Below are 57,671 nucleotides of genomic sequence, written 5' to 3' on the forward strand. Positions count from 1 at the left end.
CCGCGGGCTCCTCGACGGCCGGCTCGGGCTCGGGCGCCGGGGCAGCCGGGGCGGCCGGACGCGCCACCGTGGCGGCCTCGGGCGCCTCGATGTCGAAGAGCGAGCTGACGGCGTTGATGTCGACGTCGGTCTTCGGCGTGCTGGCGGCACCGGTCGAGGACGCCGCCCGCGCGGGAGCCCCCGGCTCCTCGGCCGGGGCAGCCGGCGCGGTCGGCTCGACCGGCTCGGCGGCGGGCGACTCACCGACGACCGCGGCCTCCTCGGCACGCGCGTCGGCCTCCACCGGCTGCGCCTCGGGGGTCGGCGCCGGGGCGGGGGCCTCGGCGGCCTTGGCGGCCGGGGCGGCCGGCTCCGGGGCCTCGATGTCGAAGAGCGAGCCGCCGGCGTTGAGGTCGACGGTCGGGGCCTGCGGCGCAGCGGCCGCGACACCACCCTCGGCCTCGGCCTGGACGACCTTCTCCTCGGTCGGCTTCGGAGCCGAGGCCAGGTCCTCGGCGGGCGTGCTCGCCTCCGGGGCGGACGGCTGGGACGTGGCGGCCTTCGGCGCCTCCTCGGCGGGGGCGATGTCGAAGAGCGACCCACCCGAGCCCAGGTCGGCGACCGGCTCGGCCTTCGCGGCCGGCTTCTCCTCGGCCTTCGGCTCCTCCTTGGCAGCCGGCGCAGCCGGGGCAGCCGGGGCCGGGGTGTCGAAGAGCGAGCCGCCCTCGTCGAAGAGCGAACCGCCGGACTTCTCGGCAGCCTGCTCAGCGGGCTGCTGGGCGGGCGTGGCCGGCTCCGCCTTGGCCTCGGCCGGGGCCTCGTCGAACAGCGAGCCGGCGTCGTCGAAGAGCGAGCCGCCGCCGGCGGGCTCGGCCTTCTTCTCCGCCGGGGCGGCCGGCGCGGGCGAGTCGAACATCGAGCCCGGGTCGTCGAACATCGACGAGCCGCCCGACGCCTTCGCAGCGGGGCCGACGTCCTCGGTGTCGGCGACGGTGTCCTCGGTCAGCGTGACGTCGCCGGCCTCGGGCTCGGCCTTGGTCTCGACGGACTGCTTCGCCTCGGCGGGCGCGGCGGCACCCTTCGGCTGCAGCGGCGCACCCTCGCCCGGCTTGAGCTTGGTGGCCTGCTCGCCCTTGACGGAGGCGAGCAGCATCTGCGCGACGTCGAGGACCTCGACCTCCTCGCGGGCCTCGCCGTCGGCCTGCATCTTGGTCAGGCCGTCGGAGAGCATGACGCGGCAGAACGGGCAGCCGACGGCGACCTGGTCGGCGCCGGTCCCGACCGCCTCGGCGGTGCGGTTGAGGTTGATCCGCTCGCCGACCTTCTCCTCCATCCACATGCGGGCACCACCGGCGCCGCAGCAGAAGGACCGCTCGGAGTTGCGCTCCATCTCGGCGAACTCGGCGCCGGGGAGGATCTGCAGCAGGTCGCGCGGCGGCGTGTAGACCTGGTTGTGGCGACCCAGGAAGCACGGGTCGTGGTAGGTGATCTTGCGGGCGTGCGCGCCCTCGCCCTGCGCCACCGGCGTCAGCTTGCCCTCGCGCACGAGGCGGTTGAGCAGCTGGGTGTGGTGGATGACCTCGAGCTCGAGACCGAGCTGGCGGTACTCGTTCTTGAGGGTGTTCATGCAGTGCGGGCAGGTGGAGACGACCTTCTTGGCCTTCGCCTCGGTCAGCACCTCGATGTTCTGCTGGGCCAGGCCCTGGAACACGAACTCGTTGCCGGCGCGGCGGGCGGAGTCACCGGTGCAGGTCTCGCCGTTGCCCAGGACGCCGAAGGAGACGCCGGCCAGGTCGAGCAGCTCGGCGACCGCGCGGGTCGTCTTCTTGGCACGGTCCTCGTAGGCACCGGCGCAGCCGACCCAGAACAGCCAGTCGACGGACTCGAGGTCCTCGATGGTGTCGCCGACGACCTTGACCTCGAAGGGCAGGTCCTTCGCCCAGTCGAGGCGGGCCGTGGCCGACATGTTCCACGGGTTGCCCTTGTTCTCGAGGCCCTTGAAGAGGCCGTTGAGCTCGGAGGGGAAGTTCGACTCGACGAGCACCTGGTAGCGGCGCATGTCGATGAAGTGGTCGACGTGCTCGATGTCGACCGGGCACTGCTGGACGCAGGCACCGCAGTTGGTGCAGGCCCACAGGGCGTCCTCGTCGACGACGAAGTCGCCGCCCTCGGGCATGTAGAACCAGTCGTCGACGCCCTCGGACTGCTCGTGCTCGGACTTGCCGACCAGGGCACGCGGCTCGGCGCCACCGGCGGCGGCGTACGCCTCCTCGCGCATCGCCATCATCATCAGCTTCGGCGACAGCGGCTTCTCGGTGTTCCACGCAGGGCACTGCGACTGGCAGCGACCGCACTCGGTGCAGGTCGTGAAGTCGAGGATGTCCTTCCAGGAGAAGTCCCAGATGGACCCGGCGCCGAGGGTGGCCTCCTCGTCGAGGTCGTCGATGTCGTCAAGGGTGATCGGCTTGCCACCCGACGTGAGCGGCTTGACCGCGCCGAGCGCCGTACGACCGCTGTCCTCGCGCTTGAACCAGATGTTGAACCAGGCGGTGAAGCGGTGCCAGGCCACGCCCATGGTGAGGTTCGTCGAGATGACGATGAGCCAGATCATCGCGGAGGTGATCTTCACCATCGCGATGAAGTAGATGATGTTCTCCAGCGTCCCGATCGACTCCTCGCCGGTCGGGAAGAGGTTGCCGAAGAACTGCGAGACCGGGAAGTGGAAGCCGTCGGCGTGCTCGGCGGCCTCGCCGCCGTGGGCCTTGGCGAGGTTGTACTCCGCACCGCGGATGAACAGGATCGCGGAGCTCTCGAGGAGCACCATCGCCTCGACGAAGTAGGCCTGCCACATGGTCGAGCCGAAGAAGCGGCTGCGTCGGCCGATGGCCGAGGGGCGGTGCGTGAGGCGGTAGATGATCAGCGGGATGATCGCGATCGTGCCGAGCAGGCCGAGGAGCTCGGCGACCCACTCGTAGATGAAGAACTTGCCGAGGACCGGGATCGTCCACTCCGGGTCGAACAGCTGCGGGAAGGCCGCTGCGACGGCGGTGGAGAGCGCGATGAACGCCGCGAACGCGAACCAGTGCAGGACGCCGACCCAGGTCCACTGCAGCATGCGCGTGTGGAGCACGGTCTCCTTGAGCATGGTGACCGTGCGGCCGACCGGGTTGCCGGAGCGGCCGGGCGCCGGCTGGCCCTTGCGGATGACGCCCAGCATCGTCGCGACGGCGCGTGCCGTGAGGGCGATGGCGACCACCGAGATGGCCAGCGAAACCACGATCGCAACGGTCTGCATCAGCGACTCTCCACTCGTCTGGATCAGGACACGCAGGGTGCGCGGGCCGAGCCTATTGCCATGCACGGAAGAGGCATACCGAAGGCAAGCCTTACCATTGCGACAGCGACAGCCACGGCCGAGCGGATACTACCCGTTGGTAACTTCGCGGGGATGTGACGCTGACCTCAACCCCGGCCGCCGGCCGACCGCCCACGGACCGTCAGCGGACGACCAGCGGACCGTCCGCGGACGATCAGCGGACCCGCAGGCCGGTCACCTTCCCCGCCTTCGAGAAGGTGACGACGACCGGCACCTTCGCCCGGGTCGCGGTCTTCGCGCAGAACGCGTACGACGTGCCGAGCCGCTTGTAGGGCTGGCCGACCTTGCGCAGCACGGCCTTCGTGGTCATGCCGCGGTGGATCGCCGCCCGGACCACGGCCACGCCCTTGCGCAGGCCGGGGTTACGGCACGAGTCCGGGCGCACGCCGTACGCGCGCTCCCACATCTGCAGGTAGGCCTCCGCACCACGGGCCATGTCGTCGACGATCCGCGCCCCGTCGCCCTTGCGCTGGGCGTCGGCGACCTTGCGCAGGTCCTCGACCCAGTCGGGGTAGAGGCCGTACTGGGCGACACCGTCGACGTTGATGTCCCAGGTCCGCTTCCCGGCGCGCTGCTTGTCGATCCGCACCCCACCGAGGCCGGTGAAGGGGTAGGTGACCGGGTTGGCGACGTCGGCGCCGCGCGGGTTGCCCTGCGCGCCGAGGCCGTTGATGTCGGCGCCGAAGCCGAACCCGAAGTAGTAGCGGGGGTCGGCCCAGCCCAGGTGGCGGCGCCACTTCTCGACGAAGCCGGTGGAGTCGCCGGCGTACGGCGTGATGAACCCGCCCGCGCCGTAGATCCGCGGGTAGGTGTCCGGCGTGGACCAGGAGTGGCTGGAGATCACGCCCGGGTAGCGCAGGTCCTCGATGACGTCCATCGACGCCGAGCGCGCCTTGACCGAGAGGTGGTCGGGGTCGAACACCATCTGCCGCTTCGCCAGGCCCTTGATGGTGTGCACGCCGAGCTCGGTGAGGCCGCGCTTGTTGCAGTGCGCCGGCGGGCCGTAGAGCGGGGTGGCCGGCAGCAGCCCGAGCACCTTGCCGATCGCACCGAAGAGCGCGTCCTGCTGCCCCGCGTCGATGTCCGGCAGCAGCGAGGGCTGCGGGTTGTCCGCGGACTCGCCGTCGGCGGGCTCGCAGTGCTCCATCGCCCAGAACGACCCGGTCTCGAGGAAGTTGGCGGTGTTGACGACCGGCCCGATCACGCCGGCGTCGCCCGCGACGCCGGCGAGCGCGTTGTCGAACTTGTTGACGAGCTCCATCTGGCGCACGCCGAGCCGGTGCATCTCGTCGAGGTTGGCGTCGATCTCCGCCTTGGTGCAGGCAGGGAGGTCCTTGCCGAGCAGCTTGGTGTAGGTGCAGCCGAACGGGATGGACGTCTCGATGCCCATCACCACGGCCATCTTGCCGCGGTTGATGACGCGCCGGGCCTCGAAGGGGTTCTTCACGATCCGGTAGAAGCCCTTGCCCGGACCGCCGAACTGGGCGTCGATGTAGTCCTGCATCTTCAGCATGTCGGCGGCCTGCAGGCGGATCGAGTCCATGTCGTCGCAGGAGTTCCGCTTGATCGGGTAGAGCTGGCAGAGCTTGTTGTTCTCGACGAGCAGGTTGACGAACAGCCGCTGGCCGCCGCGCCAGGCCCGCTCGAGCCAGCGGTAGTAGGTGCCCTCGTGGGTCAGCGACTCCGGCGCCGGCCAGTCCTTGAAGGTCGGCCAGCCGGTCGGGTCGTGCGACGCCTCGCCGGACAGCACCGACTCCAGCAGCGCACCCTTGCCCTGGGTGAGCGTGTGGTCGGGGCAGTCGACCAGGGCGTACGGCGCGCCGTACGCGTGCCAGGGCCGGCCGCAGTGGATGCTCCCGCCGAGGAACTCGAAGGCCATCCCGTGCGTGTGCGCGTCGACGAAGCCGCGCACCTCCTGGTAGGTCGTCTCGCCGGCGTAGGGGTTGCCGGTGATGTTGATGGCCGCCTCCGGGTACGACGGGCAGCCGCTCGCCGTGCGCAGGCGGAAGGTGGTGCCGGCTCCCGGCGCCAGCGCACCGGCCTTGACGGTGAGCGCCCTGCCGGCGCCGACGTCGAAGCGGAACCCGGTGCCGACCTTGCGGGCGGTCCAGTCGGCGTTCGGGCCGGGCTTCGCAGCGGGCTTCACCTTGCCGTTGACCACGGCGAGCTCGCCGTCGCGCGCGTGCAGCAGGTAGCCGCCGAGCCGGGTGGCCTTGAAGTAGTAGGGCCCGAACGTCGTGCCCGCCGCCGTCAGGGTGTAGCAGCCGCCGGCCATCGCGTAGCGGGTCGCCGGGACGGCAGTGCGCTTCGGGTAGGCGCGGACCCGGACCAGGCGCGGGTCGGGCAGGGCGCGCTCGCGCTCGACGTAGGCCTCCGCCTTGCGCCGGTCGGCGGCGCTGGTCGGGTCGAGCGCGGCGACCTCGTCGACGGCCAGGCCGCGGGCGACGTCGTTCTTCGTCGCCGGGTCGTCGTGCTCGTGCGGCGCGAGCAGGCTGTCGTCGTGCGGGACCCCGCGCTCGGACTTCTCCTGCTCCGTTGCCGCGGCCAGGCTCGTCGCGCCGCTGCGGGGCGCGTCCGAGGGTGCCGTCGCAGGGACCAGCGCCGCGACGCCGACCACCGCCAGCGCCGTGGCCGCTGCCAGACCGATCCGTCGTGCTGCCGCCTCGCGCGGTGCGTCCACGCCAACCTCCCCTTGCCGAGCAGTGACCCCGGTCACTTCAACGACCGAGCGACCGCAGAGTAACACCTGAATGTGACACGTGTTCAGGTTCGTCTCGACAGGCATGATGTGGCCACCCCCGGAGAAGGAACGTCCCATGACCACGACCCGCCGCCTGCGCGCCGGCGCCACCGCCCTCCTCCTGTGCGCCGGCACGGCGCTCGCCGCCTGCGGGTCGGGCGGTGACGCGGACGCCGACCCCACCCCGACGCTGCGCACCCCACCGACACCGGACACCCCGAGCAGCACACCCACCGGCTCCGGGAAGTACGCCGACGCGTTCAGCGCCACGCGCGAGGACTCGGTCTACCCCGAGATCGGCGACCCGCTCGTCGACGCGTTGCACTACGACCTCGGCCTCGAGTGGGACCCGAGCCGCGACGTGCTCACCGGCACCCAGGTGCTGACCTTCCGCGCCACCGCGGACTCCCCCACCATCCCGCTCGACTTCAACGAGCAGCTCGCCATCAGCGAGCTCACCGTCGACGGCACGCCCGCCGGGCACGCGGTCGAGGGCACCCGGCTCACCGTCGAGCACCCCGTCGAGGCAGACCACCAGTACGAGCTGGCGCTGACCTACTCCGGGACGCCGCGGACCGCCCCGGCCCCGAGCGAGCGCCAGGACTTCGCGCAGGGCGTCGGGTGGAGCATCACGCCCGAGCACGAGACCTGGACGCTCCAGGAGCCCTACGGCGCGTTCACCTGGTACGCCGTCAACGACCAGCCGGCCGACAAGGCGTTCTACGACTTCACCCTCACCTCACCGGCACCGCTGCAGGGCGTGGCCAACGGCGAGCTCCGCAAGAGCACGAAGGGCGGCGGCCGCACCACGAACACGTGGCACCTCGCGGAGCCCGCGTCGTCGTACCTCGTCACCGTGGCGTTCGGCGACTACCAGCGCACCGACCTCGAGTCGGCGAGCGGCGTGCCGATCCAGATCTGGACCGACGCCGACGAGGAGCCGCTGCCGGGCGGGCTCGGCACCACCCCGGACGCCGTGGACTGGCTGGAGGACCTGCTCGGCCCCTACCCGTTCGACTCCCTCGGCATCGTGGTCGTCGACGGCAGCAGCGGCATGGAGACCCAGACCATGATCACGCTCGGCAACAACGACTACAGCCTGTCCCCCGCCGTCGTCGTGCACGAGGTGGCGCACCACTGGTACGGCAACACCGTCAGCCCCGCCGACTGGTCGGACGTGTGGATGAACGAGGGCATGGCGATGTACCTGCAGGGGATGTGGGAGGCCGAGCAGGAGGGCATCCACATCGGCCAGAAGATGGACGACTGGGCGATGTTCGAGGCGCGCCTGCGCGAGGACGCCGGACCGCCGGGGGCGTTCGACCCGAAGAAGTTCGGCAACAGCAACATCTACTACGGCCCGGCGCTGATGTGGCACGAGCTGCGCGAGGACGTCGGCGACGAGGTCTTCTTCGACCTGGTCCGCGAGTGGCCGGCCTCGCAGGAGAACGGCAACGCCGACCGCACCGAGTACCTCGCCTGGATCGAGGACACCCTGGACGAGGAGCTGTCGGACTTCTTCGACGCGTGGCTGCTCGGCGAGCAGCAGCCGCCGCGGGACTGAGCCCCGGCGCCGGCCGGTCGACGTCGTCCACGCCCTTCGACCCTTCTCAACCCGTCCCGCCCCCTTCCCGAGCCTTCCCAAGAGGTGGAACGCGTTCTACCCTCCGGGGATGCGCCTCCGCTCCCCAGGCCGCATCGTCGCCGCCCTCGCCGCCGGTGCCCTCGCCCTGACGCTCGGCAGCCTCCCGTCGGGCCCCGCGGCCGCCGACGACGGCCCGGCCCTGCCCGGCCTCCCGGCCCNGCCTCCCGGCCCTGCCGACCATCCCCGGCCTGCCGATCCCGCCGTTGCCGACCGACCTGCTGGTGCCGCGGTTCACCGGCAGCGCGCTGGCGGCGCCGCCGGTCCCGCAGAACCCCTGGCTGGCGCCGAACGGTCGCAGCAGCATGCACAACGACCCCTACAGCACCGACGCCTACACCCAGTCCGGGCCGACCGGGCGTGCGCTGACGATGCGCACGGCGTCGTACGGCATCCGCGAGTGCGCCACGATCGCGTTCGACTCGAAGGGCCGGATCGTCGGGCTGTGCGGCGGGCTCGAGGGTTTCACGATGATGGTCATCGACCCCGTGACTCTGCGCGCCCTCTCCCAGCTCCAGCTGTCGGCGCGCGACTTCAGCAAGGCCGCGAACCCGTTCACCGACCTGTGCGGCGGCACGTACTTCTTCCTCGACGGCCAGGACCGCGCCTACGCGACGACCACCACCGGCGCCATCGCCGAGGTGCAGGTGACCGCCGGCGGCGGGCTGGCCCGGGGCCGGACCTGGCCGCTGGCCGCGCACCTCGCCGCCGGCGACTGCCTGGTGGCCACCGGCGTCGACTGGGCGGGCCGCGTCTGGTGGTTCAGCCAGCAGGGCACGGTCGGCACGCTCGACCGGGGCACCGGCGCCGTCCGCGCGCTCGACCTGCCCGAGGGCGAGGAGATCTACAACTCCATCTCCGTCGACGAGACCGGTGGCGTCTACCTCGTCTCGACGCACCAGACCTACCGGCTCGACGCGGCGGCCGACGGCACCCCCGAGGTCACCTGGGCCATCCCCTACGACCGCGGCACGCGGGTGAAGCCGGGGATGCTCTCCCAGGGGTCGGGCACGTCGCCCACCCTGATCGGCGAGCGCTGGATCGCCATCGCCGACAACGCCGACCCCCAGAGCCACGTCATCGTCTACGACCGTCGCAAGGGGGTCGCCGACCGCGAGCACTGCTCCGTGCCGGTGCTCTCCACCGGCGCTAGCACGACGGAGAACAGCCTGGTCGCGGCCGGGAGCTCGCTCATCATCGAGAACAACTTCGGGTACGCCGGGATCCAGTCGACGCTGCTCGGCCGCTCGACGACGCCCGGTGTCTCGCGGGTGCTCGTCGAGGAGGGCGGCTGCCGCGTGGCGTGGACCAACCCGACCGTCGCGCCGTCGTCGGTGCCGAAGGCCTCCCTGGGCAACGGCCTCGTCTACGTGTACTCCAAGCCGCCACGCAAGGACCTCCTCGACGCCTGGTACGTCACCGCCATCGACATCCGCACCGGCGAGACCCGCTGGAGCCGGCTCACCGGCACCGGCATCCAGTGGAACAACCACTACGCGTCGATCTACCTCGGGCCGGACGGCGCGCTCTACGTCGCGACGATCGTGGGGCTGGTCCGGTTGGCCGACGGCTGAGCACCCCGACCCGCGGCCAGTCCCCGCTCACCGGGTCCAGAGGCACCGGACGGCCGCGTCCAGCGCGGCGGAGGTGAGGTGGGGGTCCGGCCGGGGCGCAGCGAGGTGCTCCGCGGCGGCGGGCCCGTGCTCGGTGACCAGGGCCTGCGCGGTGCACTCGGCGGCCGGACGCTGCAGCCCGCCCGACCGGAGCGTCCGGGTGACCTGGTCGACGACCGGCTCCGCGGTCCGCTCGCCCGGACCCTCCGCGGGTGGTGCCACGAGCACGACCACAGCCACGACGGCGGCTGCTGCGGCTGCTCCGACCACCCACCGACCGTGGCGGGGGCGCAGGTGGGTGGTGCGGTGCCCGCGCAACCGGGAGCGGTCGGTGCGCGCTGCGGCGGTGCGCAGGAGGTCGCGGACCTCGGCGGCCGACCGGGCCGCGTCGAGCGCGGCTCCCAGACGACGGCCCAGCGGTCCGCCGAGGGTGGCCTCGAGCAGCCGTCCGAGGGCGCGCACGTCGTCCGCGACACCATCCGCAACACCCTCCGCGACACCGCCGTCGCGGATCGGTGTCGCGATCCCGAAGTCCGACAGCAGCGCGAGGGTGTCGGTGCCGCGGTGCCGGAGCAGCACGTTGGACGGCTTGACGTCGCGGTGCACCAGCCCGGCCCGGTGTGCCTCAGCGAGCCCGTCGGCGACCTGCGCGACGAGCTCCAGTGCCGCCACCTCCGGCAGCGGGCCGTGCCGGCGCAGGTGCCGCCCGAGGTCGCCGTCGGGCACCAGCGGGGTGACCAGGTAGGGCCACCCGTCGGCCTCGCCGTGCGCGAGCACCCGCACCACGTGCGGGGAGTCGAGTGACGCCTGCAGCCGTGCCTCCTGGCCGAACCTCTGCCGCAGCCCCGGGTCGTCGAGGAGCGCCGGCAGGACCACCTTCACCGCGACCCGCCGGTCGAGCGCGGTGTCGACGGCGTCGTACACCGCACCCATGCCGCCCTGCCCCAACCGCCGCACCAGACGGTAGGGACCGATCTGGTCGGGTGGTTCACGCAGCGCGACGGGCACCACCCCGTTCTACCCGCTGCCCCGCTCCCCCGCCCTCCGTCATCCCCAGCCCCGTCGAGACGTCACTTGTGGCGGGTCGAGACGTCACTCGTGGSSSGTCGAAGCGTCAGTTCTGGCGCGTCGAGTGGTCACGTACGGCCGGTTGACTGGTCAGTGACGTCCCGACGGGCCATTGCTGACGCCTCAAGGCGCCGGAACTGACGCCTCAACGCGCCGGAACTGACGTCTCGACCCGCCACAAGTGACGTCTCGACGGTTCGGGTCAGAAGAGGAGGGCGGTGGCGGGGTCGCTGACCAGGCCGGCGACGTCGGCGAGGAAGCGGGAGCCGGTGGCGCCGTCGATGTGGCGGTGGTCGAAGGACAGCGACAGGGTCATCACGTGGCGGGGCACGACCTCGTCGTCGACGACCCAGGGCTGCTTCCGGATCGCGCCGAGGCACAGGATCGCGGACTCGCCGGGGTTGATGATCGGTGTGCCGCCGTCGACGCCGAACACGCCGACGTTGGTGATCGTGAAGGTGCCGCCGGCGAGGTCGGCCGGCTGCGAGCGACCGGCACGGGCGGTGGTGACCAGCTCGTCGAGCGCGCCGGCGAGGTCGACGAGCGACAGCTCGTGTGCGTCCTTGATGTTGGGCACCACCAGGCCGCGCGGGGTGGCGGCGGCGATGCCGAGGTTGACGTAGTGCTTGACCACGACCTCCTGGGCGGCCTCGTCCCACGTCGAGTTCACCAGCGGGGTACGACGCAGCGCGAGCAGGCAGGCGCGGGCGATCACCAGCAGCGGACTGACCTTCACGTCCCGCAGCTCCGGGCGCTCCTGCAACCGGGCGACCAGGTCCACGGTCGCCGTCGCGTCGACGGTGACCCACTCGGTGACGTGCGGCGCGGAGTACGCGGAGGCGACCATCGCGGCGGCCATCTGCTTGCGCACGCCCTTGACCGGTTCGCGGGTCTCGCGGCCGGCGGGGTCGGCGGCCACGGCCGGCGGTGCGACCCGGGTGGCCTGCCCGGACGCGGTGCCGCCGGCGGCGGCGAGGACGTCCTCCTTGCTGACCGTGCCCCGGGGGCCGGTGGGGGTGAGCGTGGTGAGGTCGACGCCGAGGTCGCGGGCCAGCCGGCGCACGAGCGGCTTGGCCAGCGCGCGGGGCGGCCGGGCCGGGGTGGCCGGCTCCTCCAGCGCGGGGTCGGTCGCGGCGGGTGAGAGCGCCTCGGCCGGAGCGGCCGTCGGGTCGGTCGTCGCGCCCTTGCGGGCCCGGCGCTTGAGCGCACGCTGCTTCGGTCCGTAGCCGACGAGCGTGGCCTGCCCGGTCGGCGGGACGTTGGTGTCGATGACCTCCGGCCCCGACGAAGCGGCCGGGGCAGGCGCCTCGGCGGCCTGCGGCTCGCCGATGCGGATGATGGGGGTGCCGACCNGGCCTGCCCGGTCGGCGGGACGTTGGTGTCGATGGGCTCGGTCACCGGGGCAGCGGGCTCCGCAGCAGCGGGAGCAGCCCCCGGCTCGCCGATGCGGATGATGGGGGTGCCGACCTCGACGGTCTCCCCCTCCGCGACGAGCAGGGCCAGCACCTCGCCGGCGTACGGGGAGGGCAGCTCGACGACGGACTTGGCGGTCTCGATCTCGACGACGACGTCATTGACGGCGACGGTGTCGCCCACCTTCACCCGCCAGGCGACGATGTCGGCCTCGGTGAGGCCCTCGCCGACGTCGGGGAGCCGGAACTCCTGGGCAGCGGACGGGGCGGTGCTCGGGGCGGACTGGGTCATCGGTCGTCCCTCCTCAGTAGGCGAAGGTGCGGTCGACGGCGTCGAGCACGCGGTCCAGGTCAGGCAGGAAGGCGTCCTCGATCCGCGCGGGCGGGTACGGCGTGTCGTAGCCGCCGACGCGCAGGACCGGTGCCTCGAGGGAGTGGAAGCACTCCTCGGTGACGCGGGCCGCGACCTCCGCACCGACGCCGAGGGTCACGTGCGCCTCGTGCACGACGACGAGGCGGCCGGTGCGCCGCACCGACTCCTGCACCGGCACCAGGTCGAGCGGCGAGAGTGTGCGCAGGTCGATCACCTCGACGGAGCGGCCCTCCTCCGCGGCGACGGTGGCGGCGTCCAGGCAGGTGGACACGGTCGGGCCGTAGCCGACCAGGGTGACGTCGCTGCCGGGGCGCACGACGCGCGACTGCCACAGCGGCGCGGGCGGCGCAGCCTCGTCGACGTCGGCCTTCGCCGAGTGGTAGAGCCGCTTCGGCTCGAGGAAGACGACCGGGTCGTCGGAGTGGATCGCCTGCTGGATCATCGCGTAGGCGTCCGCCGGGTTGGAGCAGGCGACCACCTTGAGCCCGGGCGTGTGCACGAACTGGGCCTCGGGCGACTCGCTGTGGTGCTCGACGGCACCGATGCCCCCGCCGAACGGGATCCGGATGACCATCGGCACGTGCACGCGGCCCTGGCTGCGGAAGTGCAGCTTGGCGACCTGGCACACGATCTGGTCGTAGGCGGGGTAGACGAAGCCGTCGAACTGGATCTCCACCACCGGGCGGTAGCCGCGCATGGCCAGGCCGACGGCGGTGCCGACGATGCCGGACTCGGCGAGCGGGGCGTCGATCACCCGGTCCTCGCCGAAGTCCTTCTGCAAGCCGTCGGTGATCCGGAAGACGCCACCGAGCGTGCCGACGTCCTCGCCCATGACGAGGACCTTGTCGTCGTCCTCCATCGCCTTGCGCAGCCCGGCGTTGAGCGCCTTGGCCAGGGTCATCGTCGTCATGTCAGCCGACCTCCTCGAAGGACGCCACCCAGGCGTCGTACGCCGCCTGCTGGGCCGCCAGCTCGGGCGTCTGCTCGACGTGGACCCGCGAGAAGATGTCGCGCGGTGCGGGGTCGGGCAGCGCGTGGCACTCGCGACGCATCCGCTCGCCGAGCACGTCGGCCTCCTGCGCGACCTCCGCGACGAAGGCGTCGTCGGCCAGCCCGTTGCGGCGCAGGTAGGCCTCGACGCGGGCGATCGGGTCCTTGAGCTTCCACCGCTCGACGTCGTTGCTGAGCCGGTAGCGGGTCGGGTCGTCGGTCGTGGTGTGCGCGCCCATCCGGTAGGTGTAGGCCTCGACGAAGGTCGGCCCCTGGCCCTCGCGCGCCCGCTGCAGCGCGGCCTGCATGACGGCGTACGTCGCGAGGACGTCGTTGCCGTCGACGCGCACGCCGGGGAAGCCGAAGCCGTGGGCGCGGCGGTAGAGCGGGATGCGGGACTGGCGCTCGAAGGGTTCGGAGATCGCCCACTGGTTGTTCTGGCAGAAGAACACGACGGGCGCGTTGTAGGACGCCGCGAAGACGAACGCCTCGTTGACATCGCCCTGCGACGAGGCGCCGTCACCGAAGTGCGCGACCACGGCGGTGTCGCGGTCGGGGTCGCCGGTGCCGACCGCCCCGTCGCGCTGCACGCCCATGGCGTAGCCGGTCGCGTGCAGGGTCTGCGCACCGATGACGATCGTGTAGAGCGCGAAGTTGTGCTCGTTGGGGTCCCAGCTGCCCTGGTCGACACCGCGGAAGAGGCCGAGCAGCTGGACCGGGTCGACGCCGCGGCACCAGGCGACGCCGTGCTCGCGGTAGGTCGGGAACACGAAGTCCTGCGGGCGCAAAGCCCGGCCGGCGCCGATCTGGGCGGCTTCCTGGCCGAGGAGCTGGGCCCACAGGCCGAGCTCGCCGTGGCGCTGCAGCGCGGTCGCCTCGATGTCGAGGCGCCGCACCAGCACCATGTCGCGGTAGAAGCCGCGCAGCTGCTCGGCGGAGAAGTCGAGGTCGAAGGCGGGGTGGTGGACCCGCTCGCCCTCGGGGGTCAGGAGCTGCACGAGCTCCGGGTCGGCAGCCTGCTCGGGGGCCGGTCCGAAGACGGGATCGGTCATCACCACTCCTTGCCTCCGCGCCTGCGGGGTCGCCGCGGCCCGGATCGGGGTCGTCGCTGCGGCCCGCTCGGGCGTCACAGGGGTGGCGTGACTGTGATCCGGGCCACTTGCCAGCAACGATACCCGGCACGCCGCAGCGCGGGGCAAGGCTCGCGCGTCAGCGCGGCAGCGGCTCGTGCGCCCAGTCGGGCGCCTCCTCGACGTACCGCTCGCGGCGCGGCCACAGCGACGCCGCCACCAGCACGGCACCGACCGGTGCGGCGAGCAGGAAGGTCCGCGCGTACGGCGACAGCGAACCCAGCACGGCGTCGAGCATCACGCGCACCATCGCCTGGTTGTCGACCTCGGCGCGCTCGACGCCGAGGTCCGTGAGCGGACCGACGGCGAGCACCACGAGGCCCGCGCCGAGCGCGCCGCCGAGCAGCGCGAGGCCGGCGGTGCGGACCCGGCCGCGCCACCCGCGCGCGAGCAGGACGGCCAGCCCGGCCAGCACCGCCCAGGCGAGGGGCAGCCAGCCGGCCGCGTCATGGGTCGTGCGGTAGGTCGGGCCGGCCTCGGCGACCTTGGCCCGCTCGACGACGGGCACGTCGAGCGGCACGACGGGCAGCAGCCCGACGGGGATACCGCGCTCCTCGAGCACGAGCAGCACCTGCGCCACCAGCGGGCTGGCGTCGACGGTCAGCATCCCGCTGGTGTCGGCGTCCGGGTCCTCCAGGAGGGCGATGACGTCGCCGTGGAGGTCGCGGTTGGCCGTGCGCCAGAAGGACGGGAAGTCGGGGCTCTCGACGACCTGCCCGGCCGCGGCGCGCGCCCACTTCTCGACCGCGGACGGCAGGCCGACCGGGACGTACTGCTGGAGCGCGTCGACCGCGGCCGCCGCGGCGGCGTCCGCCATCACGCTGCGCACGTCGGGGTCGTCGGCCAGCGGGCCGACGGTGTCGACGTACTCCTGGCGGTCGTCGACGCGCGCGGTCACCCACGTGGTGGCGATCGCCAGGGGCGCGAGGAGGGTCGCGAGGACGACGAGGACGAGGACCGAGAAGGAGCGCACGGACGAGTCAGCCGATCAGTCGCTCGACGAGGACCCGGTCAGCACTCGTCGTCGTCGTCGGCCTTGTCGTCCTTGACCTTCCAGTCACCGTCCTCCTTGCACAGGAGCGCGGTGCCCTCGTCCTCCTCGGTCTTCTCGCCGCCGAGGGCCTCGAGGGCCTTGTCGTTGTCGCCGGTGTACTCGGCGGTGGAGGTCCAGTCGACGCGCGCGGTGTCGCCGTCCTCCTCGACGTCGCCGGCCTCGACCTCGTAGTCGAAGTCCTTGCGGAAATCCTCGAACGAGACGCCGGTGAGCTCCTCGAACTCCTTGAACGAGTCATCGATGTCGGCCTGGGCCTCGTCGACGTACTCGCCGCAGCTGTCGACCTCGTACTCGGCGAACTCCTCCTCCTGCTTGTCCTTGGTGGAGAGGTCGCAGAGCTTCTCGACGTCGGCCTCCGACTGCGCGGTGAGGTAGTCCTCGAGCACGTCCGCGGGGCTGCTGCCGCCCAGGGAGCCGACGACGAGGACCAGGACGATCACGAGCACGACGAGCGCGGCGACCGCGCCGCCGATGATCGCGAAGAGCTTGCCCTTGCCCTTCGTGCCGCCCGCGGGCGGCTGGCCGTAGCCGGGCTGGCCGTACCCCGGCTGGCCGTAGCCGCCGGCCGGCTGGCCGTACTGACCCTGCTGGCCGGGCTGGCCGTACTGACCACCGTGCTGGCCGGGCTGGCCGTACTGGCCGCCCTGTCCGGGCTGTCCCCAGGCCTGCTGGCCCTGCTGCCACGGCTGCTGGGCCGGCTGTTGCGCGGGCTGGCCGTAGCCCTGCGCGCCACCCTGGCTGAAGTCCGCGGCCCGGTTGGGGGCGACGACGGTCGCCTGGTCGTCGGGCAGGCCCGGCGACTGCGGGGCCGACGGGCCGGACTGACCGGACTGGCCGGGCTGGCCGGGCTGGCCGGGCTGGCCGGGCTGGCCGGGCTGGCCGGCAGCACCACCGTCACCCGGACGGGTGTGCTCGGTCCACTGCGTGCCGTCCCACCAGCGCTCGCCGCCCTGGCCGTCGGGGTACCACCCGGGAGGGGTCGTGGGCTGGTTCGGGTCGGACATGCGGAACTCCTCGTGGTGCGAGCGGTGCGTCCGCCCTCGGGCCGTGGATACGGGCGGACATCATGCCACTGTGCCCCGTCCGCCGGGGGCTCAACCCGCGTCGACCCCGGCAATCCGCCAGTCGCCCTCGACCTCCAGCAGCTCGACCGTGCCGCGGTCGTAGCTCCCGGCGCCCTGCCACAGCTCGTCGAAGCCGGCCCGGTCCGCGCCGTGGTAGTCGAGCTCGACGAGGTACTCGACCCGCGCCCGGCCGTCGTCGTCGTTGAGCACCTCGACGGTGACCCGGACGTCGGTGTCGTCGGCGAAGGCGAGGAAGGGGTTGTCGGAGCCCGCCTGCTCGGCGGTGTCGGCGTACTCCGCGCAGTCGGCGAACGGGTGCCCGCCGTAGAGCTGGGCGTCGCGCCACTGCGCGGTGGCCAGGTCGCACTGGGTGCGCCAGTCGCCGCGCCACTGCGCGCGCAGGTAGTCCTCGGCGACGTCCGCCGGCCCGGGGCCGCGCAGTGCCAGCACGAGTGCGACCACGCCGGCCGCGACGGCCAGCACGACCACGCCCACGGCCAGCGCCGTACGACGCCCGGCCAGTGCCGCCACCGGCGTCACCCGGGCCCGCCGAGCGCGGCGACGAAGTCGAGCTTGTCGAGGACCGGCGGCGGGATCACGAACGGGTAGAGGTCGTCCTTGCCCATCGACCGGTTCACCTGGTTGAGCGCGACCGACAGCGGGACCCACACCTCGCGGACGAGGTCGCGGAAGGCGTCGTGCCCGGTGACGTCGGCGGTGGTCAGGCCATAGGCCGCAGCCGTGTCGCAGGTGTCGGCGATGTGCAGGTAGTGGGCGAAGGTCTCCGCGAAGTCCTCGAAGGGGTGCATGGTCGCGTAGGCGGAGAGGTACGACTCCTCCCACCCGACGGGCGGGCCCTCGGCGTAGTGGCGGTCGATCGCGGCCTGGTAGTCGGCGGTCTCGTCGCCGAAGAGCTCGCGGCAGCGCGCCAGCCGCTCGGGGTGCTCCTCGGTGACCAGCCGCGCCTGGACGAAGTGCCCGACCTCGTGGCGCAGGTGGCCCAGCATCGTGCGGTAGGGCTCGCCGAGCTGCACCCTGACCCGCTCGCGGCGGGCGTCGTCGGACTCGGCCAGGTCGATGGTGATCACGCCGTCCGCGTGCCCGATCACGACGTCCTCGCCGACGCTGCTGAGCATGTCGAAGACCAGCCCGCTGACGTCGAAGCCGAGGCGGTCGAGCTCGACGAGGAGGTGCCGCTTGGCCGCCTCCGCGGTGGGGAACTGGGCCAACCCCTGCGCGTCGTTGTCGTTGGGGCGGGTGCGGGTGTGGTCGCAGGCCGAGCACTGGCCGCCCTCCAGCCGCGCGAGCCAGGTGCAGCCGGAGAGGTCGAAGTTGCGGCAGCGGTGCCAGACGAGGCCGTCGGCGTCGACGTACCGGTGGTCGTGGTCGAGCGGCACGATGTCGTGCTCGGGGCGGAAGAAGCCGAGGGTGGTGCCGCAGGCGACGCAGGTGGAGTTCTCGAAGAAGAGCGGGCTGCCGCAGGCACGGCAGGAGAAGGCGCGCACGCGCGGCGCCCCGCCGCTCAGTTGTTCGCCGTGACGAGCCAGACCACCACGACCATCCCGACGAGGACGATCGCGGTCAGCAGGCCCATCCAGAACCCGATGGTGCGCTTGTCGCTCGGCGGGGGCGGCGGCAGGCCGGGACCTCCGAAACCGGCAGGCCCGGCGGGCGCGGGGGCGCCGTACGCCGGCGGCTGGCCGGGCTGCGGCGCGGGCGCGCCCCCACCCAGGTAGGCGGGCGGCGGCGGGGCTCCCTGGCCTCCGTGCTGGGGGCCGGGCTGAGGCGGGACACCGTACGGCGGCTGGCTCATGGGGCCAGCGTAGGCGGACCGCGGGCACCGCGTCAGCGATCTGGGGGCCCGGTTTCTGGTCGCCCGGGGTCAGCCGGCAGGCAGCGGGGCGACGTCGACGGACACGTCGAGCCGGGTCGAGGTGGCCTCGGTGAAGATCACGCCCTTGAGCGGAGGCACGTCGCCGTAGTCGCGCCCCCAGGCCAGGGTGACGTAGCGCTCGTCCTGGCGCTGGTCGTTGGTCGGGTCGACCGCGAGCCAGGCGTCGCCGCCGAGCCAGACCGCGACCCAGGCGTGCGAGGCGTCGGCGCCGACCATGCGCTCCCTGCCCGGCGGCGGCTCGGTGGCGAGGTAGCCGCTGACGTAGCGGGCGGCGAGGTCGTGGGCGCGCAGCGCGGACAGGGTGAGGTGGGCGAAGTCCTGGCAGACGCCCGCCCGCTTGGCGAGGATCTCCGAGACCGTCGAGGTCACCGTGGTGGCCGTCGGGTCGTAGTCGAAGTCCGCGTGGATGCGGTGGACGAGGTCCACGACGGCCTCGCCGACCGGGCGGCCCGGCGTGAGGGACGCGGCGGCGTAGTCCCGCGCCCCGGCGTGCAGCGGTACGGCGGCGCTGGGCAGCGCGAAGTCGGTGGCCTGCCACGCACCGGGGGCGGTCGGGTCGGCGAGCGGGCGCAGCTGCTCCCACGGCCGTGCCTCGGCGTCGGTGTCCACCTCGGGCGGCACCACCTCGACCTCACCACGGCCCACGACGGCCAGCTCGGTATGCGGGGTGGTCACCTGGAAGTAGACGACGGTGTTGCCGTAGAAGTCCGCGTCGCGGCTGGCATCCCCGGCCTCGGGGGTGACCTCGACGTCGTACGCACCCACGCGCTGCCACGGCAGCTCGCGGGGGACGAGGTGGCCGACCCCGAGGCTGTCGGTGACGTCGTCGTCGTAGGTGTAGGTGGTGCGGTGCTCGACGAGGTAGCGGGTCACGTGGCCACCCCCGTCAGCGTGGGCAGGACGCCGAAGGTGCGCGGCCGCGGGCCGGTCGCCAGGTGCAGCTCGCGGATCGCGTCGGCGACCCGCTCCAGCTGCGCGGTGACGTCGTCGAGGAACACCACCAGGTGCGGGCGCTGCTCGCCGCCGATCGCGACGAGTGCCGACACGTCGGCGCCCTCGACCTCGGCGAGGAGGTCGTCGAGCAGGCGCTCGGGGCGGGTGGAGCCGGTGGACGCGGCCTGCGCCGAGAGGTGCTCGCGCAGCCGGTCCAGGGAGAAGACCAGGGAGCGCGGGTTCTCCGGGTCCATCAGCAGCAGGTCGAGGACCCCGGCAGGGCGGACGTAGTCGCGGTAGCGGCGACGGTGGGTGACCGCGCTCTCGGCGGCGGTGAGGACGGCGGTGAGGACCTCCCGGTCGACGTCCATGCCCCGACGCTCGGTGGTCAGCCGCAGCAGGTGGCACAGCTGCAGCCCGCGCTCGAGGTAGCGCCCGGCAGCGGCCATGTGCCAGCCGGCGTCGCGGATCATGCTGGCCGTCACGCCCTGCAGGGCCAGCACCGCGGTGAGCATGCGGCCGGCGGACTCGGAGACCTGGTGGCTGTGGCGCGAGGCCCGCAGCACCACGCGGGCGCGGTCGACCGAGCCCATCGCGCGCCAGGCGTCGGCCGACATCTGGTCGCGCACCCCGGTCAGGGCCTCACGGAGCCCCGCGAGCGAGTGCGCGGCGGAGCCGACGCGGTCCTCGTCGAGCAGGACCGAGCGGAGGTCCTCGTCGTCGTCCTCGTGGACCCGGCCCGCCAGGCGGTGCACGGCGGACATCAGCACCTCGAGGCTCAGGCCGCCGGTGCTCTGCGGCCGGGTGCGGTAGTCGGTGACCAGCGCGTGCGCGGCGAGCACCAGCCGCAGCACGTCCTCGGAGCGCTCGCCGTAGCGGCCGAACCAGAACATGTCGTCCAGCACGCGCGGCACCGTCGCCGGGAGCGACCGGACGGCGGTCATCGGCAGCACCTCGGTCAGGCCCTGGTCGGGCTGCGTCGTGTCCTCCTTGAGGATCCACACGTCCTTGCTGGCGACGGTGGTGTCACCGTCGCGGGCGGTCGCGAGGCCGCCCAGCAGCGGGCGGTACGCCGACCCGTAGCGGAGCGTGAAGGTCCGCAGCACCACCTCGGCCGGCTCGACGGTGCGCCCGCGCCAGGTCGGCGACTGCGACAGCGGGAACCGCTGCTGCCCGACGAACGACCACGGCCGGGCGGACACGGTGAGCCGGAGCCGCTCCGGCGAGGCGCCCGCCAGGGTCGGGTCCGAGCCGTCGATCGAGCGGACGACGAGGTGCTCGAGGTTGTCCAGGACGTGGGCCAGCCCGTCGGGGTCACCGCACCACCACGTCGCCACCGACGGCAGCCGCAGCTGCTCGCCGAGCAGGTGCTCGCACGCGGCCGGGAGGAAGGGCAGCAGGCCGGGGTTCTCCAGCACCCCGGCGCCGAGCGTGTTGACGACCCGGACCCGTCCGCGTCGCACCGCCTCGGCGAGGCCGGCGACGCCGAGCTGCGAGTCGCCGCGCAGCACCAGCGGGTCGCTCCACGCCGCGTCCACGCGGCGCAGGACGACGTCGACCCGCTCGAGCCGCTGCGGCGTCCTCATCAGCACCCAGCCGTCGCGGACGACGAGGTCGCTGCCCTGCACCAGCGGGAAGCCGAGGTTGGCGGCGATCGTGGCCTGGTCGTAGTAGGTCTCCGAGTGCAGTCCCGGGCTGAGCACGACGACCCGCGGGTCGGGCAGGTCGCCGCCGGCGGACTGGAGCAGCGCGGAGCGCAGCGCCCAGAGGTACGGCGCCATTCGGTGCAGGTCCGCCTCGCGGTAGAGCTCGGGCTGCACCCGGCTCAGCACGCGACGGTTCTCGAGCGCGTAGCCGAGTCCCGACGGCGCCTGGGTGCGGTCGCCGAGGACCCGCCAGGTGCCGTCGGGGTCGCGGCCGAGATCGGTCGCGGAGAGCACCAGCGGGCGCGGGTCGTGCATCGAGGCGCGGGCCATGACCCGGGTGAAGCCGCGGTGGCCGAGGACGACCGCGGGCGGCACGATCCCCTCCGCCAGCAGGGTCTGCTCGCCGTAGAGGTCGGCGAGCAGGGCGTTGAGCAGCTCGGCGCGCTGGGCGAGGCCGACCTCGAGCTGCTTCCACGACGCCCCGTCGACGACCAGCGGCACCGGGTCGAGGCGCCACCGGGCCGCCCGCTGCCCGGGCCGGGAGTAGGTGACGCCGTCGTCCTCGAGGAAGCGGGCGATCTCGCCGGCGACGCGGCGCATCTCGTCGGCGTCGATGCGGGTGGCGACGTCCGCGAGCCGCTTCCACGGCGGGCGGAACGATCCGTCGGGGCCGACCACCTCGTCGTACCGGACGGCACCCTCCGGCGCGCCTCCTCCCCCACCGGCCAGCGTCGGCTGGGAGAGGCGCGCGGCGTAGTCGCGCAGCACCGTCACCGCGTGGCCCGCCCACCGTGCGGTCCCCCAGCGGCGGGGCCAGAGGCGGGGGCGGTCAGGTACACGGGGACAGCCTAGGGACGGGCGAGCGCGCTGCTACCGGGTGACGAGCACGAGCCCGACGACGACGCCGGCGAGCGCGAGGAGGCCGAGCACCAGGAGCGCCACCAGCACGGTGTTCCCGGCGCCCTTGCCGGTGCTGCTGCCCGGTGCCGGGGTGCCCGGCGGCGGGTAGCCCGCGCCCGGGGGCGGGAAGCCCGGCGGCGGGAAGGCCGGCGGCTGGCCCTGGGGCTGGCCGTGGGGCTGGCCCTGGGGCTGGTTCGGCGGTACGGCGCCGTACGGCTGGTTCGGGTCGCTCATCGGATCACGGCTCCAGCAGCTCGGAGGCCCAGGAGGCGAAGTCCTCCGGGTCGGTCGGGAAGTCGGACAGGAAGTCGCTCGGGAAGTCCGTCGGCAGGCCGGTCGGCAGCTCGCTCGGGAAGTCGGTCGGGTCGATCGTGGGCAGGTCCGAGGGGAAGTCCGAGGGGTCGATGGTGGGCAGGTCCAGCGACGAGGGCGCGTCCTCGGGGGTGGGCTCGGGCTCCACCGGGGTCGAGGTGTCGTCGACCGCCGGCTCCGCGTCGTCGCCGTCGCGGCCGAGCACGAGCAGCACCGCGACCACCGCGACCGCCACCAGCACCAGGGCGCCGAGCAGGCCGATGGTGACCCGCAGGCCCTTGCCGCCGCCGACCTGGAGCTGCTGGGTCGCCGGCGGGACCGGGCCGGGCGCGTCCTGCGGGGCGGGGACCACGACGGTCTGCCCGTTCGGCGCGTCCTGCCCGTCCTGCGCCTCGGGGGACGGGCGTACCTCGCCGCGCACGTGGTCGGTCCAGGCGTTGCCGTCGAACCACCGCTCGCGGCCGTCGCCGTCGTCGTACCAGCCGGGCTGGCTGGGTGTGGGACCGGTCACCGGGTCTCCTGGGCACTGGGAGGGACTTCCGGTGGGACACCGTATCCGTCCCGGTGCCGGGCCGCGGCCGGACCAGTCAGGCAGCGGCGGCGTCCGGCCCGGGGAGCAGCCCGACCGTGATGTCGAGCGGGTTGGTCAGGCAGCGCACCGACCCTCCCCCGAGGTGGAACTCCGAGACGTCGACGAGGACGACGTCGAAGCCGAGCGCGTCGAGCCGGCTCCGGACCCGGTCGGGGCAGCCCGGCATGACCACGCTCCGCCCGACCACGACGGAGTTGGCGCACCAGCTGCCGATCGCCTCCTCCTCGCTGAGCACCACCGGCTGCGGGACGAGGTCGAGCAGCCGGTGCGCCGACTCGTCGTCGAACGCGGCCGGGCAGACCAGGGCGTGCTCGTCGTCGAGGGGGCAGAAGGCGAGGTCGAGGTGGTACATCCCGGGATGAGTGATCCGCAGGCCGCGCACGCGCACGCCGAGGTCGCCGGCGAGCTGGCGCAGGGCGAGCTCGTCGGTGCGCGGTCCGTGCCCGACGACCAGGTCGCCCCGGAACGGGAAGGCGTCGCCGGCCTCGAAGTGCGCGCCGATCCCCTCGCGGCCGACGTACGACGGCGTGAAGCCCTGCGCCTCGAACCAGGCCCGCGCGGCGGGGGTCTCGACCCGGCGCTGCGGGTGGCGCATGTGCGACAGCACGACGGAGCGCCCTCCCGAACCGGTCCGGTCCGGGCGCAGCGCCACCAGCCCGAGGTTCATCGCGTAGACCATGTCGGGCGCCTGCGGCAGCGCCGGCACCTCCTCCACGGTGGCGCCGAGCGAGCGCAGCGTCGCGGCCAGGTGCTGCCACTGGTCGCGCGCCCGCACCGGGTCCGGCTGGACCGCCGGGTCCATGTAGGGGTTGATCGCGTAGTCGATCCGGTACGACGACGGCTCCACCATCGCGTAGTGCCGTCCCCACTCCAGCGCCGAGCCCATCAGCCCCTCCTCGGTCACGTCCGTCGGGTCCGGTGCTCCCGGACTCCTGCTCGCCGGCGCTGCCGGAACCGGCAGCACCACTATTGTCTGACAATCTGACAAGAACCGACAGGATAGCCCCCGACGGCGCCCGGCGGGAAGCACCGCGGACACGCGGGTCCCGGCGCCCGGCGAGGCGGCAGAATGGACCGCATGCCCGCCGCCCCCGCCACCCGCAAGGCGTTCGCCACGCTGAGCGTCGAGCACGCGTCGACGGTCTCCCGGGTGGCCGCCGAGCTGCGCCGGGCCGTCTTCGAGGGCGAGCTGGAGAGCGGCACGCCGCTGCGCGAGATCGCGCTGGCCGAGTCGCTCGGGGTCTCCCGGCCGACCGTGCGCGAGGCGCTGACCGTCCTCGTCGCCGAGGGCCTGGCGACCCGCGAGCCCAACCGGGGGGTGAGCGTCGCGACCCCGCGGGCCGAGTCCGTGCGCGACGTGTGCCGCGCCCGGTGGGTGCTGGAGGGGGCCGGCGTCCAGGCCTGGACCACCGCCGACGTCGTACGACGCCAGCGGGTGCGCGACACCCTCGAGTCCTACACGGCGGCGGTCCGAGGCGGGGAGGCGTCGTACGAGGAGCTCAACGAGCGCCACCTCTCCTTCCACGTCTCCCTCGTGGAGCTCACCGGCAGCCCACGGCTGGTGCAGATGGCCGAGGCCCTCATGGACGAGCTCAAGCTCGCGCTCGCCCAGGTCGACCGGATCAAGCGCAACGCCCACGACGAGGCGGAGTCGCACGAGGGCCTGGTGGAGCTGCTGGAGGCCGAGCGGATCGAGGGCCCCGACGGCGCCTACGAGTTCCTGCGCAAGCACATCGACGACGCCGAGGTCGAGATCATCGAGGCGCTCGACCTCGAGTGACCGTGGGCGGACGGCGCACCCCGGCCTGCCAGACTGGACGCATGATCGCGTTCCTCTCGCGCTGGGCCATCACCGTCGCCGCGCTGGCGGTGGCCGCCCAGCTCATCGACGGGATCTGGTTCGAGGGCGCCACCCGCGGCAGCGCCGAGGTCGAGGACAAGATCGTGCCCCTGGTGGTCGTCGCCCTCATCTCCTGCGCCATCACCGCGTTCGTGAAGCCGGTGCTGACGATCCTGTCGATCCCGTTCATCCTCCTCACGCTGGGCCTGTTCCTGGTCGTGATCAACGCGCTGCTGCTGCAGCTCACCGCGTGGCTCGCCGACGGGGTGGACCTCGGCTTCCACGTCGACGGGTTCTGGCCGGCGGTGTGGGGCTCGATCATCATCAGCATCACCACCTGGATCCTGGACGCCATCGTCGGCGTCGACGACTGAGGCCGCGATGAGCACCGCCCCGAGCCTGCCGCCTGCCCGCACGCCCGGCCGCTACCGCATCGCGGTCGTGTGCCTCGGCAACATCTGCCGCTCCCCCATGGCCGACGTGGTCCTCAACGCCCGCGTCGCCGACGCGGGCCTGGACGACCGGGTGGAGGTCGTCAGCGCCGGCACCGGCGACTGGCACGTCGGCCAGCCGATGGACCGGCGCGCTGCCGCCCTGCTCACCAGCGAGGGGTACGACGCCTCGCGCCACCGCGCGCAGCAGGTGCTCGCCGCGTGGCTGGACGAGCACGACCTCGTGCTGGCGATGGACGCCCAGAACCTCGCCGACCTGCGCGACCTCGGCCCCGGCAGCGCCGGCGGTGACGCCGATCCGGCACGGGTGCGGGCCTTACGCGACTTCGACCCGGAGGGGACCGGCGACGTCCCGGACCCCTACTACGGCGGTGACGCCGGCTTCCGCGAGGTGCTGGCGATGGTCGAGCGGACGGCGGAGGCGATCGTCGCCGGGCTCGACCGCGTCGTCGACGCCTGAGCGCTGCGCGCGGCCCACAACGCACCGCCCCCTTCTTTGTGGGGTCGCCCCTCGTCCCGGACGGGCCGACGGCGTAGATTGCTAGGACGTCCTAGTAATTCGAGCGAACGGAGACGGGAATGACGGACATCGAGCGGGTCGGCGTCGTCGGCGGAGGACTGATGGGGTCGGGCATCGCCGAGGTCAGCGCCCGCGCCGGCAAGGACGTGGTGGTCGTGGAGTCGTCGGCCGCCGCCGTCGAGGCCGCGCGCAACCGCCTGGAGACGTCGCTCAAGCGCGCCGAGAGCCGCGGCAAGATCGAGTCCGCCGCCGAGGTCCTCGACCGGATCCGCGTCGTGGAGGGCCTGGAGAACCTCGCCGACCGCCAGCTGGTCGTGGAGGCGATCGTCGAGGACGAGCAGGCCAAGACCGAGCTCTTCCGCCGCCTCGACGAGGTCGTCACCGACCCCGACGCGATCCTCGCCTCCAACACCTCCTCGATCCCGATCATGAAGCTCGGCGTCGCGACCAAGCGCCCCTCGCAGGTGCTGGGCGTGCACTTCTTCAACCCGGTGCCGGTGCTGAAGCTCGTCGAGCTCGTGCCGTCGCTGCTGACCGCCGACGAGACGACCGAGCGCGCCCGCGCGTTCGTGCAGGACGACCTGGGCAAGAACGCGATCGACTGCCAGGACCGCGCCGGCTTCGTCGTCAACGCGCTGCTCATCCCGTTCATCCTCTCGGCGATCCGGATGTTCGAGTCCGGCTTCGCCTCGGCCGAGGACATCGACCAGGGCCTCGTGCTCGGCGCCGCGCACCCGCAGGGCCCGCTGGCGCTCGCCGACCTGATCGGCCTGGACACCACCAAGGCCGTCGCCGAGTCGCTCTACGAGGAGTTCAAGGAGCCGCTCTACTCCTCGCCGCCGCTGCTCAACCGCATGGTCGAGGCCGGCCTGCTCGGCCGCAAGGTCGGCCGCGGGTTCTACACCTACGGCTGACCGGGCCGGACGTCCAGGAGGGCTGCGCGAGGCGCGGCCCTCCTGCGCTTTCCCCGGACCCACCAGCCACGGCCCGCAAGCCTCGAGGCTCGCGGGCGTCGGGCCGGACGTCAGTCCGGGAAGTCGCCCGAGGACCGGCGCAGCCGGCGCAGCAGCAGGTAGGCGTCCTCCTGCTGGCGGGGCGTGAGGCCGGTGATCGCGAAGTCGATCGCGGTGACCGCGTCGGTCGCCTTCTTCACCGTGGCGCGGCCGGCGGGCGTCAGCCGCGCGAGCGTACGACGGCGGTCGTCCTCGTCCGGGACCCGCTCGACGTAGCCCTGCGCCTCCAGCCGGTCGATCGCACTCGTCACCGAGGTGGGGTGCACCATCAGCCGCTCGCCGATCTTGCTCAGCGGCAGCGACCCGCGGTTGCTGAAGTGCAGCAGCACCAGCACCTCGTAGCGGGAGAAGGTCAGCCCGAAGGGCTTCAGCGCGGCGTCGAGCGCGCTGATCATCAGCTGCTGCACCCGCATCACCGACGTCGCCAGGCGCATGGCCGTCGCGTCGCCGAAGTGCTCCTCCCAGAGGTCGCCCGCGCGATCGATCGGGTCGAAGGGCAGGCGGGGGGCGGTGGGCATGACGCGGACTCTAGGGCATCCGTGGGCGTGTGGTGGACATCAACTTCACAGATTTAGTAGGACATCCTACTATCGGAGGTCCGAGCACTTCCCGATCGCCTCGGAGGGATCCCTCAATGACCGACAGCACCCTGCACGTCCCGAAGAACCCGGTCCGCCTGGTGACCGCGTCGAGCCTGTTCGACGGCCACGACGCGTCGATCAACATCATGCGGCGGATCTTCCAGAGCCAGGGCTGCGAGGTCGTCCACCTCGGGCACAACCGCTCCGTCGCCGAGGTCGTCGAGGCCGCGATCGAGGAGGACGTGCAGGGCATCGCCGTGTCGTCGTACCAGGGCGGCCACGTCGAGTACTTCGAGTACCTCGTCGAGCTGCTCCGCCAGCGCGGCGCCGAGCACATCCAGGTCGTCGGCGGCGGCGGTGGCGTCATCGTCCACGACGAGATCGAGCGCCTGCGCAGCTCGGGCGTCACCATCTTCTCGCCCGAGGACGGCCAGCGCCTGGGCCTGCCGGGCATGGTCAACACCGTCGTCGAGGCCTGCGACACCGACCTGTGGGAGACCGGCGCCGTCACCGCCGACCAGGTCCTCGCCGGCGACCGCACCGCGCTGGCGCGCGCCATCACCGGTGCCGAGCTCGGCCGCCTCGACGAGGAGTTCCTGGCCCGCCTCCGCGAGGCCACCAGCGGCCGCCCCGTGCCCGTCCTGGGCATCACCGGCACCGGCGGCTCCGGCAAGTCCAGCCTCACCGACGAGCTGGTCCGCCGCCTGCGCGTGGACCAGCAGGACAAGGTCCGCGTCGCGGTCATCGCCGTCGACCCGACCCGCCGCAAGGGTGGCGGCGCGCTGCTGGGCGACCGGATCCGGATGAACAGCCTCGACCTGACCGGCCTCGACCGGGACCGGGTCTACTTCCGCAGCCTCGCCACCCGTGGCGCGCACGAGGTCCCCGAGCACCTCACCGACGTCATCGACGTGGTCAAGGCCGCCGGCTTCGACCTCGTCGTCGTCGAGACCCCCGGCATCGGCCAGGGCGACGCGGCGATCGTGCCCTTCGTCGACACCTCGCTCTACGTGATGACGCCGGAGTTCGGCGCCGCCTCGCAGCTCGAGAAGATCGACATGCTCGACTTCGCCGACGCCGTCGCGATCAACAAGTTCGAGCGCCGCGGTGCCGCGGACGCGCTGCGCGACGTGGGTCGCCAGATGGTCCGCAACCGCGAGGCCTTCGGCAAGCAGCCCTCCGACATGCCGGTCTTCGGCACCTCCGCCGCGACCTTCGACGACGACGGCGTCACCGCGCTCTACCAGCACCTGCGCGGCCTGCTCGTCGAGAAGGGTCTGCCCGCCGCCGAGGGCATGCTCGCCCCGGTCGAGGGCAAGTTCTCCACCCGCATCCAGCAGGTGCTGCCGGCCGAGCGCGTGCGCTACCTCGCCGAGATCGCGCACACCGTGCGCGGCTACCACGCCGACACCGAGCTGCTCGTCGAGAAGGCCCGCCGCGCCCAGCGCTACGCGGCCGTCGCCGAGGAGCTCGCCGAGATCGAGGACCTCGCCGCGGCCGCCGCCCGCGCGAACGACGACCTGCCGCTGGACCTGCGCGACCAGATCCAGGAGTGGCCGTCGGTCGTGGCGGCGTACGACGAGGACACGAAGACCAACGGCCGGGTCTCGCTGGCCGGCACCCACGTGCCGCGGGTGGCCGTCCCGCGCTTCGAGGACCACGGCGAGCTCGTCCGCTTCTGGCGCCGCGAGAACCTTCCGGGCAAGTTCCCCTTCACCGCCGGCGTCTTCCCGTTCAAGCGCGCCGACGAGGACCCGGCCCGCATGTTCGCCGGCGAGGGCGACCCGTTCCGGACCAACAAGCGGTTCAAGCTGCTGTCCGAGGGCCAGCCCGCGACCCGCCTCTCCACCGCCTTCGACTCGGTCACGCTCTACGGCCGCGACCCCGACGAGCGGCCCGACATCTACGGCAAGGTCGGCACGTCCGGCGTGTCCGTCGCGACGCTCGACGACATGAAGGCGCTCTACGACGGCTTCGACCTGCTCTCGCCGACCACCTCGGTGTCGATGACGATCAACGGCCCGGCCCCGACGGTGCTGGCGTTCTTCCTCAACACCGTCATGGACCAGGCCCGCGAGCGCGGCATCGATCCCTACGAGGCGATCAAGTCCGTGCGCGGCACGGTGCAGGCCGACATCCTCAAGGAGGACCAGGGCCAGAACACCTGCCTGTTCTCCACGGAGTTCTCGCTGCGCTGCATGGCTGACATCCAGGAGTGGTTCATCCAGCAGCAGGTCCGCAACTTCTACTCCGTCTCGATCTCCGGCTACCACATCGCCGAGGCCGGGGCGAACCCGATCAGCCAGCTCGCGTTCACCCTCGCCAACGGCTTCACCTACGTGGAGTCGTACCTCGCGCGCGGCATGGACATCGACGACTTCGCGCCCAACCTGTCGTTCTTCTTCTCCAACGGCATGGACCCGGAGTACTCCGTCATCGGCCGCGTCGCCCGCCGCATCTGGGCGATCGCGATGAAGGAGCGGTACGGCGCCAACGAGCGCTCGCAGAAGCTGAAGTACCACGTCCAGACGTCGGGCCGCTCGCTGCACGCGCAGGAGATGGACTTCAACGACATCCGGACCACGCTGCAGGCGCTCATCGCGATCTACGACAACGCCAACTCGCTGCACACCAACGCCTACGACGAGGCCGTCACGACCCCGTCGGCGGAGTCCGTGCGCCGCGCGCTCGCGATCCAGCTGATCATCAACCGCGAGTGGGGCCTGGCGGCGAACGAGAACCCGCTGCAGGGCTCCTACATCGTCGACCAGCTCACCGACCTCGTGGAGGAGGCCGTGCTGCTCGAGTTCGACCGGATCTCCGAGCGCGGCGGCGTGCTCGGTGCGATGGAGACCGGCTACCAGCGCGGCCGGATCCAGGACGAGTCGATGCTCTACGAGCACAAGAAGCACGACGGCTCGCTGCCGATCATCGGCGTGAACACCTTCCGCAACCCCGGCGCCGGCGACGGCACCCCGGACCACATCGAGCTGGCCCGGGCGACGACGGAGGAGAAGGACTCGCAGCTCGAGCGGGTCCGGAAGTTCCAGGCCGACCACGCCGACGAGGCCGCGGCCGCGATCGCACGCCTCAAGGAGGCTGCGACCACCGGCGAGAACATCTTCGGCGTCCTCATGGACGCGGCGCGGGTGTGCTCGCTCGGCCAGGTCACCGAGGCGTTCTTCGAGGTCGGCGGCCAGTACCGCCGCAACGTCTGAGCCCGACGACCCGACACTCCGCACCACCCGACACTCCGCACCACCCGACGGGCGGTCTCCCCACACGGGGAGGCCGCCCGTCGGCGTACCCGGGGAAGGTCGTCTAGAAATTTCTTCGAGGTCGATGTCGAAGGCGGGTCGTCCCGATCGACGTAGGTTCGGAACAACCCACCCACCACTGTGAAGGACTGATCGACATGCCTCGTTTCATGGGTTTCGTGCGGATGGAAGAGGGCCAGGGCAACCCGCCGCAGGAACTGTTCGACGCGATGGACGCCTACATCGGCGAACAGGCCCAGAAGGGCGTCTTCCTCGACGGCGGCGGGCTCTTCGGCCTCGAGGACGCCGTGAACTTCGTGGTCCGCGAGGGCCAGGTCACCCGGGTCGACGGGCCGTACGCCGAGGCCCGCGAGGCCGTCGGCGGCTGGGCGCTGCTGCAGTACGACACCCTCGAGGAGGCCATCGCCGGCCAGGAGGAGTTCGCGCAGCTGCACGCCAAGCACTGGCCCGAGTGCCGCATGGTCGCCACCCTGCGCCAGGTCCCCGACGAGGGCCCCACCCCCTCCGACGCCTGACCCCTGCCCCGCGAGGTGTGAGGCTTGGCACCGCGAGGTGTGAAGGTTCGCACCACGAGGTGTGCGGGTCGGTACGACGTACGACCCTCACACCTCGCACCGCGAACCCTCACACCTCGGCCGGCGACCCGGCACACCTCGCGGTCGGAAGTCACGCACCTCGGCGGTCCTAGGCTGGCCGCATGGTGGAGGCGGCGACCGCGGAGGCGATCACGGCGACGTGGCGGCGAGAGTCGGCCCGGCTGGTGGGGGCGCTGGTGCGGATGACCCGCGACATCGACCTCGCCGAGGACCTCGCGCAGGACGCCCTCGTCGCGGCACTGGAGGCGTGGCCCGGGCAGGGCGTGCCCGCGAACCCCGGCGCGTGGCTGATGACGACCGCCAAGCGCCGCGGTATCGACCACATCCGGCGCGCGGACAACCTGCGTCGCAAGACCGAGGAGCTCGGACGTGCCGCGGAGGAGGTGAGCGCGATGCCGGACCTGGAGAGCCAGGTGGACCACATCGAGGACGACGTCCTGCGGCTGATGTTCCTGTGCTGCCACCCGGCGCTGACGCCGGAGTCCCGCGCCGCGCTCACCCTGCGCCTGGTCGGCGGGCTCACGACGACCGAGATCGCGCGCGGGTTCCTCGTGCCGGACGCGACGATGGGCCAGCGGATCTCCCGCGCCAAGCGCACCGTCGCCGAGGCGGGCGCCGACCTCGAGCTGCCGACCGGAGCGGAGCGCACGCAGCGCCTCGACGACGTGATGGCGGTGGTCTACCTCGTCTTCACCGAGGGGTACGTCGCCACGGCCGGTGACGACTGGGCGCGACCCGACCTCGTGAAGGAGGGGATCCGGCTCGCCCGCCTGCTGGCGGAGATCGCCCCGGACGAGCCGGAGGTGCACGGCCTGCAGGCGCTGCTGGAGCTGCAGGGGTCGCGGCTGCCGGCGCGCACGGACGCCGAGGGCAACCCCGTGCTGCTCGACGACCAGGACCGCAGCCGCTGGGACCAGCTGCTGGTCCGGCGCGGCCTCGCGGCACTGCGCCGCGCCGAGGAGCTCGCGGGTCGCGGGAAGCCGGTCGGCTCCTACTCCCTCCAGGCCGCGATCGCCGCGGTGCACGCCCGCGCGCGCACGGCGGCCGAGACCGACTGGTTGCGCATCGCACGCCTGTACGACGTCCTGGCGGCCGCCGCTCCCGGGCCGGTCGTCGAGGTCAACCGGGCCGTGGCCCACGGCCGGGCGTCGGGCCCGGACGCCGGGCTGGCCGTGCTCGACGCGGTCGACCCGGACACGCTGCGGGACTCCCCGCTGGTGCCGAGCGTGCGTGGCGACCTGCTCGAGCGCAGCGGCCACCACGCAGCGGCCGCGGACGAGTTCGAGGAGGCGGCGCGTCGTACCCGCAACGAGGGCGAGCGCACGCTCCTGCTGCGTCGGGCCGCCCGCGCCCGGGGGCTGGCGGGCGGCCCGACGGACTAGCCCGCCCGCCTCACTCGCAGGGGTCGCTGCCCGAGGCGCTGGTGGACGCCACGGTGCCGTCCTCGCCGATCCAGACGTAGAAGCCGGCCTGGTCGGTCGTCCACGCGAGCTCGAGCTCGCCGTCCTCGTCGGTCTCCTCGGCGGTGGGCTCGCCCATCACCTCGAGGACCTCCTCCTTCGTGGAGTCGAGGGTGACCTCGCAGAAGGCTCTCGACCACTCCGCGGTCCGCGCGGCGTCCTCCGCGATCGCCTCGGGGTCGGGGTCCTGCTCGCCGTAGTCGGCCTCGTCGTCGATGACCCACACACCGTCCTGCACCACGAGGTAGTAGACGCCGCCGCTGCCTTCGAGCTCGTGCTGGACGTCGGCGACCGCCCTGCCGTCGGCGTCCTGGTTGACCACGACGACGCTCTTCGAGACGTCGAGGAGCGGCTCGCCGTCCTGCACCAGCGAGGCGACCGCGGCGACGCGCTCGGCACAGTCCTTCGCGTCGTTCTCCTGGTCCTGCGCGGCGCCGTACTCGACCGACTCGTGCGCGCAGGCGGCAGGGTCGCCGGAGAAGAACTTCGTGAAGTAGTCGAGGACGACCGCCTTCGCGTCCTCGAGGGAGGGCGCCGACGCCGTGCCCGACCCGCTGCCGGCCCGGTCCCCCGCGTCCTTGCCGTCCCCGTCGGAACCACAGGCGGTGAGGGCGAGGCCGCACGTGGCGGCGATCGTGACGGCAGTACGGCGCAGCTTCAGGGACATCGGGCCTCCGGTCCTCGACATGGGAAAACCCGGGGGCAGGGCGCAGCGCGCGCACGCTCCCCGGGCACGACGGTCGAGGAACCTAGCAGCGACGCCCCGGGGTCGGCTGCAGAACGGACCAAAAAGTGAGGAAGCCTCGCCAAACTGTCCACGACACCTCGCCGCGGCTCGCCTGCAGGTCAGCCGGCGAGGGCATCGGCCTCGTGCCGCGGATCCGGCACTCCCGCCGAGCCGGGCGCGGTCGCGTCCCCCGCCGGCAGGCGCCAGTTCGCGAGGCCCGCGAGCATGACCACGCCCGCCGCCACCACCGGTACGACGAGTGCCGTGCCGGTGCCGAACCGGTCGGCGAGGCTCCCGGTGACCACGGAGGCGCTCGCCTGGCCGACGATGACGGCCGAACCGAGGAGGGTCATCACCGTCGCCGAGCGGCCGACAGGGCTGCGCACGGCGCCGAGGCTGTACTGCGTGACCATCGTCGGGCCGACGCCGATGCCGATGACGAGCAGCAGCAGGCACATCGCGCCGACCGACTCGACGAACGGCATCACCGCGGTGCCCGCGACGAGGACGCCGGCGAAGACGAGCCACCGGGCGCGCAACGTGAACCACGAGGGGAACAGCGCGACGCCGAGGGCGAACACCGCGGACCCGACGCCCATGACGCCGTACACGAGGCCGGCACCCTCCGGGTTGCCGTGGTCGGCCATGAAGGAGGTCAGCGAGGTGAGCATGCCGCCGAAGAAGAGGCCGACGCCGAGGATGCCGACCACGACGACGACCAGCCGCGCGCGCAGCAGCTCGGCGGCGGGTGCGGTGACGACCTTGGAGCCGCGGCCCGGGCGCACCGCCGTCGCGGACGGGTGCACCGCGAACGCGGAGACGAAGACCAGGGTGACGACCGCAGCGGCCGCGACCGGGGCCCACGGGTCGAGCAGCGTGCCGAGCACGCCGACGAGGATCGGGCCGACGATGAACACCATCTCGTCGGCCGCGGACTCGTAGGCCATGGTCGCGTCGAAGGTGCGCTCGCGGCGCGCGGGCGCGATCCGGGCGGCGATGACCTGCACCAGCCGGCTGCGCGACATCGGCGCGACCTGCGGGGCGGTGGCGCCGACGAGGAAGGCGACGGCGAGCACGGCCGCGCCCGGCAGCGGGCTGTGCACGATCCACGCCATCGTGCCCAGGGCGGTCGTCGAGGCGATGCCGGCGGCGAGCAGCACGGGTCGCTGGCCGAACCGGTCGGCGGCGGCGCCGAGCAGCGGGCCGAAGCAGGCGGCGCCCGCGCCGACCATGGCCGAGCTGAGGCCGCCGAAGGCGAGCGAGCCGCGACCGTCGACGACGAGCGTGAGCACGCCGACGACCATCATCGCGTAGGGCAGGCGCGCGACGAGCGCGATCGGGAAGTAGGCCGGTCCGGTCGCCCGGAGCAACGACGGGGAGTGATCCTGCATGTCCTCGGTCCAGTGGCTCAGGTGCCGCCTTGGACCGCCGGCCGGGCCGGCGCGAGGTGATACACGCGGTTTGATCTGGCAGGCCCATGGTACGCCCGGCGCGTCAGGCCCAGCCAATCCCGGCCCGGAGTCGCTAGGGTCCGTTGCATGAGCACGCAGCCGACGTACGACCAGCTCGCCACCCTGCCCGCCTTCGCCGTCCAGCCGGTCCCGACGGCCTTCGAGGACAGCAACGGCTTCCTCAACGTGCGGCACTACCTCGGCATCGGCAGCGAGGGCCTCGACGAGTCGCTCTACGACGTCGGCATCCCGTTCAACTGGCCGATCGTCAGCGGCTTCGCGTGCCTCTCGGCCGAGCACCACCTGACCTACCTGCACGAGCTCAAGACCGGCGACCAGATGTCGGTGCGCGTGCGCCTGGTCGGCCGCTCCGAGCGGGCCGCGCACGCGGTCGTCTACGTCCTCGACGACACCAACCAGCGCATCGCCTGCGTGTTCGAGGAGATCTTCCTCTGCGTGAAGCTGGCCGACCGCAAGACCGCGCCGTGGCCCGAGGACGTCGCCGCCGGGCTCGACCGCCGGGTCGCCGAGCACGCCGGGATCGACTGGAAGCCCGAGCTCTCGGGCTGCCTCAACCTGCGCTGAGCCGGTCCGGGCCGCGTCGCCGGGCGGCGCCCCTGGCTCCTAGAGGCGCTGCTCCTCCACGAGCACCTGGATGCTCGGCAGCAGCGCCAGGGCGTTGACGACGACGGAGAAGACGAGCAGCGCGACCGCCCAGCCCTCGTGCCCGGCGTCCCACAGGGCGAGCGTGCCCAGGCCGAAGACGACGACCTTCACCAGCGGGCGCACCCACGTGCCGCCGTACGGCGCCTTCGGGGAGGCGAAGGTCCACCACACGCCCATCGCCACCAGCGGCAGCAGCCAGACCAGCAGCGCGCGGGGGTCGTGGTGCCAGCCCCAGACACCGAAGGCCGCCATCACCAGCAGCTCGTCGACGAAGACCAGGGCCAGCACGGTCCATCCGAAGATCGCTCCCACGTCGGGGATCATAGGGGCGTGACCCTCGACGACCTCGGCCACGACGTGCCGTTGCCGGCCCCGCCGGCGCGCATCGTCTCCCTCGTCCCCTCGATCACCGAGGCGCTCGCGAGCGACGTCCCCGACCGCCTCGTCGGCGCGACCGACTGGTGCACCCACCCCGCCGACCTCGACGTCCCCCGGGTCCGCGGCACCAAGAACCCCGACCTGGCCGCGGTCCGCGACCTCTCCCCCGACCTCGTCGTCGCGAACAAGGAGGAGAACCGCGAGCTCGACGTCCGGCGGCTGCGCGAGGCCGGCGTCCCGGTGTGGGTGACCGACATCGAGACCGTGCCGCAGGCCCTCGCCTCGCTGACCCGCCTGTACGACGAGGCGCTGGCCGTGCCCGAGCCGGACTGGCTCGCCGCGGCCCGGGCACGTTGGTCCGGCCCGCTGCCGCAGCCGCGCGGGCGGGTCGTCGTCCCCATCTGGCGGGACCCGTGGATGGTCGTCGGGCCGCGGACCTACACCGGCGACCTCCTGCGGCGGCTGGGCTGGGAGAACGCCTTTGCCACCGGCGAGGACCGCTACCCGAAGGCCGAGCTCGCCGACCTCGACACCGACGGCGTGGACCTGGCGCTGCTGCCGGACGAGCCGTACGTGTTCACCGAGGCCGACGGGCCCGAGGCCTTCACCCGGGTGCCGACGCGGCTGGTGTCGGGGCGGCTGCTGACGTGGTACGGCCCGGCGATGGTCGAGGCGCACGACGTGCTGGCCTCCGTGCTGCCATCCTGAGCCTGTGAGACCACTGCTCGTCGGCGCCGTGATGGCGCTCGTCGGCTGCGTGCTGCTGCCGATCACCGCCTTCGTCCTCGACGGGACCCGCACCGGGGAGGACCTCGTCCTGCCGGTCCACGTGCTGCTCGCCGCCGCGATCGGCGCCGTGCTCGGCTCGCTCGCCCTCGACCCCGCGTGGGCGCCACGCCGCCGCGCCCTCATCGGCGCCGGCCTGGGCCTGCTGGGGGCCGTGGTCGGGCTGGTGCTCTTCTTCCTGCTGCTCAACGGGTTCGACGGCGCCTGACCGTTCGACCGGGCATCCGTCCTGCTGTCGCGCACGCCACACGGCTGTACACGAACTCGTAACCCCGTGGCGGGGTTTGTGAAACCTCTCCGGCGCACTGTGGAGACATGACGAAGACGACCTCCACCGGGACCGGGTCCGGCCGTCACCTCGAGTCCGTCGGCACCACCCCCGCCGACCGCTCCGAGGAGGCCGCCGCCCGCGCCGCCCGCCTCCGCGACCGCCACGCCCAGAACATCGCCCGCCTCATGGAGCAGCGCAGCGACCTCCGCGGCGTCAACAAGCTCGCCGACTTCGTCGACGACGCGCTGCGCTGGACCGCCTGAGGCACTCCGAGCCTCAGCGACCCTCAGCAGATCCTCACCAGACCCTCACCCGGCCGTCACGCACGGCCCACCCGCGGGTGCGTCCGGGGTGGTGCGGGGCATTGCGGGGGTGGTGTGGCGGACGCGGACCTGCGCGGCCGGCCGGTGCCATCGGTGCCCCTCGCCTAGGCTCGAGCGGTGACCCCGCTGGACGACCCGGCCGACGCGGCGCCGGACCTGCCGCAGGACCTGCCGCGGGTCCTGGTTGCCGGGGAGGCCCTCATCGACGTCGTGGAGCGTGCCGGCCGGGCGCCGGTCGAGCTGCCCGGCGGCAGCTGCGCCAACGTCGCCCTCGCCCTGGGCCGGCTGGGACGCCGCCCGCGGCTGGCCACCGCCCTGGGTGAGGACGACCGCGGTGACCGGCTCCGTCGGTGGCTGGCCGACAGCGACGTCGAGCTCGCGGTCGTCGTACCTCCGGGTGGGGGGACGAGCACGGCCCGCGCGGTCCTCGACGAGCACGGTGCGGCGCGCTACGAGTTCGACCTGTCGTGGGCGCTGCCGCCAGTCGGCGACGACCCGTGCGACGTGCTGCACGTGGGATCGATCGCCTCGGTGCTCGAGCCCGGCGCCCGCGACGTGCGCGACCTGGTCCGGCGCCGTCGGCGGCACGCCCTGGTCAGCCTCGACCCGAACGCCCGCCCGGCGATCACGCCCGACGTCGACAGCGCGCGGGAGCGGGTCGAGGAGCTGGTGGCGCTGTCGGACCTGGTGAAGGTGAGCGACGAGGACCTGGGGTGGTACTTCCCCGGCATCCCGGCCGCCAACGCCGCCGCCCGCTGGGCCCGCCTCGGCCCGGCCCTGGTCGTGGTGACCCGCGGTGGTTCCGGGGCGACCGTCGTCCGCGCCGACGGCACCCGCCTCGACGTGCCCGGCAAGGCCGTCGAGGTGGTGGACACCATCGCCGCCGGCGACACCTTCACCGCCGGCCTGCTCGACGCCCTGCTCACCCTCGGCATCCACGGCGCCGACGCGTACGCGCGCCTGACCGCCCTCGACGACGCCACCGTCGAGGCCGTCGTCCGCCACGCCCACGCCGCCGCTGCCGTCACCGTCTCCCGCCCCGGCGCCGACCCGCCCCGCCGCGCGGACCTGCCGGAGGTGGGGAGGTAGGGGTGGGAATCACCTCTTCAGAGGCGATTCCTGCACTTCACGACCGTTGCAACGGCCAGGAAGCAGCAGAGACGGTCAGGAAGTCGGCGGCGGCCGGGAATCACCGCCTGGGCGGCGATTCCCGAACTTGTTGACCGCTGCAAGAGCCAACAAGTCCAGGAAGCGGCCACTATGTACGCCGCCTCCAGCCGGGTTGCCGAGCTGGGCAGGAAGCGGTCAGGAAGTCGGCCGGCCGGAGCCGGGAATCACCGCCTGGGCGGCGATTCCCGAACTTGTTGACCGCTGCAAGAGCCAACAAGTCCAGGAAGCGGCCACTATGTACGCCGCCCGGGCCTCGCAGCGATCAGCGTCGGCGACGGGCGGTGCCGAACATCCCCCGCGCGATCTCCGCGGCAGCGGTGCGCATGAACTGCTTGAACGCCGAGGACCTCACGACGTCCTTGACGATCTCGCCGGCGCCGCCGCCCTCGTCCTTCTTCTTCGCCTTCGACTTCGAGGAGGTCTTCCCCGCGGCACCGGAGCCGGCCTTCTCCTCCGCCTCCTCCGCCTCCTTCGCGCCCTCTTCGAGCTTCTTCGCGAGGATCTCGCGGGCCGACTCGCGGTCGACGACCTCGGCGTACTTGGCGTTGCGGGGGCTGGCGGCGACGGTGGCCTCCATCGACTCGGCCGGGCTCGGCGCCATCAGCGACTCGGGGGCGCGCAGCCGGGTCCACGCGACCGGGGTCGGGGCGCCCTTCTCCCCCATCACCGTCACGATCGCCTCGCCGATCCCGAGCGTCGTGATCACCTCGCCGAGGTCGTCGTAGGCGCTGCGCGGGTAGGTGTTGACGGTCGCCTTGAGCGCCTTCGCGTCGTTGGGCGTGTGCGCGCGGAGCTGGTGCTGGACGCGCGAGCCGAGCTGGGCGAGCACGTCGTCGGGTACGTCGGTGGGGCTCTGCGTCACGAAGAAGACGCCGACGCCCTTCGAGCGGATCAGCCGCACGGTCTGGGCGATCTGCTCGAGGAAGGGCTTCGAGGCGTCCTTGAACAGCAGGTGCGCCTCGTCGAAGAAGAACACCAGCTTGGGCTTGTCGATGTCGCCGACCTCGGGCAGGTCGTGGAAGAGGTCCGCGAGCAGCCACATCAGGAAGGTGGAGAAGATCGCCGGGCGGTCCTGCAGGTTCGGCAGCTCGACCAGGTTGACCAGGCCGCGGCCGTCGGAGGCGAGCTGCAGCAGGTCGGCGGAGTCGAACTCCGGCTCACCGAAGAAGGCCTCGGCACCCTGGTCGGCGAACGCGATCAGCTCGCGCAGGATGACGCCCGCGGTCGCCGCGGACAACCCGCCGAGGTCCTTGAGGTCCGCCTTGCCCTCGGCGCTGGTGAGGTGCTGGACGACGGCGCGCAGGTCCTGCAGGTCGAGCAGCGGCAGGCCCTTCTTGTCGGCGTAGTGGAAGACCAGGCCGAGGCTGGACTCCTGGGTGTCGTTGAGACCGAGGACCCGGCTGAGCAGGATCGGGCCGAAGGAGGTCACGGTCACCCGGATCGGGATGCCGATGCCCTGGCCGCCGAGCGCGTAGTACTCCACCGGGAACGCGGTCGCGGTCCAGTCCTGGCCGACCGACTTCGTGCGCGCCAGCAGCTTGTCGTTCGCCTCGCCCGCGGTCGCCAGGCCGGACAGGTCGCCCTTGATGTCGGCGGCGAAGACCGGTACGCCGTGGGCGCTGAGCTGCTCGGCGAGCAGCTGCAGCGTCTTCGTCTTGCCCGTGCCGGTGGCACCGGCGATGAGGCCGTGGCGGTTGAGCATGCCGAGCGGGATCCGGATCGTGCTGCCGGTCAGCTCGTCGGGGCCGGACATCAGCCCGCCGAGCTCGAGCGCCGGGCCCTCGAAGGCGTAGCCGGGCGCGACCGCCTGCTCGATCGGCCCCAACTCGGCTGCGGGCGCGTCGGGCGCCTCGGGGGCAGCCTCGGAGGCAGCCTCGGGAGCCTCCCCGGGGGCGGCGGCGTCGGGCGCGGGCGTCTCTGCGGGCGTCTGCTCCTGCGTCATGCCACGGAACTCTATGCCCGCCCGCCGTCCGGCTCCCCGTGCGCGAGGTGGTGTCGCGCGGCGGCCCCGTAGACTCCGAGCCCGTGATCTTCAAGCGCGTGGGAGTCGGGCGTCCGTACCCCGACCACGGCCTCGACTCCAGGGGGTGGGCCGCCGTACCCCCGCGCCAGGTCCGCCTCGACGAGCTCGTGACCACCAAGGACACCCTGCAGCTGTCGTCCCTGCTCGACGAGGACTCCACGTTCTACGGCGACCTGTTCGCCCACGTCGTGCTCTGGCACGACGAGTACTACCTCGAGGACGGCCTGCACCGTGCGCTGCGGGCAGCCCTGCAGCAGCGCAACGTCCTGCATGCCCGCGTGATCCGGATGGAGGGCTGAGGATGGCCGAGGACGAGCCCCGCAACGGCAACCGCGCCGCCCTGACCCTCGCCGTGCTGGCCGTGGTCTTCCTCGCCAGCGTCGCCTGGGCGTGGTCGCGGGTCACCGAGCCGTTCCCGGAGAAGATCCAGGCGGCCCCGTGCACCGACACCCTGATCTCCGCCGGCGAGGAGGTCTCGCCGCCGCAGGTGATGGTGACCGTGCTGAACGCGGGTGGCCCCAACGGCCTCGCCAGCCGCACCATGGCCCGCCTCGAGCGCTTCGGCTTCGCCGCCGGCGAGACCGGCAACGCGCCGTCCGACACCGGGCCGGTCGCTGCGCAGGTGTGGGCGAGCGACCCGGGCGACCCCGCGGCGCTGCTGCTGGCGTCCTACCTCGGCCGGAACGTCGACATCGTCGACCGCGGCTCCGGCTACCCCGGCGTCACGATCGTGGTCGGCAAGAAGTTCAAGAAGGTCCGCAAGGGCCGCGCGGCGATCACCGCGCAGAAGGACGCCTACGTCTGCACGCCGCCGCTGAGCAGCGAGCCCGACGACCTCCCCTGACCCGCAGGGTCAGGCGCGGCGCTCCTCCTCGCCCAGCCACCCGGCGAGGCGGCGCCCGCCGGCGCTGACCTGGCGCAGTCGCTGCTCGGTGGACTCCCGCAGCTTGCGCGGGGTGACCACGAGCAGGTCGTCGCCGTGGCGCAGGACGGTACGACGCTCCGGCACCATCGCCTGCCCGTCGCGCMCGATCATCGMCRCGTTCSCCCCGACCGSCAGCCGCAGCTCGCCGACCTCGACACCGTGCATCTTCGAGGTCGGGCTGATCCGCACCTGGAGCAGGTCGGCGGCGACCCGGTCGAGGGGTGCTGCCTCGAGATCGAAGCCGCGCGGCTCCGAGCGGCGGGTCACCCGCAGCGCGCGGGCGACCCACGGCAGGGTCGGCGCGGTGATGATCGTGTCGAGGACGACCAGCACGAAGACGATGTCGAAGAGGCGGTCGGCGTCGGTGACGTGCTCGGCGAGCGGGATGGTGGCGAGCACGATCGGCACGGCGCCGCGCAGGCCGGCCCAGGACAGGAACCCGAGCTCGTTCCACCTCATCGGCTTGACCACGGCGCAGACGACGATCGACAGCGGTCGGGCGACGACGGTGAGGACGGTGCCGGCGGCGACCGCGATGCCGATGGTCGTCCACGAGATCCGGTCCGGCGACAGCAGCAGGCCGAGCATGACGAACAGCCCGATCTGCGCCAGCCAGGCCAGCCCCTCCACGAAGGACCGGGTGGTCGCCCGGTGCGGCAGGTSGGCGTTGCCGAGGACCAGCGCGGCGACGTACACGGCCGCGAAGCCGCTGGCGTGCACTGCCGAGGCGCTGCCGTACCCGATGATCGCCAGGCACAGCACCGCGATCGGGTAGAGGCCGGAGGCGGGCAGCGCCACGCGACGCATCACCCACGTCCCGCCGAAGCCGGCGGCGAGGCCGATCAGCATGCCGGCGGCGAGCTCGTAGACGACGATCCCGGTGGTCCCCAGCCAGCCGTGCTCACCGACGGCTCCGGACGCGACGAGGCTGACGACGACGACCGTCGGGGCGTCGTTGAGACCGGACTCGGCCTCGAGCACGCCGGTGACCCGCTTCGGCAGCGGCACCACCCGGAGCACCGAGAAGACCGCGGCGGCGTCCGTCGGGGAGCAGACGGCACCGAGCAGGATCGCCAGCTCCCACGACAGGCCGAGCAGGAAGTGGCCGGCCACCGCCATCACGCCGACGGAGATCGCGACGCCGACGGTCGCGAGCGAGACGCCCATCCGCATGGCCGGGCGCGCCTCGCGCCAGCTTGTGGTGATGCCGCCCTCGGCGAGGATGATCGCCAGCGCGCCGAAGCCGAGCGCGTGGGCGAGCTCGGCGTCGTCGAAGTCGATGCCGAGGCCGGCCTCCCCCAGGGCGACACCCATGAGGAGGTAGACCAGGAGGCTGGGGAGCCCGGCTCCCGACGACATCCGGACCGCCAGGACGGCGAGGAACGTGACTGCGGCGCCGATCAGCAGGAAGGTGTCGAGCTGGTGGACGTCGAAGGTCAAAAGGACACTAGGCTTTCGTCGGGTGGAGGGGGAGCAGTCTATCGACCGGGCGCTCCGCCCACCGCGTCGGGCGGCAGCTCGCCCGGCGGCTCCCGAGCCCGATCCGCGGCGAACCGTGGCCCGAACTTAGAACATGTTCTAGATTTGCCCCTGTGACGAGTGCAGACAGCAACCTCCCGGCCGGCCTGGTCATTCCCGACGTGCTCCCGGCCAGCGCCCTCGACGCCGACACCGAGGCCTTCGACGTGGTCGTCGTCGGCTTCGGCATCGCCGGCGGATGCGCGGCCCTCGAGGCCGCCCGCGCAGGGGCCCGCGTGCTGCTGCTCGAGCGGGCCGCCGTCCACGGCGGCACGTCGTCGATGTCCGGCGGCCACTTCTACCTCGGCGGCGGTACGGCGGTGCAGCAGGCCACCGGCCACGAGGACTCCGTCGAGGCGATGGTCGACTACCTGATGGCCAGCACCAAGGACCCCGACGAGGAGAAGATCCGCGCCTACTGCGAGGGATCGGTCGCCCACTTCGACTGGCTCGAGGACCTCGGATTCGAGTTCGAACGCTCCTACTTCCCCGGCAAGGCCGTCATCCAGCCCGGCACCGAGGGCCTGATGTTCACCGGCAACGAGAAGGTCTGGCCCTACCGCGAGAAGGTCGCCCCGGCCCCGCGCGGCCACAAGGTCCCCGTCCCCGGCGACACCGAGGGCACCCGGATCGTGATGGACCTGCTGCGCGAGCACGTCGAGAAGGAGGGCGTCGAGGTCCGCTACGAGACCGGTGCGACCAACCTCGTCGTCGACGGCGACCCGGACACCGGCCGCGTGGTCGGTCTGGCGTGGAAGTCCTTCGACCGCACCGGCCTGGTCCGCGCCGGCAGCGTCGTCGTCGCCGCCGGCGGCTTCGTGATGAACGCCGACATGGTCGCCCGCTACACCCCCGCGCTCGGCTCCAAGCTGTTCACCCTCGGCTCGACGTACGACGACGGGCTGGGTATCCGCCTCGGCGAGTCCGTCGGTGCCGCGCTCGAGCACATGGACGAGCCGTTCATCACCGCGCCGTTCTACCCGCCGTCCTCGCGCTGCAAGGGGATCATCGTCAACCGGGACGGCGAGCGCTTCGTCGCCGAGGACAGCTACCACGCGCGGACGTCGTACCACGTGATGAAGCAGCCCGACGCCGTCGCGTACCTCATCGTCGACAGCGAGCACCTCGGCGAGGACCACATGCCGCTGGTGCCGCTCAAGGACGGCTTCGAGACCATCGAGGAGATGGAGGCCGGGCTCGGCATGCCCGCCGGCGCCCTCGTGCGCACGGTCACGCGCTACAACGAGCTCGCCGCGCGCGGCGAGGACCCCGACTTCCACAAGCACTCCGACTGGCTGGCCCCGCAGACCGCCGGCCCGTGGGCGGTGCTCGACCTGTCCCTCGGCGTCGCGCTCTACGCCGGCTTCACCATCGGCGGCATGGCCACCACCGTCGACGGACAGGTGCGGCGCACCGACGGCTCCGTCGTCCCCGGCCTCTACGCCGCCGGCGCCTGCGCCTCGAACATCGCCCAGGACGGCAACGGCTACTGCTCGGGCACCCAGCTCGGGGAGGGGTCGTTCTTCGGGCGGCGCGCAGGGCGGCACGCGGCCGGTTGAGAGTTTCGCCGGTCGACCGGCGAAACTGTCGCTTGACCGACGAAACTTCGTCGGTCAGGTAGGAGTTTCGCCGGTCGACCGGCGAATCTTGTGACTGGAGGGACGCACGTGACCGACCGCTTCACCGCCGCAGCCCGGGCGAACGTCCCGCCGTTCCACGTCATGGACCTGCTCGCGGCGGCGGCCGAGCGGCAGCGCACGCACGGCGATCTGGTCAACCTCGTCGCGGGGCAGCCGAGCACGGGGGCGCCGGCGCCGGTGACCGCGGAGGCGGTGCGGCTGCTCAACAGCGGCGACCCGCTGGGCTACACGACCGCCACCGGCATCCTCGAGCTGCGCGAGGCGATCGCCGGGCACCACCGGCGCCGCTACGGCATCGACGTCTCCGCCGAGGACGTCGTGGTCACCACCGGCTCGAGCGGCGGCTTCCTGCTCGCCTTCCTCGCGGCGTTCGACACCGTCGCGCGGGTGGCGATCGCGCGGCCGGGCTACCCCTGTTACCGCAACGTGCTCGCCGCCCTGGGCTGCGAGGTCGTCGAGGTCGCCACCGGCCCGGACACCCGCTTCCAGCCCACCGTCGAGCAGCTGGCGGAGGCCCMCGCCCGCCAGCCGCTCGACGGGCTGGTGGTGGCCAGCCCGGCCAACCCGACCGGCACGATGCTGCTGCCCGAGGAGCTCGCCGCGATCGCCCGCTGGTGCGAGGAGAACCGGGTGCAGCTGGTCTCCGACGAGATCTACCACGGCATCCAGTACGCCGGCGCCAGCGCCAGCTGCGCCTGGGAGACCTCCCGCGAGGCGATCGTCTTCGGCTCCTTCTCCAAGTACTTCTCGATGACCGGCTGGCGGCTGGGCTGGATGCTCGCGCCGGAGCGGCTGCGGCGCCCGGTCGACGTGCTCACCGGCAACTTCAGCATCTGCCCGCCGGTGCTCGCCCAGCACGCGGCGCTGGCGGCGTTCGACGACGCGGCGTACGCCGAGCTCGACGGGCACGTGCAGCGCTACGCCCACAACCGCACGGTGCTGCTCGAGGGCCTCCCCCGGCTCGGCATCACCGAGCTGGCGCCGGCGGACGGGGCGTTCTACGCGTACGCCGACGTGGGGCACCTGACGCAGGACTCGATGGCCTTCGCCCGCGACCTGCTGGCGCGCACCGGGGTCGCCGTGGCGACCGGGATCGACTTCGACACCGTCGACGGCGGCAGGTTCCTGCGCTTCAGCTTCGCCGGGTCGACCGACGACGTCGTGCAGGCGCTGGACCGGCTCGACGGGGCGCTCTGACCCTCGCCCCGCCGACCCCGGCCCCGTGAAACCGACAGGTTTGAGGTGGGGCGCCCCGGGGAAGGGCGCGACACATGTACGGCGACACCGAGCTGATCCGACGCCGCGTCGCCGCGCTCCGCGAACAGGGCGCCGACGTGCGCGCCCTCGCGGACGAGCTGGTCGCCCGCGTCGACGGCCTCGGCTGGGCCGGCCGGGCGGGCGAGGCGATGCGCGAGCGGGTCACCGAGCGCGCCCACCACCTGCAGGTCGTCGCCGACCGGCACGCGACGGCGGCCGACGCCCTCGCTGACCACGCCGCCGCGGTCGACGCGGTCCACGACGAGATCGCCGCCGTCGAGGCGCGGGTGCGCGGACTGGTCGAGGAGGCGCAGGGTCGGGTCGCCGCCGTCCGCGCCCGCAACGAGCGGGCCGGCGCCGAGCGCCCCGACGCGCCGCAGGTCTCCCCCGACCCGGTCGACGAGGCGCTCGTCGCGTTCGTCGCGCCGCCGCCGGGCCACCGCGACTGGCTCTCGGTTGAGGTCCCCGGGCTGGAGCGCTGAGGACCGGCGTGCCCACGATCGACCTGACCACCGTCGCCACCCTCGCGGAGCGCGACCCCGCGGGAGCGGTCAACCCGCTCGACGCCGCGCCCCGGCGGCTGGGCCTGACCGTGCGCGAGCTGCAGCACGCCGCGACACTCGCCGGCGACGCCCCGCTCCCGTTCGAGGTCGCCCCACCGGTCGAGACCGATGCCATGCAGGCCCGCCTCGGCGCGAGTCCGGCCACCACCGGCGACCAGGCCTACCGCGCGGTGGTCGACGCCCTGCACGACCCGGCCGACAGCCTCCAGCGGCGCGGCCTGCTGGTCGACGGCACCCTCGACGCGGGCGTGGCCGGCGCGATCGGGTTGCTCGCGGCCCCGAGCACCGCCGTCGACATCGACCTGCGCATGGCCGGCGTCCAGGCGAAGGTCTGGCACCGGCAGGGCGAGGGAGCGGTCGCCTCCCTGGCCACCGTCGACGGGATCGTCTTCGAGCTCGACTGGTTCGGCACCGACGCCTGGGCCGGCGAGCTCGCCCGGGTCGCGGCGATCACCGAGGACGTCACGCTCGGGGAGTCCGCCGTGCCGTCGTACGTCGACCTCCCCTTCGAGCTCGCCGACACCGCAGCCGAGGCGACCCGGGTCGGCCGCGGCGACCTGCTCCCCGTCCTCGCTGCCCGCCACTCCGGTGCGGTCCTGGGCACCGACGGCCCGCTGCCCGACGACGTCGTCGCGCGGGTGCTCGCGGCGCTCGCCGCCGAGGCACAGGGCCGGCTGCGGGCGCTGGTGGCTGACGTGTCGGAGGCATCGGTCGGCGCCGCCGGCGTCGTGTCCTGGTCACTGCTCGCCGACGGGTGGCGGGCGCTGCGCCCCCACCGCGTCGACGGCGTCCCGCGCCTCGAGGTGCGCTCCGTCGCGCCCACCGACCTCGCGACCGTGGTCGCCCCCGTGCTGGAGGAGATCCGGTGACCGGGACAGCGGCGTCCGACCTGCCCGACCACCCGGGCACCCCGGTCGAGCCCGACCAGCCGCCGATGGCGGCCCAGGCAGCCGACCTGGCGGACAAGTACGACCAGATGCTGCGCCTGGCCGACCTCTTCGACGACGCCGGCGCGCAGATGCGGGCGTGGGCCAGGCTCGGCCGGGACGTGCTCACCGACCCCGACGTGGTCGACTCGGCGCGGCTCTCGCCGGCCACGTGGGCGAGTGCCGAGGAGGAGGTCCGGGCTGCGACGACGGGCAAGGACGGACTGCTCAGCCGGTCCATCGAGCTCGACGCCGACGCGCTGGTGCTGCGCGCGACCGTGCTGACCTACCGCTGGATCGACGAGCTCCAGGCCGCGGCCTACCAGACCCTCGGCACGATCGCGGGCAAGGCGATCGGCTACCTCGCCCCGCAGGTGAGCCTCGGCGGCGCGATCGTGGCCGCGGGACTGATCGAGACCGATGCCCTCGACCGCGACGGCGTCACGACCTACCTCAACGAGCTCGCCGAGGCCAACCCCGAGCTCATGGAGCACGTCACCACCGGCGGTGGCCTGCTCGACAGCCTCCAGATGCGTGGCCTGCTCACGGCGGGGGTGTTGTCCGGCGAGGGTGGCCGGGCCGCCCGCGCCGGCGGCCTGCGCGCCTCCGGCATCGCGCCGCTCGCCGACGACTGGGGCGCGGCCCTGCGCGACGTCGCGGTCGACCTCGACGCCGGCGAGCCGGCGCCCGTGCCGGCCGACCTGGCCGCCGCGTCCGAGGTGCCGGCCGGCCTCGGGGACCTGATGGCGCTGCTGGCCGACGGTGACGACAGCGTGCTGGTGCGGGTGCTGCGGGTCGGGCCGGACCGGCTGCTCGCCTTCCTCTCCGGGGCCGCCGCGCCGACGCCGCGCGCCGGGCGCCTCCGGCTGGTCTCCGGTGACTCCTCGCGGCACGCGGAGGCCGTGGTGCGCGCCCTCACCGCAGCGGCCGCGGAGAGCCCGGGCGAGACCCGGGTGATGCTGGTGGGCCGCGGCACCGGCGGCTCGGCGGCGCTCGAGATCGCCACCCGCACCGACCTGCCCGGCTTCGTCGTCGACCAGGTCGTCACCGCCGCCGCGCCCGCCGCCGCACTCCCCGCGCTGCCCGACCACGTGCGCGTGCTGTCCCTGGAGGACCGCAACGACCCGGTCGCACTCCTCGGCTCGCTCATCAACGCCGGCACCACCAACCGCCTCACCGTCGTGTACGACGCCGGCACGGACCCCGGCGTCCCCGCCCTCGTCGCGGGCGGACGGGCGGCCGACCGCGCCGACCACCCCGAGCTGGCCGCGACGCTGGCCCGCTGGCGCGAGCTGGGCTACCTGCGCCCCGCGGGCTGACCCCACCCGGCCGCCGGCGCGCGGCCCGACGCCCGGCCGACGCACCGCCGGCACGACCGCGGACCGTCCGACCGGACCGTCCGACCGGACCGTCCGACCGCACCGTCCGACCGCACCGTCCGACCGGACCGGGCTGCCGCGATCCGCGTCACGCCGCCCGCGGGGCCAGCGCGTCGTCGTACCCGGATCTGCGACGAACTCCTTGACAAAACCGGGGTCAATGTATGCAACATGTTGTTGCGCTAACTGAGTGCATGCTCCGGACTTCGACGACGAAACGGATCGAGGAACCCACGATGACCGCCACTGCCGACCGCACCGCCGATCGCACCGCCGAGACCGTCCCCGGGCTGCCGGACACCACCGGGCTGGGCTACGAGGAGAAGCTCCGCATCCTCTCCGAGGCCTCCGTGCACCAGCACTTCGACGCGTTCCTCGACATCGCCTGGGACGACCCGGACTTCGAGGTCCGCAACGACGACCCGCGGTGGGTGCTGCCCGAGGTCGACTCGCTCGGCGGGACGGACTGGTACCGGTCGCTGCCCCTGGAGCGGCAGATCGCGATCGGGCAGTACCGGATGGCCAACATCATGAAGGTCGGCCTCCAGTTCGAGCAGCTGCTCATCGCCGGCGTGATGAACCACCTCATCGGCATGCCGAACGGCAAGGCGGAGTTCCGCTACTCCACCCACGAGGTGACCGAGGAGTGCCACCACACCCAGATGTTCCAGGAGGGCGTGAACCGCATCGGCCTCGACGTCCAGGGCGGGCCGGGCTGGTTCGTGAAGGTCGCGCCGCTGCTCTCGCTGGCCGGCCGCGCGCTGCCGAACGTCTTCTTCATGGGCATCCTCGCCGGCGAGGAGCCGATCGACCACCTGCAGAAGTCCGTGCTCCGCTCGGGCCACGAGATGCACCCGATGGTCACCCGCGTCATGCAGATCCACGTCGCGGAGGAGGCACGCCACATCGGCTTCGCGCACACCTACCTCGAGGAGCGCTCGAAGGACTACGGCCCGGTGCAGCGCTTCGGCCTCTCGCTCGCCTACCCCGTGATCATGCGGGTGCTGTGCGACGTGATCATGAAGCCGACCCGGAAGATGCAGAAGGACCTCGACATCCCGAAGGACGTCATGCGCGAGGTCTACTGGCGCTCGGAGAAGTCGCAGAAGCTGCTGCGCGACACCTTCGGCGACGTGCGGATGCTCGCCGACGAGCTCGGCCTGATGAACCCGGTCTCCCGCCGGGTGTGGCGCCTGCTCGGCATCGCCGGCACCGCGTCGCGCTTCCGCAGCGAGCCCAAGTCCGCCGCGGTCTGACGCCGCCGCCCACACCACCCACGCGAGCACCCGCCATGGCCTACGTCGTCACGCAGTCGTGCTGCGCCGACGCCTCGTGCGTCGTCGCCTGCCCGGTCAACTGCATCCACCCCGCCCCCGGCGAGCCCGGCTTCGGCTCCACCGAGATGGTGTACGTCGACGCCGCCGCCTGCGTCGGCTGCGGTGCCTGCGCGACGGCGTGCCCGGTGGGCGCGATGGTGCCGGACGCGGCGCTGACGACCCAGCAGCTGCCGTTCGTCGAGCTGAACGCCGCCTACTACGACGCCTTCCCGCACGCCGACCGCACGCCGGTGGCGCTGGTGCCGCCGCAGCGCCGGCTCACCCGCACCGGCCCGTTCCGGGTCGCGGTCGTCGGCGCCGGCCCGGCCGGCCTCTACGCCGCCGACGAGCTGCTCAAGCACCCCGAGGTCGAGGGTGTCGACGTCTACGAGCGGCTGCGCACGCCGTACGGCCTGATCCGGCACGGCGTCGCCCCGGACCACGCGTCGACCAAGCTGGTCACCCGGCTGTTCGAGGCGATCGAGCGGCAGSCGCGGKTCCGCTACTTCCTCGGCGTCGACGTCGGCGCCGAGGTGACCCTGGCCGACCTGAGGGCGCGCTACCACGCCGTCGTGTACGCCGTCGGCGCCTCCGCCGACCGCACGCTGGACATCCCCGGGGAGGACCTGGCCGGCTCGCTGCCCGCGACGGCGCTGGTCGGCTGGTACAACGGCCACCCCGACCAGCAGCAGCTCGACGTCCCGCTGGACGCGACACGCAACCCCTCGCGCCGGGCGGTGGTCGTCGGCAATGGCAACGTCGCGCTCGACGTCGCCCGCATCCTCACCCGCCCGGTCGAGGTGCTCGAGCGCACCGACCTCGCCCCGCTCCCCCTGGAGCAGCTGCGCGCCAGCGACGTCGAGGAGGTCGTGGTGCTCGGCCGCCGCGGGCCGGCGCAGGCGGCGTTCACCGTCCCGGAGCTGATCGGCCTCGCTGCCCTCGACGACGTCGACGTGCTGGTCGACTGCGACCCCGCCCTGCTCGACGGCGCCGACCAGCGCAGCCGCCTGCTGCGCGAGCTCGCGGACCGCACGCCGTCCGGCGCCCCGGGCCGCCGCCGGATCGTGCTCTCCTTCGCCGTCTCCCCCGTCGAGGTGCTCGGCACCGACGGCCGGGCCACCGGCGTCCGGATCGCCCGCAACCGGCTGGTCGAGGGCGTCGACGGGCTGGTGCGCGCCGAGCAGACCGGCGAGGAGCGCGTCCTCGAGGCCGGCCTCGTCGTGCGCTCGGTCGGCCATCGCGGCCTGCCGGTCGCGGGCCTGCCCTTCGACGAGCGCACCGGCACCGTCCCGAACCGGGCCGGCCGCGTCGAGCCGGGCGTGTACGTCGTGGGCTGGGTCAAGCGCGGCCCGGTCGGCTTCATCGGCACCAACAAGACCTGCGCCCAGGAGACCGTCGAGAGCATCCTCGACGACCTCGACCGCGGCCGGCCCGAGCCGACCGGCACCCTCGACTCCGCCGCGGCGCTCGTGCGCGAGCGGGCCCCGCACGCCACCGGCATCGACGGCTGGCAGCGCATCGACGCCGCCGAGCGCGAGCGCGGCGCCGCCGCCGGGCGTCCCCGGGTCAAGGTCACCGACCCCGCCGACCAGCGGGCAGTCGCGACCGCCCCGGCCGTCGTACGTCGGCGCGGGCTCCTCCGGCGTACGGTGTCGCTGACGCCGTGACGATCCGAGGAGGTCTCGCCATGGGGACGGCGAAGCGCGACCAGACCGATGGCCGCAAGCGGCGCTGGCAGGAGCACAACGCCGCGCGGCGGCAGGCCGTCATCGACGCTGCCCTCGTCGTGCTCAACCGCGACCTGAAGCCCGGCGACGAGCTGAGCGTGCAGCAGATCGCCGCCGAGGCGGGGGTGCACCGCACGGTGCTCTACCGCTACTTCGACGACCGCGTCGACCTCGACCTCGCGATCCAGCGGGAGATCTGCCTGCGCGCCGGGGAGGTGCTGCTCAGCACGATCACGCTCGAGGGCACCATCCGCGAGATCACGCACCGCGTCATCGGCTCCTACGTCACCTGGGCGACCGAGAACATCGCACTGATGAGGTTCGTCGAGCGACAGGTCACCGGCACCACCGAACGCCCGCTGGACGACGCGATCGGCCAGTTCGCCGAGCAGATCGAGCTGCTGATCGGCGGCGTCATCGCCCTGGTCGACGCCGAGATCAGCGAGGACGACCGCGACGCGCTCACGCCCTGGGTCTTCCTGCTCGTCGGCGGCGTGATGTCCGCCGTGCGCAGCTGGAGCTCGCGCGCCGAGCTCCGCCCCGAGGCCCCGGCCTTCATCGACCTGCTCGCCGAGGTGACCTGGGCGCAGGTCGAGGGCCTGATGAACAGCCGCAACATCGAGGTGCCCGACGTCCCCGTCGAGCAGCTCCTCACCACGAAGGAAGCGCCATGACCGACACGCCTGCCCCTGTCGACCACGTCGACGTCCTCATCGTCGGCGCCGGCCTCTCGGGCATCGACGCGGCCTACCACGTCACGAAGCACCTGCCCGGCAAGACGTACGCCGTGCTGGAGATGCGCGACTCGCTCGGCGGCACGTGGGACCTGTTCCGCTACCCCGGCATCCGCTCCGACTCCGACATGCACACCCTCGGCTTCGGCTGGAAGCCGTGGAAGGGTGAGAAGGCGATCGTCGACGGCCCCGACATCCTCGCCTACCTGGAGGAGGCGGCGGCCGAGAACGGCATCGACGAGCACATCCGCTACCACCACAAGCTCCTGCACGCGGACTTCTCCACCGAGGACGCCCGCTGGACCGTGACCGTCGAGCGCACCGACACCGGCGACACGCTGCAGCTGACCGCCAGCTTCCTGTGGTCGACGTCGGGCTACTACCGGTACGACGAGGGGTTCACCCCGCAGTTCCAGGGGATCGAGGACTTCGAGGGCCAGGTGGTGCACCCGCAGCACTGGCCCGAGGACCTCGACTACGAGGGCAAGCGGATCGTGGTCATCGGCTCCGGCGCCACGGCCGTCACCCTCATCCCCGCGCTGGCCGACTCCGGCGCCGGGCACGTCACGATGCTGCAGCGCACGCCGACGTACATCATCAGCCAGCCGGCCTACGACAAGGTCTCGGCGCGGATGTACCGCACCCTGCCCGACAAGGTCGCGCAGAAGCTGGTGCGCACCCGCTACCTCACCAGCCGGATCGCGTTCTACGAGTTCTGCCAGGCCCGCCCGAAGGAGTCACGCGCACTGCTGCGCAAGCTGCTCGAGCGCCAGCTCCCGGAGGACGTCTCCTTCGACGAGCACTTCAGGCCGCCGTACGACCCGTGGGACCAGCGCCTGTGCGCCGTGCCGGGCGGCGACCTGTTCAAGGCGCTGCGCCAGCACACCGTCGACATCGTCACCGACCACATCGACCGGTTCACGCCGAAGGGCATCCTGCTGAAGTCCGGCAAGGAGCTCGAGGCCGACATCGTCATCACCGCCACCGGCCTCAACCTGCAGGTCTTCGGCGGCGCGACGCTGGCCGTCGACGGCGCGAAGGTGGAGCCCGCCGACACGATGGCCTACAAGGGCCTGATGCTCAGCGACATCCCGAACTTCGCGTTCATCATCGGCTACACCAACGCGTCCTGGACGCTCAAGGCCGACCTGGTGTGCGAGTACGTCGTCAAGCTGCTGCGCCGCATGGACGGGACCGGCAACCGCATCGCCGTCCCCCGCCGCGACCCGTCGGTCACCGAGGAGCCCTTCCTCGACTTCGAGGCCGGCTACGTCATGCGCTCCATCCACGAGCTGCCGAAGCAGGGCTCGTCGTACCCGTGGCGGCTGAAGATGAACTACTTCAAGGACCTGCTGGTCTTCCGCAGGCCGGTGGACGACGAGGCGCTGGAGTTCAGCGCCTGAGGCGGGTGGGGTTTCACCACCTGGGTGGTGAAACCCCGACCTGGCACACGAAATCAGGGCCGGATCGGCAAGTTTCGTGTGCTCAGTTGCGTAGTTTCACCACCTAGGTGGTGAATCCCCACTCAGCCCGCCCCCGGACCTGGCCGACGAAACTCACGCCTGACCGACGAACCTTCGTCGGTCAAGCGACAGTTTCGCCGGTCGACCGGCGAAACTGTCGCTCCGCCTCACCACGCCAGGTCGTGCACGAACTCCTGCAGCTGGGCCAGGTTCCGGCACTCGACCATCGGCACGATCTCGCCGTACGTCGGCGCGGCGGAGTCGCCCGTGCCCCAGTTGCGCTCGTGCTCGGGGTTGAGCCAGAAGGAGCGCTTCACCGCACCGGACAGGCGGCGCAGGGTGTCCTCGTGCAGGTCGCTGTAGTTGGAGCGGGCGTCGCCGAGGATGAGCAGGGTCGTCTTGGGCGTGAGCGCGTCGAGGTGGTTCTCCTCGAACTTCGTGAACGCGCGGCCGTAGTTGGTGCGGCCCCACAGCGCGGCGTGGCTGGCCGACGCGGAGAGGTCGGCGAGCACGTCGACCGGGTCGGCGCCGGGGCGGAAGTGGCCGGTCACCTCGTGCACGTGGTCGATGAAGGTGAAGGCCCGCATGCTATGGAAGACCTCGCGCAGCGCGAAGACGAAGAGCAGCGTGAACTGCGCGAAGTTCGCGACCGAGCCGCTGATGTCGCACAGCACGACGAGGTCGGTGCGGTGCGGGCGCTTCGGCCGGTGGTGCGTGGTGATGGGCACGCCGCCGGTGGCGATGGAGGCACGGACGGTACGACGGAAGTCGAGTGGCGCGGTCCGCGCGTGCCGCGAGTGCTGCTCCTTCGCGAGCCGGGTGGCGAGGCGCCGGGCGAGGGGGAAGATCTCCTTGCGCATCTCCTCCAGGTCGGTGCGCCGGGCGGCCATGAAGGCGAGCTTGTCGATGCTGGGACGGATCGCGACGTCGGCGATGTGGTCAGGCCCCTTCTCCTCGGCGATGCGGCGACGGGCGTCGTCCTCGACCAGCGCGGTGAACTGCCCGATCCGGCGGTTGGCCTGCCGGCGGGCGTCCTCCTCGTCGGTGCCGGAGCCGGTGTCGGCGAGCATGGCCTGCACGAGCCGGTCGACGAGCTCCTGCGGGGCGACGCGCTGCAGCGCGGTGTAGGCCGACCACGAGGACAGGCCGGGGCCGCGGCCGGGCATCGAGCCGAAGGTGCCGACCATCTCGGCGGCCATCATCCGCAGCTCGGTGGCGTCGACCTGCGGGGCCTCGAGCACCTGCGCGAGCCGGTCGCGGAAGGACACCAGCGCGGTGGCGTTGTCCTTCACCGCCCCACCGTCACCGTCGCCGTCGCTGTCGCCGGCGCCAGCCTCCTCCGCGGCGGCCGCACCGTCGCCGACCATCGCCGGGAAGTAGACGTCGAAGAGTGCGTCGAAGGTCGTGCGCTGCGACTGCTTCTTGACCATCGTGGCCGCGAACGCGTCGCGGACGGTGGCCCGGTCGCTCCACCGCAGCGCCGAGAGGGCTGCGACGGCGTCGAGGTCCTCGGCGAGCGAGACGGACAGGCCGGCGCCCCGCAGCGCCTCGACGAAGGCGAGGTGGCGGTCGAGGAGTCCGGAGCGGTCGGCGCTCATCGCGTTCCTCAAGCCCGGTTGAGCTTGAGCTCCTTCACGGCACGGTCGTGGTCGGACTGGTGCTTGAGGACGGCGCCGAGGGTCTGCGCGATCGCGGCCTCGTCGAGGTCGCGGATCTCCAGCGCGATGAGGGTGCGGGCCCAGTCGACGGACTCCGCGATCGACGGCGCCTTCTTCAGTTCCAGGTCGCGCAGCCGCGCGACGGTCTCCACGACCTGCTGGGCGATCCGGTCGTCGAGTCCGGGCACCTGCTGCTGCAGGATCTGCCGCTCCCGCTCGGCGTCCGGGTAGTCGATGTGCAGATAGAGGCAGCGCCGCTTGACCGCCTCGGACAGCTCCCGGCTCGCGTTCGAGGTGAGCACGACGTACGGGCGCCGGGCGGCGGCCACCGTGCCGAGCTCGGGGATGGTGACCTGGAAGTCGCTGAGCACCTCGAGCAGCAGGCCCTCGACCTCGATGTCGGTCTTGTCGACCTCGTCGATCAGCAGCACCGTCGGCTCCTCGCGCCGGATGGCGGTCAGCAGCGGCCGGGTGAGCAGGAACTCCTCGGTGAAGATGTCGTCGTGGGTGGCGTCCCAGTCCTGCCCGCCGGAGCTCGCGGCGTTGGCGGCCTGGATGCGCAGCAGCTGCTTCTTGTAGTTCCACTCGTAGAGCGCCCGCGCCTCGTCGAGGCCCTCGTAGCACTGCAGCCGGACCAGCTCGGCCCCGGTCGCGCGCGAGACCGCCTTCGCCAGCTCGGTCTTGCCGACACCGGCCGGACCCTCCAGCAGCAGCGGCTTCTCCAGCGCGCCGGCGAGGAAGGTGGTGGTCGCGGTGGCGGCGTCCGCGAGGTAGCCCGCGGCCTCGAGCCGGGTGGCGACGTCGCTCGGTGAGTCGAACCAGGTCATGGCCTCATCCTGCCTGCTGCACGGTGGTGGCGGCGCGGCACCTGTCACAGATCACACCCGACACCGCGCACACCGGTCGTGACCCGCGGCGGTCCGTGTCGTTGTGATCGGCAACGGGGACGACCACCACGACGACAGCGACCAAGGGGGGAACGATGTCTCATCGTGTTGCCCCGGTTGCCTGGCTGCGCGTCGCGGTCCACTCGCTGCGTACGACGACCACGGTGGCCGGCATGACGCTGCTCCTCGGCTTCGGCGCGCTCGGCGTAGTCAGCGAACCGTCGATGAGCACGCCCGAGCGCCACATCGACATGGCCGCGGGCCCGCTGGACGACCTGATGCAGGACAACCGCTGCTCCTTCACCGGGTTCGACAAGTCGGTGATCCCGAGCTCGGCGATCGTGCGCACCCCCGAGGGTGACACCAAGCTCGTGTCCTTCGACCACGGGTGGGACGTCTTCAGCGGCCGGGTCGCCGGCACGCTCGTGGCCGTGTGCCTCGGCCCGGAGCGGGAGCAGCCTGCCACTGACGAGGCCGCCGTGCCGACGCCGGCGCCCTTCCACCACGGCCCGCGCAACGCCGCACCCCACTGATCCTCCACTTCCTCAGGGCGTGAGCGCCCGGCCGAGCAACGCCAGCACCAGCGCCGGCTGGCCTGTCGTCGTACCGGTGCCACCAGGCACGCCGTCCGCACCTCCGATCCGGTGGTGCCACGCGCGGTCCGCCCTTGCGGTCGTCCCGACACCGACCCGCCGTCCCGGCGAGTGATGAGTTCTCGCGCCCCCTGCCGTCACACGTGATGACAGGACACGATGAGAGAGGACGAGACGATGATCGTGGACACCACCACCAACCTCACCGTCGAGGAGGCCGGCATGGTCGCGGAGGTCGACGAGCCGCAGTTCGCCGAGCTGGTCGAGCGCCACCGGCGCGAGCTGCACGTGCACTGCTACCGGATGCTCGGCTCCTTCCACGACGCCGAGGACACCGTGCAGGAGACCTTCCTGCGCGCCTGGCGCCGGCGGGAGACGTACGAGGGCCGTTCCACCTTCCGGGCGTGGCTCTACCGGATCGCCACCAACGCCTGCCTGGACCTGCTCGCCCGACGCCGGCCCGAGCCGGCCAGCGGCGAGGTGCGGTGGCTCCAGCCCTACCCCGACCGGCTGCTCGACGAGCTCGCCGCCGACGACGCCGACGAGCCCGAGGTGGTCGCGGTGGCGCGCGAGACGATCGAGCTCGCGTACGTCGTCGCGGTGCAGCACCTCGCCCCGCGACCGCGCGCGGTGCTGATCCTGCGCGACGTCCTCGGCTGGCCGGCCAGGGACGTCGCCGAGATGCTCGGCAACACCGTGAACTCGGTCAACAGCGCGCTGCAGCGGGCCCGCGCCGGCATGCGCGAGCACCTGCCCACCGACCGCCAGGAGTGGACCGGCAGCGAGGACGACGACACCCGCGACCTCGTCCGCCGCTTCACCGACGCCAGCG

51 protein-coding genes and 1 pseudogene (1 of these 52 running past the window's edge) are annotated in these 57,671 nt (G+C 72.8%); 27 read left to right on the forward strand and 25 right to left on the reverse strand.

All coding sequences use genetic code 11. The annotated features are described in order from the left end of the window. Window positions 1-3,274: (Fe-S)-binding protein (locus L615_RS05610; RefSeq protein ID WP_145724399.1), on the reverse strand; the 3,274-nt coding region annotated here is incomplete at its 3' end. A gap of 235 nt (window positions 3,275-3,509) precedes the next feature. Beyond that, window positions 3,510-6,035, reverse strand: coding sequence for a hypothetical protein (locus L615_RS05615; RefSeq protein WP_145724400.1), 2,526 nt, complete (start codon window positions 6,033-6,035; stop codon window positions 3,510-3,512). Between the two features lie 136 nt (window positions 6,036-6,171). Here L615_RS05615 and L615_RS05620 point away from each other — a divergent pair, with 136 nt between their 5' ends. Together L615_RS05620 and L615_RS05625 are read left to right on the forward strand one after the other, a co-directional pair. Further along, entirely contained in the window at window positions 6,172-7,659 is a 1,488-nt protein-coding gene (locus tag L615_RS05620) for a M1 family metallopeptidase (protein ID WP_186449745.1), read from the forward strand. Between the two features lie 284 nt (window positions 7,660-7,943). Next, window positions 7,944-9,311, forward strand: coding sequence for a hypothetical protein (locus tag L615_RS05625; protein WP_145724402.1), 1,368 nt, complete (start codon window positions 7,944-7,946; stop codon window positions 9,309-9,311). 27 nt (window positions 9,312-9,338) lie between these two features. Here the strand turns inward: L615_RS05625 and L615_RS05630 are convergent, their stop codons facing one another. From L615_RS05630 to L615_RS05695, 15 genes and pseudogenes are all read right to left on the reverse strand, one after another. Further along, a complete protein-coding gene (locus L615_RS05630; protein ID WP_145724403.1) occupies window positions 9,339-10,358 on the reverse strand; it encodes a serine/threonine-protein kinase in 1,020 nt (339 codons plus the stop codon). A gap of 262 nt (window positions 10,359-10,620) precedes the next feature. Continuing rightward, window positions 10,621-11,481 (reverse strand): dihydrolipoamide acetyltransferase family protein, encoded by an 861-nt coding sequence (locus L615_RS24075; RefSeq protein WP_261376573.1) that lies wholly within the window; start codon window positions 11,479-11,481, stop codon window positions 10,621-10,623. A 440-nt stretch (window positions 11,482-11,921) separates the two neighbouring features. Further along, window positions 11,922-12,122 (reverse strand): annotated as a pseudogene (locus tag L615_RS24080) (biotin/lipoyl-containing protein); the annotation flags it as partial. Between the two features lie 13 nt (window positions 12,123-12,135). Then, window positions 12,136-13,113, reverse strand: coding sequence for an alpha-ketoacid dehydrogenase subunit beta (locus tag L615_RS05640; protein WP_145724404.1), 978 nt, complete (start codon window positions 13,111-13,113; stop codon window positions 12,136-12,138). Window position 13,114: 1 nt separating this feature from the next. Next, on the reverse strand, window positions 13,115-14,245 hold the full coding sequence (gene pdhA / locus L615_RS05645) for a pyruvate dehydrogenase (acetyl-transferring) E1 component subunit alpha (protein WP_145724405.1): 1,131 nt from the start codon (window positions 14,243-14,245) through the stop codon (window positions 13,115-13,117). 157 nt (window positions 14,246-14,402) lie between these two features. Further along, the gene (locus L615_RS05650; RefSeq protein ID WP_145724406.1) at window positions 14,403-15,296 is read right to left on the reverse strand and encodes a hypothetical protein; all 894 of its coding nucleotides are present in this window, start codon (window positions 15,294-15,296) and stop codon (window positions 14,403-14,405) included. Between the two features lie 38 nt (window positions 15,297-15,334). After that, the gene (locus tag L615_RS05655) at window positions 15,335-16,381 is read right to left on the reverse strand and encodes a DUF2510 domain-containing protein (protein ID WP_145724407.1); all 1,047 of its coding nucleotides are present in this window, start codon (window positions 16,379-16,381) and stop codon (window positions 15,335-15,337) included. A gap of 90 nt (window positions 16,382-16,471) precedes the next feature. Next, entirely contained in the window at window positions 16,472-16,972 is a 501-nt protein-coding gene (locus L615_RS05660; protein WP_145724408.1) for a hypothetical protein, read from the reverse strand. A gap of 5 nt (window positions 16,973-16,977) precedes the next feature. Further along, the gene (locus L615_RS05665; RefSeq protein WP_145724409.1) at window positions 16,978-17,946 is read right to left on the reverse strand and encodes a putative zinc-binding metallopeptidase; all 969 of its coding nucleotides are present in this window, start codon (window positions 17,944-17,946) and stop codon (window positions 16,978-16,980) included. Window positions 17,947-17,963: 17 nt separating this feature from the next. Beyond that, window positions 17,964-18,254, reverse strand: coding sequence for a hypothetical protein (locus L615_RS05670; protein ID WP_145724410.1), 291 nt, complete (start codon window positions 18,252-18,254; stop codon window positions 17,964-17,966). A 69-nt stretch (window positions 18,255-18,323) separates the two neighbouring features. Further along, complete coding sequence (locus L615_RS05675) at window positions 18,324-19,208, reverse strand: transglutaminase family protein (protein ID WP_145724411.1); 885 nt, start codon at window positions 19,206-19,208, stop codon at window positions 18,324-18,326. Then, window positions 19,205-21,688 carry a circularly permuted type 2 ATP-grasp protein gene (locus L615_RS05680; RefSeq protein WP_145724412.1) on the reverse strand — a complete coding sequence of 828 codons (2,484 nt, stop codon included), beginning with the start codon at window positions 21,686-21,688 and terminating at the stop codon, window positions 19,205-19,207. Before L615_RS05680 ends, L615_RS05675 begins: the two co-directional genes overlap by 4 nt. A gap of 96 nt (window positions 21,689-21,784) precedes the next feature. Then, window positions 21,785-22,048 carry a hypothetical protein gene (locus L615_RS05685; protein ID WP_145724413.1) on the reverse strand — a complete coding sequence of 88 codons (264 nt, stop codon included), beginning with the start codon at window positions 22,046-22,048 and terminating at the stop codon, window positions 21,785-21,787. Window positions 22,049-22,052: 4 nt separating this feature from the next. After that, window positions 22,053-22,637 carry a DUF2510 domain-containing protein gene (locus tag L615_RS05690; protein WP_145724414.1) on the reverse strand — a complete coding sequence of 195 codons (585 nt, stop codon included), beginning with the start codon at window positions 22,635-22,637 and terminating at the stop codon, window positions 22,053-22,055. 76 nt (window positions 22,638-22,713) lie between these two features. Beyond that, window positions 22,714-23,622 (reverse strand): dimethylarginine dimethylaminohydrolase family protein, encoded by a 909-nt coding sequence (locus L615_RS05695; protein WP_261376574.1) that lies wholly within the window; start codon window positions 23,620-23,622, stop codon window positions 22,714-22,716. A 174-nt stretch (window positions 23,623-23,796) separates the two neighbouring features. Between L615_RS05695 and L615_RS05700 the strand changes: the two genes are divergently transcribed. The 4 genes from L615_RS05700 (at window position 23,797) to L615_RS05715 (ending at window position 26,444) form a co-directional block, all read left to right on the forward strand. After that, entirely contained in the window at window positions 23,797-24,498 is a 702-nt protein-coding gene (locus tag L615_RS05700) for a GntR family transcriptional regulator (RefSeq protein WP_051485478.1), read from the forward strand. Between the two features lie 41 nt (window positions 24,499-24,539). Continuing rightward, window positions 24,540-24,932, forward strand: a complete 393-nt coding sequence (locus L615_RS05705) for a phage holin family protein (protein WP_028654406.1) — start codon at window positions 24,540-24,542, stop codon at window positions 24,930-24,932. A gap of 7 nt (window positions 24,933-24,939) precedes the next feature. Beyond that, window positions 24,940-25,470 (forward strand): low molecular weight protein-tyrosine-phosphatase, encoded by a 531-nt coding sequence (locus L615_RS05710; RefSeq protein WP_145724415.1) that lies wholly within the window; start codon window positions 24,940-24,942, stop codon window positions 25,468-25,470. A 119-nt stretch (window positions 25,471-25,589) separates the two neighbouring features. Next, window positions 25,590-26,444 (forward strand): 3-hydroxybutyryl-CoA dehydrogenase, encoded by an 855-nt coding sequence (locus tag L615_RS05715; protein ID WP_145724416.1) that lies wholly within the window; start codon window positions 25,590-25,592, stop codon window positions 26,442-26,444. Between the two features lie 110 nt (window positions 26,445-26,554). Here L615_RS05715 and L615_RS05720 read toward each other — a convergent pair whose 3' ends face one another. Further along, window positions 26,555-27,061 (reverse strand): MarR family winged helix-turn-helix transcriptional regulator, encoded by a 507-nt coding sequence (locus L615_RS05720; RefSeq protein WP_145724417.1) that lies wholly within the window; start codon window positions 27,059-27,061, stop codon window positions 26,555-26,557. Window positions 27,062-27,177: 116 nt separating this feature from the next. Between L615_RS05720 and icmF the strand changes: the two genes are divergently transcribed. The 3 genes from icmF (at window position 27,178) to L615_RS05735 (ending at window position 32,380) form a co-directional block, all read left to right on the forward strand. Then, window positions 27,178-30,342 carry a fused isobutyryl-CoA mutase/GTPase IcmF gene (icmF, locus tag L615_RS05725; protein WP_028654410.1) on the forward strand — a complete coding sequence of 1,055 codons (3,165 nt, stop codon included), beginning with the start codon at window positions 27,178-27,180 and terminating at the stop codon, window positions 30,340-30,342. Window positions 30,343-30,539: 197 nt separating this feature from the next. Next, window positions 30,540-30,917 carry a YciI family protein gene (locus tag L615_RS05730; protein WP_145724418.1) on the forward strand — a complete coding sequence of 126 codons (378 nt, stop codon included), beginning with the start codon at window positions 30,540-30,542 and terminating at the stop codon, window positions 30,915-30,917. Between the two features lie 182 nt (window positions 30,918-31,099). Continuing rightward, window positions 31,100-32,380 (forward strand): RNA polymerase sigma factor, encoded by a 1,281-nt coding sequence (locus tag L615_RS05735; RefSeq protein WP_145724419.1) that lies wholly within the window; start codon window positions 31,100-31,102, stop codon window positions 32,378-32,380. 10 nt (window positions 32,381-32,390) lie between these two features. Here the strand turns inward: L615_RS05735 and L615_RS05740 are convergent, their stop codons facing one another. Together L615_RS05740 and L615_RS05745 are read right to left on the reverse strand one after the other, a co-directional pair. Next, complete coding sequence (locus tag L615_RS05740) at window positions 32,391-33,125, reverse strand: hypothetical protein (protein ID WP_145724420.1); 735 nt, start codon at window positions 33,123-33,125, stop codon at window positions 32,391-32,393. Between the two features lie 179 nt (window positions 33,126-33,304). Next, the gene (locus L615_RS05745) at window positions 33,305-34,576 is read right to left on the reverse strand and encodes an MFS transporter (RefSeq protein ID WP_145724421.1); all 1,272 of its coding nucleotides are present in this window, start codon (window positions 34,574-34,576) and stop codon (window positions 33,305-33,307) included. Window positions 34,577-34,723: 147 nt separating this feature from the next. Here L615_RS05745 and L615_RS05750 point away from each other — a divergent pair, with 147 nt between their 5' ends. After that, the gene (locus tag L615_RS05750) at window positions 34,724-35,221 is read left to right on the forward strand and encodes a thioesterase family protein (RefSeq protein WP_028654414.1); all 498 of its coding nucleotides are present in this window, start codon (window positions 34,724-34,726) and stop codon (window positions 35,219-35,221) included. Window positions 35,222-35,260: 39 nt separating this feature from the next. On the opposite strand, the gene L615_RS23125 is transcribed toward L615_RS05750, so the two are convergent. After that, on the reverse strand, window positions 35,261-35,614 hold the full coding sequence (locus L615_RS23125; RefSeq protein WP_186449746.1) for a YrdB family protein: 354 nt from the start codon (window positions 35,612-35,614) through the stop codon (window positions 35,261-35,263). A gap of 18 nt (window positions 35,615-35,632) precedes the next feature. Between L615_RS23125 and L615_RS23130 the strand changes: the two genes are divergently transcribed. The 4 genes from L615_RS23130 to L615_RS05765 all read left to right on the forward strand — a co-directional run bounded on the left by L615_RS23130 (window position 35,633) and on the right by L615_RS05765 (window position 38,149). Further along, window positions 35,633-36,388, forward strand: coding sequence for a helical backbone metal receptor (locus L615_RS23130; protein WP_186449747.1), 756 nt, complete (start codon window positions 35,633-35,635; stop codon window positions 36,386-36,388). Between the two features lie 4 nt (window positions 36,389-36,392). Continuing rightward, entirely contained in the window at window positions 36,393-36,674 is a 282-nt protein-coding gene (locus L615_RS23135) for a hypothetical protein (protein ID WP_186449748.1), read from the forward strand. A 107-nt stretch (window positions 36,675-36,781) separates the two neighbouring features. After that, on the forward strand, window positions 36,782-37,000 hold the full coding sequence (locus L615_RS05760) for a hypothetical protein (RefSeq protein ID WP_036516768.1): 219 nt from the start codon (window positions 36,782-36,784) through the stop codon (window positions 36,998-37,000). Window positions 37,001-37,177: 177 nt separating this feature from the next. Further along, window positions 37,178-38,149 (forward strand): PfkB family carbohydrate kinase, encoded by a 972-nt coding sequence (locus L615_RS05765; protein ID WP_232221669.1) that lies wholly within the window; start codon window positions 37,178-37,180, stop codon window positions 38,147-38,149. A gap of 343 nt (window positions 38,150-38,492) precedes the next feature. On the opposite strand, the gene L615_RS05770 is transcribed toward L615_RS05765, so the two are convergent. Beyond that, a complete protein-coding gene (locus L615_RS05770) occupies window positions 38,493-39,983 on the reverse strand; it encodes a helicase HerA-like domain-containing protein (RefSeq protein ID WP_396954720.1) in 1,491 nt (496 codons plus the stop codon). A gap of 272 nt (window positions 39,984-40,255) precedes the next feature. Here L615_RS05770 and L615_RS05775 point away from each other — a divergent pair, with 272 nt between their 5' ends. After that, window positions 40,256-40,552, forward strand: a complete 297-nt coding sequence (locus L615_RS05775; RefSeq protein WP_028654419.1) for a type II toxin-antitoxin system VapB family antitoxin — start codon at window positions 40,256-40,258, stop codon at window positions 40,550-40,552. A gap of 2 nt (window positions 40,553-40,554) precedes the next feature. After that, the gene (locus L615_RS05780; protein WP_145724423.1) at window positions 40,555-41,097 is read left to right on the forward strand and encodes a LytR C-terminal domain-containing protein; all 543 of its coding nucleotides are present in this window, start codon (window positions 40,555-40,557) and stop codon (window positions 41,095-41,097) included. 9 nt (window positions 41,098-41,106) lie between these two features. Here the strand turns inward: L615_RS05780 and L615_RS05785 are convergent, their stop codons facing one another. Then, on the reverse strand, window positions 41,107-42,618 hold the full coding sequence (locus L615_RS05785) for a potassium/proton antiporter (protein ID WP_145724424.1): 1,512 nt from the start codon (window positions 42,616-42,618) through the stop codon (window positions 41,107-41,109). A 152-nt stretch (window positions 42,619-42,770) separates the two neighbouring features. Between L615_RS05785 and L615_RS05790 the strand changes: the two genes are divergently transcribed. From L615_RS05790 to L615_RS05830, 9 genes are all read left to right on the forward strand, one after another. Beyond that, the gene (locus tag L615_RS05790) at window positions 42,771-44,255 is read left to right on the forward strand and encodes an FAD-binding protein (protein ID WP_261376575.1); all 1,485 of its coding nucleotides are present in this window, start codon (window positions 42,771-42,773) and stop codon (window positions 44,253-44,255) included. Window positions 44,256-44,363: 108 nt separating this feature from the next. Further along, window positions 44,364-45,533: a pyridoxal phosphate-dependent aminotransferase gene (locus L615_RS05795; RefSeq protein WP_261376576.1), complete on the forward strand. Its 1,170-nt coding sequence runs from the start codon at window positions 44,364-44,366 to the stop codon at window positions 45,531-45,533. A 74-nt stretch (window positions 45,534-45,607) separates the two neighbouring features. Then, window positions 45,608-46,075, forward strand: a complete 468-nt coding sequence (locus L615_RS23140; RefSeq protein WP_186449749.1) for a hypothetical protein — start codon at window positions 45,608-45,610, stop codon at window positions 46,073-46,075. A gap of 8 nt (window positions 46,076-46,083) precedes the next feature. Continuing rightward, window positions 46,084-47,025, forward strand: a complete 942-nt coding sequence (locus L615_RS05805; protein ID WP_145724425.1) for a hypothetical protein — start codon at window positions 46,084-46,086, stop codon at window positions 47,023-47,025. Next, window positions 47,022-48,401, forward strand: coding sequence for a hypothetical protein (locus L615_RS05810; protein WP_145724426.1), 1,380 nt, complete (start codon window positions 47,022-47,024; stop codon window positions 48,399-48,401). The genes L615_RS05805 and L615_RS05810 overlap by 4 nt, the downstream gene beginning before the upstream one ends. A gap of 296 nt (window positions 48,402-48,697) precedes the next feature. After that, window positions 48,698-49,717: a diiron oxygenase gene (locus tag L615_RS05815; protein ID WP_145724427.1), complete on the forward strand. Its 1,020-nt coding sequence runs from the start codon at window positions 48,698-48,700 to the stop codon at window positions 49,715-49,717. 35 nt (window positions 49,718-49,752) lie between these two features. Then, complete coding sequence (locus L615_RS05820) at window positions 49,753-51,444, forward strand: FAD-dependent oxidoreductase (RefSeq protein WP_145724428.1); 1,692 nt, start codon at window positions 49,753-49,755, stop codon at window positions 51,442-51,444. A gap of 20 nt (window positions 51,445-51,464) precedes the next feature. Continuing rightward, complete coding sequence (locus L615_RS05825) at window positions 51,465-52,178, forward strand: TetR/AcrR family transcriptional regulator (protein WP_028654428.1); 714 nt, start codon at window positions 51,465-51,467, stop codon at window positions 52,176-52,178. Then, a complete protein-coding gene (locus L615_RS05830) occupies window positions 52,175-53,641 on the forward strand; it encodes an NAD(P)/FAD-dependent oxidoreductase (protein ID WP_145724429.1) in 1,467 nt (488 codons plus the stop codon). Before L615_RS05825 ends, L615_RS05830 begins: the two co-directional genes overlap by 4 nt. A 227-nt stretch (window positions 53,642-53,868) precedes the next feature. Here the strand turns inward: L615_RS05830 and L615_RS05835 are convergent, their stop codons facing one another. Together L615_RS05835 and L615_RS05840 are read right to left on the reverse strand one after the other, a co-directional pair. Next, complete coding sequence (locus L615_RS05835) at window positions 53,869-55,299, reverse strand: VWA domain-containing protein (RefSeq protein WP_145724430.1); 1,431 nt, start codon at window positions 55,297-55,299, stop codon at window positions 53,869-53,871. A gap of 8 nt (window positions 55,300-55,307) precedes the next feature. Then, complete coding sequence (locus L615_RS05840) at window positions 55,308-56,186, reverse strand: MoxR family ATPase (protein ID WP_145724431.1); 879 nt, start codon at window positions 56,184-56,186, stop codon at window positions 55,308-55,310. Window positions 56,187-56,341: 155 nt separating this feature from the next. Between L615_RS05840 and L615_RS05845 the strand changes: the two genes are divergently transcribed. Next, window positions 56,342-56,779 carry a hypothetical protein gene (locus L615_RS05845; RefSeq protein WP_145724432.1) on the forward strand — a complete coding sequence of 146 codons (438 nt, stop codon included), beginning with the start codon at window positions 56,342-56,344 and terminating at the stop codon, window positions 56,777-56,779. Between the two features lie 237 nt (window positions 56,780-57,016). Next, window positions 57,017-57,671: the 5' portion of an RNA polymerase subunit sigma-70 gene (locus tag L615_RS05850; protein WP_145724433.1), read on the forward strand. Its footprint extends 350 nt past the window's final position; 655 of the gene's 1,005 nt are visible here — the first part of the coding sequence; it begins with the start codon at window positions 57,017-57,019; the stop codon falls past the right edge of the window.

The sequence above is a fragment of the Nocardioides sp. J9 genome (genome assembly GCF_007829375.1).
Lineage (GTDB): Bacteria > Actinomycetota > Actinomycetes > Propionibacteriales > Nocardioidaceae > Nocardioides.

What these genes read in the sequence shown, in the direction of transcription:
- L615_RS05735 (WP_145724419.1), top strand. Translation starts at nt 31,100, where the DNA reads ATGGTGGAGGCGGCGACCGCGGAGGCGATCACGGCGACGTGGCGGCGA.
- L615_RS05840 (WP_145724431.1), bottom strand. Translation starts at nt 56,186, where the DNA reads ATGACCTGGTTCGACTCACCGAGCGACGTCGCCACCCGGCTCGAGGCC.
- L615_RS05825 (WP_028654428.1), top strand. Translation starts at nt 51,465, where the DNA reads ATGGGGACGGCGAAGCGCGACCAGACCGATGGCCGCAAGCGGCGCTGG.
- L615_RS05670 (WP_145724410.1), bottom strand. Translation starts at nt 18,254, where the DNA reads ATGAGCCAGCCGCCGTACGGTGTCCCGCCTCAGCCCGGCCCCCAGCAC.
- L615_RS05745 (WP_145724421.1), bottom strand. Translation starts at nt 34,576, where the DNA reads ATGCAGGATCACTCCCCGTCGTTGCTCCGGGCGACCGGACCGGCCTAC.
- pdhA (WP_145724405.1), bottom strand. Translation starts at nt 14,245, where the DNA reads ATGACCGATCCCGTCTTCGGACCGGCCCCCGAGCAGGCTGCCGACCCG.
- L615_RS23140 (WP_186449749.1), top strand. Translation starts at nt 45,608, where the DNA reads ATGTACGGCGACACCGAGCTGATCCGACGCCGCGTCGCCGCGCTCCGC.
- L615_RS05750 (WP_028654414.1), top strand. Translation starts at nt 34,724, where the DNA reads ATGAGCACGCAGCCGACGTACGACCAGCTCGCCACCCTGCCCGCCTTC.
- L615_RS05730 (WP_145724418.1), top strand. Translation starts at nt 30,540, where the DNA reads ATGCCTCGTTTCATGGGTTTCGTGCGGATGGAAGAGGGCCAGGGCAAC.
- L615_RS05830 (WP_145724429.1), top strand. Translation starts at nt 52,175, where the DNA reads ATGACCGACACGCCTGCCCCTGTCGACCACGTCGACGTCCTCATCGTC.
- L615_RS05655 (WP_145724407.1), bottom strand. Translation starts at nt 16,381, where the DNA reads ATGTCCGACCCGAACCAGCCCACGACCCCTCCCGGGTGGTACCCCGAC.
- L615_RS05620 (WP_186449745.1), top strand. Translation starts at nt 6,172, where the DNA reads ATGACCACGACCCGCCGCCTGCGCGCCGGCGCCACCGCCCTCCTCCTG.
- L615_RS05710 (WP_145724415.1), top strand. Translation starts at nt 24,940, where the DNA reads ATGAGCACCGCCCCGAGCCTGCCGCCTGCCCGCACGCCCGGCCGCTAC.
- L615_RS05770 (WP_396954720.1), bottom strand. Translation starts at nt 39,983, where the DNA reads ATGTCCGGCCCCGACGAGCTGACCGGCAGCACGATCCGGATCCCGCTC.
- L615_RS05815 (WP_145724427.1), top strand. Translation starts at nt 48,698, where the DNA reads ATGACCGCCACTGCCGACCGCACCGCCGATCGCACCGCCGAGACCGTC.
- L615_RS05700 (WP_051485478.1), top strand. Translation starts at nt 23,797, where the DNA reads ATGCCCGCCGCCCCCGCCACCCGCAAGGCGTTCGCCACGCTGAGCGTC.
- L615_RS05760 (WP_036516768.1), top strand. Translation starts at nt 36,782, where the DNA reads ATGACGAAGACGACCTCCACCGGGACCGGGTCCGGCCGTCACCTCGAG.
- L615_RS05740 (WP_145724420.1), bottom strand. Translation starts at nt 33,125, where the DNA reads ATGTCCCTGAAGCTGCGCCGTACTGCCGTCACGATCGCCGCCACGTGC.
- L615_RS05720 (WP_145724417.1), bottom strand. Translation starts at nt 27,061, where the DNA reads ATGCCCACCGCCCCCCGCCTGCCCTTCGACCCGATCGATCGCGCGGGC.
- L615_RS05835 (WP_145724430.1), bottom strand. Translation starts at nt 55,299, where the DNA reads ATGAGCGCCGACCGCTCCGGACTCCTCGACCGCCACCTCGCCTTCGTC.
- L615_RS05845 (WP_145724432.1), top strand. Translation starts at nt 56,342, where the DNA reads ATGTCTCATCGTGTTGCCCCGGTTGCCTGGCTGCGCGTCGCGGTCCAC.
- L615_RS05685 (WP_145724413.1), bottom strand. Translation starts at nt 22,048, where the DNA reads ATGAGCGACCCGAACCAGCCGTACGGCGCCGTACCGCCGAACCAGCCC.
- icmF (WP_028654410.1), top strand. Translation starts at nt 27,178, where the DNA reads ATGACCGACAGCACCCTGCACGTCCCGAAGAACCCGGTCCGCCTGGTG.
- L615_RS05780 (WP_145724423.1), top strand. Translation starts at nt 40,555, where the DNA reads ATGGCCGAGGACGAGCCCCGCAACGGCAACCGCGCCGCCCTGACCCTC.
- L615_RS05705 (WP_028654406.1), top strand. Translation starts at nt 24,540, where the DNA reads ATGATCGCGTTCCTCTCGCGCTGGGCCATCACCGTCGCCGCGCTGGCG.
- L615_RS05715 (WP_145724416.1), top strand. Translation starts at nt 25,590, where the DNA reads ATGACGGACATCGAGCGGGTCGGCGTCGTCGGCGGAGGACTGATGGGG.
- L615_RS05640 (WP_145724404.1), bottom strand. Translation starts at nt 13,113, where the DNA reads ATGACGACGATGACCCTGGCCAAGGCGCTCAACGCCGGGCTGCGCAAG.